Source organism: Actinoplanes sp. NPDC051859 (genome assembly GCF_044452725.1).
GTDB lineage: Bacteria > Actinomycetota > Actinomycetes > Mycobacteriales > Micromonosporaceae > Actinoplanes.
This window is the reverse complement of sequence record NZ_JBITBX010000009.1, coordinates 262311-318669: the sequence shown is the minus strand read 5'-3', so window position 1 is coordinate 318669 and position 56359 is coordinate 262311. Positions and strand designations below refer to the sequence as shown.

The 56359-nt window shown below is 69.5% G+C and carries 57 protein-coding genes (2 of these 57 only partly in view); 39 read left to right on the top strand and 18 right to left on the bottom strand.

Features of this window, described 5'->3' with window-relative positions; all coding sequences use genetic code 11:
* A protein-coding gene (locus ACIA1L_RS23875) for a transketolase family protein (RefSeq protein ID WP_396075080.1) crosses the window boundary here: on the top strand, positions 1 to 286 show its end. It extends 590 nt beyond the left edge of the window; the window shows 286 of its 876 coding nt (coding positions 591–876); its start codon lies off the left edge, out of view; it ends in the stop codon at positions 284 to 286.
* A gap of 170 nt (positions 287 to 456) precedes the next feature.
* Here the strand turns inward: ACIA1L_RS23875 and ACIA1L_RS23870 are convergent, their stop codons facing one another.
* Together ACIA1L_RS23870 and ACIA1L_RS23865 are read right to left on the bottom strand one after the other, a co-directional pair.
* Complete coding sequence (locus ACIA1L_RS23870; RefSeq protein WP_396075079.1) at positions 457 to 903, bottom strand: hypothetical protein; 447 nt, start codon at positions 901 to 903, stop codon at positions 457 to 459.
* Between the two features lie 59 nt (positions 904 to 962).
* The gene (locus ACIA1L_RS23865; protein WP_396075078.1) at positions 963 to 2093 is read right to left on the bottom strand and encodes a thiolase family protein; all 1131 of its coding nucleotides are present in this window, start codon (positions 2091 to 2093) and stop codon (positions 963 to 965) included.
* A gap of 28 nt (positions 2094 to 2121) precedes the next feature.
* Here ACIA1L_RS23865 and ACIA1L_RS23860 point away from each other — a divergent pair, with 28 nt between their 5' ends.
* Positions 2122 to 2544, top strand: coding sequence for a PH domain-containing protein (locus ACIA1L_RS23860; RefSeq protein ID WP_396075077.1), 423 nt, complete (start codon positions 2122 to 2124; stop codon positions 2542 to 2544).
* Here ACIA1L_RS23860 and ACIA1L_RS23855 read toward each other — a convergent pair.
* Both ACIA1L_RS23855 and ACIA1L_RS23850 read right to left on the bottom strand, forming a co-directional pair.
* Positions 2533 to 3447, bottom strand: a complete 915-nt coding sequence (locus tag ACIA1L_RS23855) for a rhomboid family intramembrane serine protease (protein ID WP_396075076.1) — start codon at positions 3445 to 3447, stop codon at positions 2533 to 2535. The genes ACIA1L_RS23860 and ACIA1L_RS23855 overlap by 12 nt on opposite strands.
* Positions 3448 to 3474: 27 nt before the next feature.
* Positions 3475 to 4005: a peptidylprolyl isomerase gene (locus ACIA1L_RS23850; protein WP_396075075.1), complete on the bottom strand. Its 531-nt coding sequence runs from the start codon at positions 4003 to 4005 to the stop codon at positions 3475 to 3477.
* Positions 4006 to 4167: 162 nt separating this feature from the next.
* On the opposite strand from ACIA1L_RS23850, the gene ACIA1L_RS23845 reads away from it, so the two are divergent.
* Positions 4168 to 4872, top strand: coding sequence for a hypothetical protein (locus ACIA1L_RS23845; protein ID WP_396075074.1), 705 nt, complete (start codon positions 4168 to 4170; stop codon positions 4870 to 4872).
* A gap of 96 nt (positions 4873 to 4968) precedes the next feature.
* Here the strand turns inward: ACIA1L_RS23845 and eccB are convergent, their stop codons facing one another.
* From eccB to ACIA1L_RS23830, 3 genes are all read right to left on the bottom strand, one after another.
* Entirely contained in the window at positions 4969 to 6402 is a 1434-nt protein-coding gene (gene eccB / locus ACIA1L_RS23840; RefSeq protein WP_396075073.1) for a type VII secretion protein EccB, read from the bottom strand.
* A 65-nt stretch (positions 6403 to 6467) separates the two neighbouring features.
* Positions 6468 to 7610, bottom strand: a complete 1143-nt coding sequence (locus tag ACIA1L_RS23835) for a magnesium and cobalt transport protein CorA (RefSeq protein WP_396075072.1) — start codon at positions 7608 to 7610, stop codon at positions 6468 to 6470.
* Positions 7611 to 7966: 356 nt separating this feature from the next.
* Positions 7967 to 9061 carry a PLP-dependent aminotransferase family protein gene (locus tag ACIA1L_RS23830; RefSeq protein ID WP_396075071.1) on the bottom strand — a complete coding sequence of 365 codons (1095 nt, stop codon included), beginning with the start codon at positions 9059 to 9061 and terminating at the stop codon, positions 7967 to 7969.
* 233 nt (positions 9062 to 9294) lie between these two features.
* Here ACIA1L_RS23830 and ACIA1L_RS23825 point away from each other — a divergent pair, with 233 nt between their 5' ends.
* From ACIA1L_RS23825 to ACIA1L_RS23815, 3 genes are all read left to right on the top strand, one after another.
* Positions 9295 to 10026, top strand: coding sequence for a sugar phosphate nucleotidyltransferase (locus tag ACIA1L_RS23825; protein WP_396075070.1), 732 nt, complete (start codon positions 9295 to 9297; stop codon positions 10024 to 10026).
* Positions 10014 to 11075 (top strand): iron-containing alcohol dehydrogenase family protein, encoded by a 1062-nt coding sequence (locus ACIA1L_RS23820; protein WP_396075069.1) that lies wholly within the window; start codon positions 10014 to 10016, stop codon positions 11073 to 11075. The genes ACIA1L_RS23825 and ACIA1L_RS23820 overlap by 13 nt, the downstream gene beginning before the upstream one ends.
* Positions 11076 to 11289: 214 nt before the next feature.
* Positions 11290 to 12033 carry a CDP-alcohol phosphatidyltransferase family protein gene (locus ACIA1L_RS23815; RefSeq protein WP_396075133.1) on the top strand — a complete coding sequence of 248 codons (744 nt, stop codon included), beginning with the start codon at positions 11290 to 11292 and terminating at the stop codon, positions 12031 to 12033.
* Between the two features lie 216 nt (positions 12034 to 12249).
* Here the strand turns inward: ACIA1L_RS23815 and ACIA1L_RS23810 are convergent, their stop codons facing one another.
* Entirely contained in the window at positions 12250 to 13425 is a 1176-nt protein-coding gene (locus ACIA1L_RS23810; RefSeq protein ID WP_396075068.1) for a glycosyltransferase family 4 protein, read from the bottom strand.
* 24 nt (positions 13426 to 13449) lie between these two features.
* On the opposite strand from ACIA1L_RS23810, the gene ACIA1L_RS23805 reads away from it, so the two are divergent.
* The 12 genes from ACIA1L_RS23805 to ACIA1L_RS23750 all read left to right on the top strand — a co-directional run bounded on the left by ACIA1L_RS23805 (position 13450) and on the right by ACIA1L_RS23750 (position 28098).
* Positions 13450 to 14310, top strand: coding sequence for an Fpg/Nei family DNA glycosylase (locus ACIA1L_RS23805; RefSeq protein WP_396075067.1), 861 nt, complete (start codon positions 13450 to 13452; stop codon positions 14308 to 14310).
* 183 nt (positions 14311 to 14493) lie between these two features.
* On the top strand, positions 14494 to 16065 hold the full coding sequence (locus ACIA1L_RS23800; protein ID WP_396075066.1) for a sugar transferase: 1572 nt from the start codon (positions 14494 to 14496) through the stop codon (positions 16063 to 16065).
* Between the two features lie 128 nt (positions 16066 to 16193).
* Positions 16194 to 17354, top strand: a complete 1161-nt coding sequence (locus tag ACIA1L_RS23795) for a sensor histidine kinase (RefSeq protein WP_396075132.1) — start codon at positions 16194 to 16196, stop codon at positions 17352 to 17354.
* Between the two features lie 40 nt (positions 17355 to 17394).
* Entirely contained in the window at positions 17395 to 18135 is a 741-nt protein-coding gene (locus tag ACIA1L_RS23790; RefSeq protein ID WP_396075065.1) for a LytR/AlgR family response regulator transcription factor, read from the top strand.
* Between the two features lie 486 nt (positions 18136 to 18621).
* Positions 18622 to 19323, top strand: a complete 702-nt coding sequence (locus tag ACIA1L_RS23785; RefSeq protein ID WP_396075064.1) for a response regulator — start codon at positions 18622 to 18624, stop codon at positions 19321 to 19323.
* On the top strand, positions 19323 to 20372 hold the full coding sequence (locus ACIA1L_RS23780) for a sensor histidine kinase (RefSeq protein WP_396075131.1): 1050 nt from the start codon (positions 19323 to 19325) through the stop codon (positions 20370 to 20372). Before ACIA1L_RS23785 ends, ACIA1L_RS23780 begins: the two co-directional genes overlap by 1 nt.
* A 367-nt stretch (positions 20373 to 20739) precedes the next feature.
* On the top strand, positions 20740 to 22362 hold the full coding sequence (locus tag ACIA1L_RS23775; RefSeq protein ID WP_396075063.1) for a DUF4153 domain-containing protein: 1623 nt from the start codon (positions 20740 to 20742) through the stop codon (positions 22360 to 22362).
* A 49-nt stretch (positions 22363 to 22411) separates the two neighbouring features.
* Complete coding sequence (locus ACIA1L_RS23770; RefSeq protein WP_396075062.1) at positions 22412 to 22852, top strand: hypothetical protein; 441 nt, start codon at positions 22412 to 22414, stop codon at positions 22850 to 22852.
* Complete coding sequence (locus ACIA1L_RS23765) at positions 22849 to 24474, top strand: cation acetate symporter (RefSeq protein ID WP_396075061.1); 1626 nt, start codon at positions 22849 to 22851, stop codon at positions 24472 to 24474. The genes ACIA1L_RS23770 and ACIA1L_RS23765 overlap by 4 nt, the downstream gene beginning before the upstream one ends.
* A gap of 112 nt (positions 24475 to 24586) precedes the next feature.
* Positions 24587 to 25654 carry a hypothetical protein gene (locus ACIA1L_RS23760; protein ID WP_396075060.1) on the top strand — a complete coding sequence of 356 codons (1068 nt, stop codon included), beginning with the start codon at positions 24587 to 24589 and terminating at the stop codon, positions 25652 to 25654.
* 81 nt (positions 25655 to 25735) lie between these two features.
* Positions 25736 to 26512, top strand: coding sequence for an ABC transporter ATP-binding protein (locus ACIA1L_RS23755; RefSeq protein WP_396075059.1), 777 nt, complete (start codon positions 25736 to 25738; stop codon positions 26510 to 26512).
* Positions 26509 to 28098, top strand: a complete 1590-nt coding sequence (locus ACIA1L_RS23750) for an ABC transporter permease (RefSeq protein ID WP_396075130.1) — start codon at positions 26509 to 26511, stop codon at positions 28096 to 28098. Before ACIA1L_RS23755 ends, ACIA1L_RS23750 begins: the two co-directional genes overlap by 4 nt.
* 93 nt (positions 28099 to 28191) lie before the next feature.
* Here ACIA1L_RS23750 and trpS read toward each other — a convergent pair whose 3' ends face one another.
* The gene (gene trpS, locus ACIA1L_RS23745) at positions 28192 to 29178 is read right to left on the bottom strand and encodes a tryptophan--tRNA ligase (protein ID WP_396075058.1); all 987 of its coding nucleotides are present in this window, start codon (positions 29176 to 29178) and stop codon (positions 28192 to 28194) included.
* A gap of 110 nt (positions 29179 to 29288) precedes the next feature.
* Here trpS and ACIA1L_RS23740 point away from each other — a divergent pair, with 110 nt between their 5' ends.
* The 10 genes from ACIA1L_RS23740 to ACIA1L_RS23695 all read left to right on the top strand — a co-directional run bounded on the left by ACIA1L_RS23740 (position 29289) and on the right by ACIA1L_RS23695 (position 39304).
* Entirely contained in the window at positions 29289 to 29879 is a 591-nt protein-coding gene (locus tag ACIA1L_RS23740) for a flavin reductase family protein (RefSeq protein ID WP_396075129.1), read from the top strand.
* A 110-nt stretch (positions 29880 to 29989) separates the two neighbouring features.
* Positions 29990 to 30370 (top strand): DUF485 domain-containing protein, encoded by a 381-nt coding sequence (locus ACIA1L_RS23735; RefSeq protein WP_396075057.1) that lies wholly within the window; start codon positions 29990 to 29992, stop codon positions 30368 to 30370.
* Positions 30367 to 31998 carry a cation acetate symporter gene (locus ACIA1L_RS23730; protein ID WP_396075056.1) on the top strand — a complete coding sequence of 544 codons (1632 nt, stop codon included), beginning with the start codon at positions 30367 to 30369 and terminating at the stop codon, positions 31996 to 31998. Before ACIA1L_RS23735 ends, ACIA1L_RS23730 begins: the two co-directional genes overlap by 4 nt.
* Before the next feature lie 68 nt (positions 31999 to 32066).
* On the top strand, positions 32067 to 33035 hold the full coding sequence (locus ACIA1L_RS23725) for an NAD-dependent epimerase/dehydratase family protein (RefSeq protein ID WP_396075055.1): 969 nt from the start codon (positions 32067 to 32069) through the stop codon (positions 33033 to 33035).
* Between the two features lie 107 nt (positions 33036 to 33142).
* Entirely contained in the window at positions 33143 to 34453 is a 1311-nt protein-coding gene (locus ACIA1L_RS23720) for an LCP family protein (RefSeq protein WP_396075054.1), read from the top strand.
* A 123-nt stretch (positions 34454 to 34576) separates the two neighbouring features.
* A complete protein-coding gene (locus tag ACIA1L_RS23715) occupies positions 34577 to 35671 on the top strand; it encodes an LCP family protein (RefSeq protein WP_396075053.1) in 1095 nt (364 codons plus the stop codon).
* Positions 35672 to 35687: 16 nt separating this feature from the next.
* Positions 35688 to 36023, top strand: coding sequence for a rhodanese-like domain-containing protein (locus ACIA1L_RS23710; protein ID WP_396075052.1), 336 nt, complete (start codon positions 35688 to 35690; stop codon positions 36021 to 36023).
* Positions 36020 to 36820: a glycerophosphodiester phosphodiesterase gene (locus ACIA1L_RS23705; RefSeq protein WP_396075051.1), complete on the top strand. Its 801-nt coding sequence runs from the start codon at positions 36020 to 36022 to the stop codon at positions 36818 to 36820. Before ACIA1L_RS23710 ends, ACIA1L_RS23705 begins: the two co-directional genes overlap by 4 nt.
* Positions 36821 to 36905: 85 nt before the next feature.
* Complete coding sequence (locus ACIA1L_RS23700; protein ID WP_396075050.1) at positions 36906 to 38336, top strand: ATP-binding protein; 1431 nt, start codon at positions 36906 to 36908, stop codon at positions 38334 to 38336.
* Between the two features lie 80 nt (positions 38337 to 38416).
* Positions 38417 to 39304: a DUF5926 family protein gene (locus ACIA1L_RS23695; protein ID WP_396075049.1), complete on the top strand. Its 888-nt coding sequence runs from the start codon at positions 38417 to 38419 to the stop codon at positions 39302 to 39304.
* A 312-nt stretch (positions 39305 to 39616) separates the two neighbouring features.
* Here ACIA1L_RS23695 and ACIA1L_RS23690 read toward each other — a convergent pair whose 3' ends face one another.
* The gene (locus tag ACIA1L_RS23690) at positions 39617 to 40819 is read right to left on the bottom strand and encodes an arginine deiminase (protein WP_396075048.1); all 1203 of its coding nucleotides are present in this window, start codon (positions 40817 to 40819) and stop codon (positions 39617 to 39619) included.
* Between the two features lie 327 nt (positions 40820 to 41146).
* On the opposite strand from ACIA1L_RS23690, the gene ACIA1L_RS23685 reads away from it, so the two are divergent.
* The 5 genes from ACIA1L_RS23685 to pheA all read left to right on the top strand — a co-directional run bounded on the left by ACIA1L_RS23685 (position 41147) and on the right by pheA (position 44935).
* Entirely contained in the window at positions 41147 to 41884 is a 738-nt protein-coding gene (locus tag ACIA1L_RS23685; RefSeq protein WP_396075128.1) for a hypothetical protein, read from the top strand.
* A gap of 76 nt (positions 41885 to 41960) precedes the next feature.
* Entirely contained in the window at positions 41961 to 42431 is a 471-nt protein-coding gene (locus ACIA1L_RS23680) for a hypothetical protein (protein ID WP_396075047.1), read from the top strand.
* Between the two features lie 138 nt (positions 42432 to 42569).
* On the top strand, positions 42570 to 42959 hold the full coding sequence (locus tag ACIA1L_RS23675) for an ACT domain-containing protein (RefSeq protein WP_396075046.1): 390 nt from the start codon (positions 42570 to 42572) through the stop codon (positions 42957 to 42959).
* A 350-nt stretch (positions 42960 to 43309) separates the two neighbouring features.
* Positions 43310 to 43954 carry a hypothetical protein gene (locus ACIA1L_RS23670; RefSeq protein WP_396075045.1) on the top strand — a complete coding sequence of 215 codons (645 nt, stop codon included), beginning with the start codon at positions 43310 to 43312 and terminating at the stop codon, positions 43952 to 43954.
* A 24-nt stretch (positions 43955 to 43978) separates the two neighbouring features.
* Positions 43979 to 44935, top strand: a complete 957-nt coding sequence (gene pheA / locus ACIA1L_RS23665) for a prephenate dehydratase (protein ID WP_396075044.1) — start codon at positions 43979 to 43981, stop codon at positions 44933 to 44935.
* A gap of 212 nt (positions 44936 to 45147) precedes the next feature.
* On the opposite strand, the gene ACIA1L_RS23660 is transcribed toward pheA, so the two are convergent.
* The 3 genes from ACIA1L_RS23660 to ACIA1L_RS23650 are packed head-to-tail and all read right to left on the bottom strand — an operon-like array spanning position 45148 to position 46776.
* Positions 45148 to 45882: an AIM24 family protein gene (locus ACIA1L_RS23660; protein WP_396075043.1), complete on the bottom strand. Its 735-nt coding sequence runs from the start codon at positions 45880 to 45882 to the stop codon at positions 45148 to 45150.
* Positions 45883 to 45935: 53 nt separating this feature from the next.
* Positions 45936 to 46298, bottom strand: coding sequence for a metallopeptidase family protein (locus ACIA1L_RS23655; RefSeq protein ID WP_396075042.1), 363 nt, complete (start codon positions 46296 to 46298; stop codon positions 45936 to 45938).
* Between the two features lie 49 nt (positions 46299 to 46347).
* Entirely contained in the window at positions 46348 to 46776 is a 429-nt protein-coding gene (locus tag ACIA1L_RS23650) for an OsmC family protein (protein WP_396075041.1), read from the bottom strand.
* Positions 46777 to 46909: 133 nt separating this feature from the next.
* On the opposite strand from ACIA1L_RS23650, the gene serS reads away from it, so the two are divergent.
* The 3 genes from serS (at position 46910) to ACIA1L_RS23635 (ending at position 49901) form a co-directional block, all read left to right on the top strand.
* Positions 46910 to 48172, top strand: coding sequence for a serine--tRNA ligase (gene serS, locus ACIA1L_RS23645; RefSeq protein ID WP_396075040.1), 1263 nt, complete (start codon positions 46910 to 46912; stop codon positions 48170 to 48172).
* A 107-nt stretch (positions 48173 to 48279) separates the two neighbouring features.
* Entirely contained in the window at positions 48280 to 49092 is an 813-nt protein-coding gene (locus ACIA1L_RS23640; protein WP_396075039.1) for a Cof-type HAD-IIB family hydrolase, read from the top strand.
* Positions 49092 to 49901, top strand: a complete 810-nt coding sequence (locus ACIA1L_RS23635; RefSeq protein WP_396075038.1) for an HAD family hydrolase — start codon at positions 49092 to 49094, stop codon at positions 49899 to 49901. The genes ACIA1L_RS23640 and ACIA1L_RS23635 overlap by 1 nt, the downstream gene beginning before the upstream one ends.
* Here the strand turns inward: ACIA1L_RS23635 and ACIA1L_RS23630 are convergent.
* Together ACIA1L_RS23630 and ddaH are read right to left on the bottom strand one after the other, a co-directional pair.
* Positions 49896 to 50462 (bottom strand): bacterial proteasome activator family protein, encoded by a 567-nt coding sequence (locus tag ACIA1L_RS23630; protein WP_396075037.1) that lies wholly within the window; start codon positions 50460 to 50462, stop codon positions 49896 to 49898. The two genes, ACIA1L_RS23635 and ACIA1L_RS23630, sit on opposite strands and share 6 nt — an antisense overlap.
* A 61-nt stretch (positions 50463 to 50523) precedes the next feature.
* Positions 50524 to 51351 (bottom strand): dimethylargininase, encoded by an 828-nt coding sequence (ddaH, locus tag ACIA1L_RS23625; RefSeq protein WP_396075036.1) that lies wholly within the window; start codon positions 51349 to 51351, stop codon positions 50524 to 50526.
* Positions 51352 to 51418: 67 nt separating this feature from the next.
* On the opposite strand from ddaH, the gene ACIA1L_RS23620 reads away from it, so the two are divergent.
* A complete protein-coding gene (locus tag ACIA1L_RS23620) occupies positions 51419 to 51877 on the top strand; it encodes an Lrp/AsnC family transcriptional regulator (protein WP_396075035.1) in 459 nt (152 codons plus the stop codon).
* A 168-nt stretch (positions 51878 to 52045) separates the two neighbouring features.
* On the top strand, positions 52046 to 53752 hold the full coding sequence (locus ACIA1L_RS23615) for a beta-propeller domain-containing protein (RefSeq protein ID WP_396075034.1): 1707 nt from the start codon (positions 52046 to 52048) through the stop codon (positions 53750 to 53752).
* A gap of 61 nt (positions 53753 to 53813) precedes the next feature.
* On the opposite strand, the gene ACIA1L_RS23610 is transcribed toward ACIA1L_RS23615, so the two are convergent.
* The 3 genes from ACIA1L_RS23610 to ACIA1L_RS23600 form a co-directional block, all read right to left on the bottom strand.
* Positions 53814 to 54908 (bottom strand): T3SS (YopN, CesT) and YbjN peptide-binding chaperone 1, encoded by a 1095-nt coding sequence (locus tag ACIA1L_RS23610; protein ID WP_396075033.1) that lies wholly within the window; start codon positions 54906 to 54908, stop codon positions 53814 to 53816.
* A gap of 134 nt (positions 54909 to 55042) precedes the next feature.
* Positions 55043 to 55387, bottom strand: coding sequence for a DUF6457 domain-containing protein (locus ACIA1L_RS23605; RefSeq protein WP_396075032.1), 345 nt, complete (start codon positions 55385 to 55387; stop codon positions 55043 to 55045).
* Positions 55375 to 55974 carry a molybdenum cofactor guanylyltransferase gene (locus tag ACIA1L_RS23600; RefSeq protein WP_396075031.1) on the bottom strand — a complete coding sequence of 200 codons (600 nt, stop codon included), beginning with the start codon at positions 55972 to 55974 and terminating at the stop codon, positions 55375 to 55377. The genes ACIA1L_RS23605 and ACIA1L_RS23600 overlap by 13 nt, the downstream gene beginning before the upstream one ends.
* A 334-nt stretch (positions 55975 to 56308) precedes the next feature.
* Between ACIA1L_RS23600 and fdhD the strand changes: the two genes are divergently transcribed.
* Positions 56309 to 56359, top strand: partial view of a formate dehydrogenase accessory sulfurtransferase FdhD gene (gene fdhD, locus ACIA1L_RS23595; protein ID WP_396075030.1) — the 5' end (the start) only. 777 nt of this gene lie beyond the right edge of the window; only the first 51 of its 828 coding nucleotides appear in the window; the start codon lies at positions 56309 to 56311; its stop codon lies beyond the right edge, outside the window.

Genomic DNA, 56359 nt, shown 5'->3' with positions numbered 1-56359 from the left:
ACTCGACATCACGGTGGCGTACACGAACACGCCCCGGCCGCTCGACACCGGCCGGCTCCGGGAGCTGGTGACCTCGGACATCGTCGTGGTGGAGCCCTACCTCGCGGGCACGTCCAGCCGGATCGTGTCGGCGGCGCTGTCGGCCGTGCCGCACCGGGAACTGCACCTCGGCGTCAGCCGCTCGGAGGAGCGCCGCTACGGCACCCCCGCCGATCACGCACGCTGGCACGGCCTGGACCCGGCCGGGCTGCGCGCCTCGATCAGCGCCTTCCTCGACCTGCGCTAGCGGCGGTACGTCCGTGCCGGCCTGGTCAGCGGCATCGACGGCCCGGACGTAACGGCCGTCACGCACTGAATTCCTGTTCAGCCGGCCGGTCCACGGGGCCTGGAAGGTCTGCCAGGACGGCCCGGTGGGCGCGGAATCATTCGATGTCCGTTTCCCGTGCGCGGGGCCGGTCAGGCGGCGATTTGCAGACCGGATCGGCGCTCGCGGAAGACGTGCTGGAGGCAGGCGTCGAAGTGCCACACCCGGTCCGGTTCACCGACCCGGGCCCGGAAACGTTCGCGGACGCCGTCGACTGCGGTCGCCGCAACCTCCACCGCGGACCGGCGCAGGTCGGGGCTCCAGGTCACGTCGCTCAGATGGCGCAGGTTGGCGTTGAGATGCAGGCGCAGCCGGTGCAGGACCCGGGTTTCCTGGGTGATGACCAGACGGCGGTAGGTCAGCAGGAGCAGGAAGTCGCCGGCCAGGGGTCTGTCCGGATTGGCGCACCGGGTGACCAGCACCGCCGTGTCATCGGGTTCCACACAGCGGCGGAAGATCGGCATGTGCCGGCTCACCGTGGCGATGGCGATCTCGGCCTCGGCGGCCGCGGGCAGGAACGTACGGGAGAACACGTCCATGTGGCGTTTAACGGCGCCGCGCCAGGGAAAGGCGCGGCGCCCACGAGATGAATATCGAATTACAGAAGCTCGACCACCGTGGCGTTCGCCATTCCGCCGCCCTCACACATGGTCTGCAAGCCGTAGCGGACACCGTTCTCCCGCATGTGGTGCAGCATCGTCGTCATGATCCGGGCACCGGAGGCGCCGAGCGGGTGACCGAGGGCGATCGCGCCGCCCCGAGGGTTGAGGCGGGCCGGGTCGGCGCCGGTCTCCGCCAGCCAGGCCAACGGCACGGGCGCGAACGCTTCGTTCACCTCGTACACGCCGATGTCGTCAAGGCTGAGGCCCGACTTGGCGAGCGCTTTCGCGGTGGCCGGGATGGGCGCGGTCAGCATGATGACCGGGTCGGCGGCGGCGACGACGGCGGTGTGGATCCGGGCCAGCGGCCGCAGGCCGTGCGCGGCCGCCCAGCGGGACGTGGTCACGGCGAGCGCGGCCGCGCCGTCGGAGATCTGCGAAGCGGACCCAGCCGTGACCACGCCGTCCGCCTTGAACGGGGTCTTCAGGCCGCCCAGCTTCTCCAGTGTGGTGTCACGGCGGATGCCCTCGTCGCGGGTCACGTCACCCACGGCGACAACCTCGGCATCGAAGTCGCCCGCGTCCTGCGCCGTGCCCGCGGCGTCGTGGCTGCCCAGTGCGTACTCGTCGAGCTGCTGGCGGGAGAAGCCCCAGCGCTCGGCGATCATCTCGGCGCCGACGCCCTGGTTGAAGACGGCGTTGCCGTAGCGCTCCTTGAGCGCGACGCCGTGCGGGTCGGCACCGGCCGCGCTGGAACCCATCGGCACCCGGCTCATCGACTCGACACCGCCGGCAACGACCAGGTCGGCCTGGCCGGACAGCACGGTCGCGGCGGCGAAGTGCAACGCCTGCTGGCTCGATCCGCACTGGCGGTCCATGGTGGTGGCGGGCACCGACTCGGGCCAGCCGGCCGCGAGCACAGCATGCCGCCCGATGTTCCACGACTGCTCACCGACCTGCGAGACGCAGCCCCAGAAAACGTCCTCGACGTCGACCGGGTCGAGACCCGACCGTTCGCTCAAGGCACGAAGCACCCCCGCCGAAAGATCCACCGGATGTACGGCGGACAGCCCGCCGTTCCGCCGTCCCACCGGGGTCCGCACCGCTCCGACGATCACCGCATCACGCATACCGCCGACGGTACGCGAGACTGTGACCATGGCAGCCCTGCAATGGCGTGTGAAACCGGTCCTACCCGTCGCGAAACTGCTCGGTGCGACGGCGGTCATCGCACTGGTGCTGGTGTTCGGCAGGCGCGATCCGATCCAGTGGGCGTTCGCCGCAGCAGCCGCACTCGGCCTTTCCGGCTGGGCGCTGCGGGACCTGATCCGTCCGGTCCGGCTGTCGGCGGATCCGACCGGTGTCACTGTGGTCACCGGCTTTGCCGCCCAACGACACCTGCCCTGGCCGCAGATCGAACGAATCCGGGTGGACCGCCGCGAGCGCCGGGGGATCCGCAGCAACCTGCTGGAGATCGACGCGGGGGAGAACCTGTACCTGTTCAACCTGCAGGAGCTGAACGCCGATCCTGCAGACGTGGCCCAGAGCCTCGAAGACCTGCGGGCGTCGTTACAGCAGTGACAGCGTGCGCAGGACCGCAGCCGCGAGCAGGGCTGCGAACACGACGGCGATGCCCCCGCCCTGCACCAGATTGCGCTTCTCGCGGGGCGCATAAGCGAGGATGGCCCCGACCAGGCCGCCCACCAGCAGGCCACCGAGGTGACCCGCCTTCGAGATGTTGCTGATCACGAACGTGAAGATCACGTTGATGACGATCACCGGCAGGATCGGCGCCACGCTCAGGTTGAGCCGCTTGAGCAGGACGAAGAGCGCCGCCATCAGGCCGAAAACCGCGGTCGACGCACCCGCTGTGGGCACATTCGGCTCGGTGAAGACGTACGCGGCGACGTTGCCGCCGAGCCCCGCGAGGAAGTAGAGACCGAGGTAGCGCAACGGGCCCAGCGCGCGTTCGAGCTCCCGGCCGAGGATCCACAGGGCGTACATGTTCATCAGCAGATGCAGCACGCCGTAGTGCAGGAACATCGCGGTGATCAGGCGATACCACTCGTGGTTGCCGGCGATGCCATGCACCTCGACCTGGCCGGCCGGTCCGTACGCCGCGGCGCCGAGCACGCTGCCCCAGTCGGTCAGCGGGGTGCTGTCGCCGAGCAGCCCACCCATGCCGCCGCCCGCGATGGCGGTGGCGCCACCGGAGAGCACGGAGACGAGCATGACGAAGACATTGATGCCGATCAGAATCTTGGTGACCAGGCCGGAGCGGCCGGCCGCACTGCCGCCGAAGGCAGTGCGGGCCGACCGTTGAGTGCGCCGCCCGTCGGCGACGCACTCCGGGCACTGGTGGCCGACCGAGGCCTCGTTCATGCAGTCCGGGCAGATCGGCCGCTCACAGCGGGTGCACCGGACATAGGTCTCCTTCGACGGGTGTCGGTAGCAGACCGGAACCGTCACCGGAGACTCACTCATGGGTGTAAAGGTACCCGGGAGGGGAAACTAGCCCGCGACGCGCTCGATCTCGACGCGCTCGATGACGACGTCTTCGCGGGGGCGGTCGCCGGGGCCGGTCGGGGTGGTGGCGATCGAGTCCACGACCTTGGCGGACTGCTCGTCGGCGACCTGGCCGAAGATGCTGTGCCGGCGGTTCAGGTGCGGGGTCGGGCTGACCGTGATGAAGAACTGCGACCCGTTCGTGCCCGGACCGGCGTTCGCCATGGCCAGCAGGTAGGGGCGGTCGAACTGCAGCTCCGGGTGGAACTCGTCGGCGAACTGGAAGCCCGGGCCGCCGCGGCCGGTGCCGGTCGGGTCGCCCATCTGGACCATGAAGTTCGCGATGACCCGGTGCGAGATGGTCCCGTCGTAGTACGGGCCGCTGCCCTTCTGGCCGGTCCGCGGGTCCGTGTACTCCTTGGTGCCCTCCGCGAGCTCCACGAAGTTGCGCACGGTCGCCGGCGCGTGGTCCGGGAACAGCGCGAGCCGGATCGGGCCGTGGTTGGTGTGCAGGGTGGCAAAAAGCTTCTCAGCCACGGGTACTCCTAACGGGTGTCACGGTCGCCGATCCGCTCCATCAGCGGACGGCGCTGGACGGTTCTTTGCAGTTCGGATCCTGCCGCATGTGTCAGAACGGGGTGCGCGGGGGTACCCAAGGGGGCAGCATGGACCCGGGAGAGAACCACAGGAGGTGCACTGGTGTTCGCAACGATGCGACGGAAGAACCGCAACGCGAAGATGAAGCGCGAGCTGGGCCAGAGCGTTGATCACTTCAAGCGTGCGGCCTCGATCGCCGCGCAGGAGACCAGCGCAACCGTAGGGCCGAAGATCGCCGCAGCCCGCGACCGCGTGCAGCCGGCGGCCGACAAGGCCAAGGACGCGGCGAGCAGTGGCTGGGACAGCGCCGTCGCGACGATCGGGCCGCTGGTGGCCGCGGCGAGCGAGAACGCCAAGCAGGCCGGGAAGAAGTCGGCCAAGGCGAACAAGCGCGCGGTCAAGGCGGGCAAGAAGAACGCCAAGAAGCTGGAGAAGCGGGCGAGCAAGGCCGTCAGCGGCAAGAGCAGCAAGCGCAGCAAGCTGTTCAAGCTCGCGCTGGCCGGCGCCGCGGTCGGCGCGGCCGGTGCCTACGTCATGCGCAAGCGCCGCGAGGCCCAGTGGGATGAGTACGACCCCAAGTCGCTGAGCAGCACCGGCTCGGACGACGCGGCCTTTGAGCCCGCGGACCTGTCCGGCCCGTCCGGCTTCGTCACGCCGGCTGGCAGCAAGGGCCCGGCCGTGGGCGGGGTCAGCGCCAAGCCGTCACCGGCTGCCGGCGCCGACCCGTCCGAGGGCAGCCAGCCTGCTGCGAAGAAGAACAGCCCCGTCGAGGTAGCTCGACTGGCGAACGGGAAGAACAAGAGCTGACCCCAGCGGTCGCCGCAGGTAACGGCGGGCGAGTTCCCCGGCACGGGAGTTCGCCCGCCGTTCGCGTCTGCCGGGCGCACTCGGGCCCTGGCCGAGCTATCTGGCGGCGGCTTCCCGGGCGCGGGCAGGATCAAGCGCAGGACCCTGCGGCAGCAGCGAAACTAGCTGACTGGGCACCGACTGGGGCTCGACGTTGCCATAGCCGAGCTTGCTCAACAAGGCACGGCTGTCCAGCGCGTACCGGCGGCCGGTGTCGGTGATGATGCTGACTGTGCCTCCGCCGGGCGGCGCAGTCGGCGAGCCTGCGGCAACCACCACTGCTCCCTTGCCACGCGGCACGTGCACCCGGTCAGCCTGCTGACTGTTGGACGCTCCCGGTGCGCCGGTGACCGCGACGCCGGGCGGCAGAACCGGACCGATCTGAACCCGGATCTCACCGCCTGCGGACGTCAGGCAAACGCTGTCGGGGCCGTTCAGCAGCACCGGCAACCCGGCGGGCAGACCAGCCGTGTTCGCGTCGGCGACGAGCTGCGTCTGGGACCGGGTCATGTTGCCGTAGGTGCTGAGGGCCAGCGGGGTGGCCGGGGCAGCGCCGGGCTCGGCCTGCATCAGGCTGGCCTGCACCTCGGTGAGATCGGCGACGCCGTCGTTGAGCACCACACCCCACTGGGCGCTCGGGTTGCCCGCGTTCTCAATCCGCAGAATCAGTCCCACGGTGAGATCCGGGAACGCGGCGGACCGCTGGCCGTAGCCCTGGATTGCCGGCGCCCGCAGGTCCGCCCCGATCGGCACCGCGTTGATCCACGCCGGGGCGACCGGAAGGGCCGCTGTCTGGTTCCACCGGAACCACACCCGGGTCTGCTGCACCCGGTCGGCGGGGACCAGGAAGCGCTTGTTGTTGTAGATCAGGAACGTACGGTTTGCCGGATCGGTCACCAACAGGCCGCGGAGCTCATCGGCCGGCGTGTCCGCGCGCGGCTGTGGCAGCTCGGTGCCACCACTGACCCCGGCACCGATCGACAGGATGCTCTGCGGGGTGGTCGCGCCCGGCTGCCCGGACTGGGAGCACACGGTCCACACGTTCGCGAGCAAGCCACCCTTAGCCGCGGGCAACGAATCGGGGGCGTCCGGGATGCCCAGTGGCTCGCCCAACGGCACCTGGGCCAGGCTCTCCCGGGAAGCGCTCTTCAGCTCAGGCGTGGCGGAATCAGCAATCAACAACCCCGACGCGTAGTTGAGCACCGGGTGCAGCTTCTGGTCGGACTTGAGATAGACGTACCGCGCGCCGGTGCCCTTCTCGAGGAACACCACCGCTTCGTTCTTCGGATTGACCGAACTGCGGCCCGTGATCAGCCCGTAGATGGCGGCGCCGCCGACGGCGAGCGCAGCCACGACGATGCCGATCAGCACGGTAGTGCCAGCCCGGCGCAACGGGGAACGATGCGGGTCAGGGTCGTGCGACACCAGCGCGGCCACTACCCGCTGCTGCGCGTACTGGTACGAGTGCAGCTGATCCTGCCGAGACGGCACGCGACTTCCCTCCCCCGCGGTGACCTCGCCACTCTAGAGGCCCCGGGCAGCAGGTGGGGTCCCGCCTACAGCCAACCGTTACGGCGGAAGGCCCGGTAGAGCAGGACCGAGATGCCGAGCATGACGGTGACGACACCCGGATAGCCGTACTGCCACTGGGTCTCGGGCATGTGCAGGAAGTTCATGCCGTAGACGCCGGCGATGGCGGTCCAGACCGCGGAGATACCGGCCCAGGCGGCGATCTTGCGCATGTCGTTGTTCTGGTCGACGGTCACCTGAGCCAGCCGGGCTTGCAGGATCGAGTTCAGCAGGTCGTCGTAGGACGAGACCTGTTCGACCGTACGCGTCAAATGGTCTTGAACGTCCCGGAAGTAACGCCGGATCTCCTTGGGCACCATCCGGTTCTGCGGCGCGGTGAGGGTCGCGAGCGGGCGCTGCAGCGGGACGACCGCGCGCCGGAACTCCACGATCTCCCGCTTCATCTGGTAGATCGCTTGCACCGGGCTGCCGGAGTCGCGCGAGAACGCACCCTCCTCGATGGTGTCGAGGTCGAACTCCACCTGGTCCGCCACCTCGACGTAGGCGTCCACCACCCGGTCGGTGACCGCGTACGCGACTGCCCACGGCCCTTGGGCGAGCAGGTCGCCCCGGGCCTCCATGTCGGCCCGCACGGGCGCGAGTCGGGTCGCGTCGCCGTGCCGCACCGTGATGACGAAGCGTTCGCCGACAAAGATCATCATCTGCCCGGTCTCGACCACCTGGGACGTCTCGGTCAGCTCGCCGTGCGGCACGTAGCGGGCGGTCCGCAGCACCAGGAAGTGCACGTTGCCGAACTGCTCCAGCTTGGGCCGCTGCTCAGCCTTGACCGCGTCCTCCACGGCCAGCTCGTGCAGGTTGTACGTCCGCGCGACAGCTGACATCTCGGCCTGGGACGGCTCGTGCAGGCCCAGCCACACGAACGCATTGTCGCGGCTGCAGGCGGCCTGCAGAGCCTCGTCCGGGCTGAACTCGCCAGGCTCGCGGCGGCCGTCCACGTAGACGCCACAGTCAACGACGGCGGTGCCGGTGAATTGCTCGCCGGGGACGGAAACTCGCTCGTCGGCGGTGCCGAGGAACCGGTTCATGGCCCGTACGGGTGCGGTCCAGGCGCGCGACAGCGATCTGTTCACGCCGCTGGACCGGATGCGGCGCAGGCTGCTCTCGCTCACGTCTGCCTCCCCTGCGAATGCTGATGCGGTGGCGGGCTCGCCCGAGGGTACGCCGCTCGGTTGCCCGCTCCGCCGGCCGCTCAAGCCCCATTCGCCCCAGACGTCAGGTCAGGCTGCGCCCGTGAGGCACCGGGGTCGCCGGCGCCGCGGTGGCGCCGGGCGGACCGGCCGCATTTCGGGGGGTGAAGGGTGCGAGCGGCCCGCCCGGCGCCGGGGGGGCGGGGTTGAGGTCATCGCGTCGCACCGCATGCTCGCGCGCTTGACGCCGCATGCATTGTGAGCCGAACGCCGGTCCCGGCGAAACCCGGAACCGGCGCATAAGCCCAAGTGTCAGAAACCCGACAGTCGGGCAGGTATCAGGCACGCACCTGATCGATGGCTGCCGCCAGCCGGCGTACACCCTCATCGATCTGGTCCACCGTCACCGCGGAGAAGGCCAGACGTACCGAGTGCTGACCGCCCTCGAGCAGGAAGTCGCTGCCCTTCACGATGGCGACGCCCTTCTTCATCGCGGCCGAGAACAGCTTGTCCACATCCACGTCCTCCGGCAGGTCCACCCAGAGGAAGTAGCCGCCGTCCGGCTCGGTGAAGGTCGCGCCCGGGATGTGCGTCCGGATCGCGTCGGCCAAGACCTTCGCCCGCTCGCCCAGCGCCGCGCTGACGGTCTGCACGGAGCGGTCGATGTCCCCGGAGAGGCAAAATTGGTGCACGATCGCCTCGGACACCATGCCGGGCGAGATGTAGAGGTTCGTCGCCTTCTTGGCGATCGCGTCGATCAGCGCGGCCGGACCGACCAGGTAGCCGACTCGGACACCCGGACACACCGTCTTCGTGAAGCTCGACGCGTGCACCACGGAGGCGTTCTCATCCATCGACAGCATCGACGGCAACGCCTCGCCCCGGAACCGGATGTCGACGTACGGGTCGTCCTCGAAGATCACGAAGCCGTACTCGGCGGCCAGGGCGAGCAGCGTGCGCCGCTTCTCCAGCGACAGCGTGACACCGGCCGGGTTCTGGTAGTTCGGGATGATGTGCGCGAGCTTCGGGCGTACGCCGCTTTCCAGCAGTCCGCGCAGCTCGTCCACGTCGATACCGTCCGGCTCGATCGTCACCGGGTGCACCTTGGCGCCCAGGTTCTGCAGGTTGAGCAGCGTGCGGTCGTACGTCGGCTTCTCCACGATCACGTCGTCGCCGGCCTGGACCAGGTGGTGGAAGAGGAACGCGTCCGCCTGCAACGACCCGTTAGTGACGATGACCTGGTCAGCGGTGACCCGGTGCTTGTCCGCGATCCACTTCCGCAGCGGAACGTAACCGACCGACGTACCGTATGCGGTCACTCCGGCGGGGTCTGCGTCAAAGGCGCGCGCGGCCGCGGCCTTGAGGCCGGCCACGTCGACGATGTCCAGGGACGGGGCACCCCGGGCGAATGAGATCAGCTGCTCAGCGGTCATGCGCACCAGCTTACGAGCCGGCTGCTCTCACTTTCTTGCCGCGTACCATGACCCACTGCCGCCTCGCCGGTGCTCCCGTACCGCCCGGCCGCCGCCGTATTTTCTCCCGCGCTGCGGCGCTGACCGGCGCAAGGTTTTCCACAGCTGGCCCGCTGTGGTCCTGCACACTCTTCGTATACGGCCGCTTCGCTATTCTCGGCAGGCACCCCCCTCGACCCGGAAGGAACCACCCCATGATCGGCTTGGTACTCGCCGCCGGCGCCGGACGCAGGCTGCGTCCGTACACGGACACGCTGCCGAAGGCGCTCGTCCCCGTGGACGGGGACACCACGATCATGGACATCTCGCTGCGCAACCTGGCCGCCGCGGGCCTCACCGACGTCACCATCGTCGTCGGTTACTGCGCCAGTGCCGTCGAGGAGCGCAAAGACGCCTTCGAGCAGAAGTACGGCGTCAAGATCAGCCTCGTGCACAACGACAAGGCCGAAGAGTGGAACAACGCGTACTCGCTGTGGCTCGCGCGTGACCACTTCGCCCAGGGCGCGCTCCTGGTCAACGGCGACACCGTGCACCCGGTCAGCGTCGAGCAGAACCTGCTCGCCAACCGTGGTCCCGGCATCCTCCTCGCCGTCGACAACGTGAAGAAGCTGGCCGACGAGGAGATGAAGACGATCTTCTCCGCGGACGGCAAGCTCACCCGGATCACCAAGCTGATGGACCCGGCCGAGGCCTTCGGCGAATACATCGGCGCCACGATCATCGAGGCCGAGGTCGCCGCCGAGCTCGCCGACTCGCTCAAGGCCACCTTCGAGCGCAACCCCGACCTCTACTACGAGGACGGCTACCAGGAATTCGTCAACCGCGGCGGCGAGGTCCGCGCGGCGACCATCGGCGACATTCCCTGGGTCGAGGTCGACAACCACGAGGACCTGTCCAAGGCCCGGGACATCGCATGCCGTTACTAGCCCGCAGCGTCCAGACCCCGCTGCACATCGACGTCCGTCGCGGAGCGGTGACCGACCTCGGCGCGATTCTCGCCGACGGCCGGATCTCCTCCGGCGGCGACGTCGCGGTGGTGGTCGGACCGGGCCAGGGCGAGAAGATCGCGGAGCTGATCCGCCCCTCGCTGACCTCAGCCGACGTCTTCATGACGACGGGCGGCACCCTCGACGCGGCGATCGAGCTGGGCGCCAAGCTGCGGTCCCGGCACTACGACGCGGTGGTCGCCATCGGCGGCGGCAAGACGGTGGACACGGCGAAATACGCCGCGACCCGCTTTGCGCTGCCGATGGTCTCGGTCGCGACGTCGCTGGCTAACGACGGCGTTGCCTCGCCAGTCGCCAGCCTGGTCAACGACGGCATCAAAGGCTCCTACGGCGTGCATATCCCGATCGCCGTGATCGTCGACCTCGATTTTGTGGAGAACGGGCCGGAGCGGATCAACCGGGCTGGCATCGGCGACGTGATCAGCAACATCAGCGCACTCGCCGACTGGGAACTCGCCCGCGAGGTTCGTGGCGAGCCGGTGGACGGTCTCGCCGCCTCATTGGCCCGCATGGGTGCCGAAGCTGTGCTGACCATGCCGGGCGACATGCACGACGACGCCTTCGTCACCGTGCTCGCCGAAGCACTGATCTCCAGCGGCCTCGCGATGGCGGTGTGCGGCAGCAGCCGACCCTCCAGCGGGGGCTGCCACGAGATCATGCACGCGACCGACTCGCTGTTCCCCGGCACCGCCTCCCACGGCGAGTTGGCCGGGCTGGGCGCCCTGTTCTGCACGTTCCTGCGCGGCGACGAGCGGCGCTTCGCGCAGATGTCGGAGTGCCTCGAACGGCACCAGCTGCCGCGGACCCCGGCGGACGTCGGGCTGCGACCGGAGCAGTTCATCGAGATCGTGCAGTTCGCGCCGAGGACCCGGCCGGACCGCTACACGATCATCGAACACCTGGCTATGTCCGACGACGAAATCGGCAGGAAGCTGAACGAATATGTCGACGCCGTCGCCGACCGCTGACTCCCGCGGCTCCGCCCCGGTCCCCGGCCCCGGCCAGGCACCGGGCGGCTCCGGACCGATCCGGCAGGGCGGCAACCCGCCCGGATCCGGAAATCTCGGCAGCGCCGGGGGGTCGAGCAGCGCCGGGCGACCAGGCGGCGCGCGGGGACCGGGCGGCGCGGGGGGACCGGGCGGCGCGGGGGGTTCGCCAGCCGGCGGGCCAGACCAGACCCGGATCGCCCATGACCCGCGGGCGGGCGCGGCAGGGACTGCGGAGACAGCGGCACCCACTGCGGCCGACTACTACGCCGTGAACCGCGGCGGCGGTCTGTTCAGTGAGGCGATCAGTCAGCGGCTCGGCGCCAAGATCGCGGTGTTCGCCCATAAGCGGCGCCTCGCACCGACCGTGCTCACGGTCGCGAACCTCGGGCTGAGCTGCCTGGTCTCCTTCGTCGTCGTCGCGGCCGCCGGCCCCGTCGCCGACAACAGCGTGTGGGCCTGGCCGGTCGGCGTGCTCGCACTGATCGGCTGGCAGTTCGCCTACGCCCTGGACTGCGCGGACGGTCAGCTCGCCCGGGTCACCGGCCAAACCAGCCCGGCCGGCGGCCGCGTCGACGTCCTTTGTGACGTGGCGGCCCAAATCGCGTTGGTGGCGGCCATCTCCGCAACCGCCGAGGCACAGATCCCGGCCACGCCGGCCTGGCTCATCGCCGCGTTCGCGGGCACCTGGATGGTCAACCTCGTCACCTCGGTCATGCAGTCCGGCGCGCAGGCCTCCAGCATGATCACCAGCCGGTCCCTCCCCGTCCGCGTCGTGAAACTGGTCCGCGACTACGGCGCCGTCATCGCCCTCGCCGGCGTGGTCCTCACCGTCGCGCCCCAGGCCAGCATCTGGTTCATCGGGGCCTTCACCCTGATCAACGGCGCCTTCCTGGCGGCCAGCATCGCCTTCTCCGGCCGCGAATCCCTCCGCGGCTGACCTCACCAACGCCTACAACCCGCACGCAGCAGCCGCCAGCCCAGAACTGGCAGCGCTTCGGGCGCACAGACTCGCGACGCGACCCGGCAGACTCGCGGCGTGGCGCACGGACTCGCGACGTGGCGGGCGAACTCGCGACGTGGCGCACGGACTCGCGACGTGGCGCACGGACTCGCGACGTGGCGGGCAGACTCGCGACGTGGCGGGCAGGCGGCGCTAGCGGGAGCCTGCCAAATCGGCGTAGACGGCGAGCAGCTGCTTGGTGACCACGTCGGGGTGGAAGGCGCGGAGGTAGCGCTGCCGGGCGGCCGAGGCGAAGCGCTGCGCCTCCGCCTGCGCGATCGGCAGCGCCGCGGCCAGAGTCGCGGGGTCCGGGTGGACGGCCCAGCCCGCCGGGGCGGCCGCGTCGGCGAGACCCAGCAGGTACGGGATGCCGCCGACGTCGGTGCCAAGCACCGGGCGGCCGGCCGCCATCGCTTCCAAAATGACCGTAGGCAGGACGTCGTTCCAGGTCGGCACGGCCACGATCACGGCGGCGGCGTGCCGGGCGGCTGCCATACCCGCCCGGTCCAGGGCGCCGAGGTACGTCACGTCGGCGCGGGAAGCCGCGGCTTCCTCGGCCAGTTCGCGCAGGTCGCCGTCGCCGGCGATGCGTAGGGGACCGAGGGCGCCGTCCGGGTGGCGCTGCCAGGCGTCGAGGAGGAGAGCGAGGCCCTTCTCCGGTGACAGGCGGGCGGCGTACAGGAATCCCTCGCCGAGCGGGTCCGGATCGCCCGGGTCCGGCAGGCTGTTGGGCTTCACGACGATGCGGTCGTCCGGGATGCCGTAGTCGTGCAGGTGTTCGGCGATCCGCTCGGTCAGCGCGATGAAGCGGTCCACGGATTTCCAGGTGGGGCGGTGCACGGCCAGCGTGGTCGCCATCAGTGCGCTCTGCGCGGCCGAGCCGCGGTAGCACTTGTGCCGAATTGCGGGCCAGCCCAGCGTCTTGCCGCGGCAGTCCGTGCAGTTGTGGCCGTCGCGAAAATACAGGCCGGACGAGCAAACTTGCCGGTAGTTGTGGACGGTCTGCACGACCGGAACGCCGTGAGCGTGCGCGGTGCGGACCACCCACGGCGACAGCAACGGGTACGGGTTGTGCAGGTGAATCAGATCCGGCTTCTCCCGCCGCAACAGCTCGGTCAAGTCCTGTTGGGCGGCCCGGCCGTAGATGGGCGACACCGGCAGCAGCGCCTTCTGCACGGCCGGCAGGTCACCGATCGAGTCGGACGCGCGCTGGAACGGCAACACGTCGACGCCGGCCGCGGTGAGCTGGGCTATCTCGGTGTCGACGATGACGTTCTCCCCCGAGGGGATCGCTTCGCGGTAGCGATTGTGCGCAACGACGACCTTCACGGCGACAAACGCTACCGTGGAGGCGTGCCTGAGTTGCCCGAGGTCGAAGCGCTCGCCGCGTACCTGCGGGAGCGCGCCGTCGGCCACACCGTGGAGCGCTTCGAGGTGTCCTCGTTCAGCGCGCTGAAGACGTACGATCCGGCGCCGAGTGCGGTCGCGGGGCTGCCGGTCACCGACGCGGGGCGACACGGCAAGTTCCTCGACGTGTCGTTGGGCGACGAGCTGCATTTCGTCGTGCACCTCGCCCGGGCGGGGTGGCTGCACTATCGGGACTCCTTCAAGTCGCCCAACCCGCTCAAGCCGGGCAGTGGGCCGATTGCGCTACGCGTACGCCTGGATGACGGTTCCGGCTTTGACCTGACCGAGGCGGGCACCCAGAAGTCGCTGGCCGCCTACCTGGTCCGCGACCCGGCCGAGGTGCCGGGCGTGGCCCGGTTGGGGCCGGATGCGTTGGCGGTGAGCCGCGACGAGTTCGCCGAGCGGATCCGCAGCCGCAAGGGGCAGATCAAGGGTGTGCTGACCGATCAGGAAGTGCTGGCGGGCATCGGCAACGCGTACTCGGACGAGATCCTGCACGTGGCGAAGCTGTCTCCGTTCGCGCTGACCAGCAAGTTGACGGACGACCAGATCACCACCCTGTACGAGGCAATGCGTGAGGTGGAGACGGACGCCGTGACGCGCTCGGTGGGGCAGAAGGCGGCCGAGTTGAAGGGCGAGAAGCGCGCCGGGATGCGGGTGCATGCCCGGACCGGCTTGCCGTGCCCGGTCTGCGGCGACACCGTCCGGGAGGTTTCGTTCGCCGACAAGAGCCTTCAGTACTGCGCGACCTGTCAGACGGGTGGGAAGCCCCTGGCCGATCGACGCCTGTCCAAGTTGATTCGTTAGTAACTCAGCGTGAGTGGTTGATTTCCCGGGGGAAAGCGACCACAACGTCCCCTTCTACTCCCTCGTTCCATCGGTATAGTGGCCCGGTCCCACCGCTTCGTCCACGACGCAGCGCGGGACGGCCCCGCCGGAACCCCCCGGGGCCGTGGCGGTGCGTAATGTTCTCGGCTTGGGCGGTACGTGATGCGGGAGGACGTCAGCGAGGTGACCACGAGCCTCCAACGCCCGGCGACCAGCCCCAGCAAGAGCCGGAGCGGCATGCCGTACGACAGCTTTGAATGGCAGCAGGACCCACCGCCGACCAACGGCGTGGCCCGGTCCGCGTGGACCCGGTCGCACCGTCGACTGTCGCGCTGGCATCGGCCGTACACGGCAATCCTGATCGTTCTTGATTTTCTCTCCGCGATGCTGGCGAGTTTTCTCGCGGTCACCTTCATCGAGCAGGCCGGCTCCGGTTTCCAGGGCCGGGAGCAGATCTTCTACGCGGTAGCGTTCGCCGGAGTGCCGCTGGGCTGGGTGGCGATCCTCTGGGGGCACGGCAGCTATGACCGGCGCTATCTCGGACTGGGCAGCGAGGAGTTCAAGCGGGTCGTCCGCGCCTTCGTCACCGTGGTCGCCAGCGTGTCGCTGCTGGCCTTCGGCACCAAGACCCAGCTGTCCCGCATCACGATCGCCTACGTCACCATCGCGGCGCTGGTCTTCATCCTGTTCTGCCGCTACTCGGCCCGGCAGATCCTGCACGTGGCCCGACGCAAGACCGGCCACGGCGCGCACCGGATGATCCTGATGGGCACGCTGCCGGAGGCCCTCGAGGTCTACACCGCGGTCACCCGCAGCCCCGCCGCCGGCCTCATCCCGGTCGCCATCCACATCACCGACGGCTTCGCGGCCACCAGAGGAATCGAAACACCGGTCCCCGTGTACGCGGCCAGAGACGTCCTCACCCTCGTGCGGGAGGTCGGCGCGGACACCATCGCGGTCTGCGGCTCGGCCAGCGCGGAGCCGGGGGAGTTGCGCCGGCTGGCCTGGCAGCTCGAGGGCACCGGCGTCGACCTGGTGGTCGCGCCGCAGCTCACCGACATCGCCGGCCCGCGCGTGCACATCCGGCCGATCGAGGGCCTGCCGCTGCTGCACGTCGAGGAGCCCACGCTTTCCGGGCCGGGCTGGCTCGCGAAGAACCTGCTCGACCGGGTGGCCGCCGGCCTCGGCCTGCTGTTCCTCACCCCGGTGCTGGCCGTGATCGCGCTCGGGATCCGGCTGTCCGACCCCGGCCCGGTGTTCTTCCGCCAGCCCCGCGTCGGCCACGAGGGGCGTACCTTCCGGGTCTGGAAGTTCCGCACGATGTATGTCGACGCCGAGGAGCGCAAGGCCAGCCTGGAGGAGCTCAACGACTCCGACGGCATGCTCTTCAAGATGAAGGACGACCCGCGCATCTTCCGCTTCGGCAACAAGCTGCGCGCGACGTCGATGGACGAACTGCCCCAGTTGATCAACGTGCTCAAGGGCGAGATGTCGCTGGTCGGCCCACGCCCGCTGCCCGCCGACGACGGCGACTATCTGGGCGATGTCCGGCGGCGGCTCCTGGTCCGGCCCGGCATGACAGGTTTGTGGCAGGTGTCCGGCCGCTCCGACCTGTCCTGGGACGAATCGGTGCGCCTCGACCTCTACTACGTCGACAACTGGTCGCTCACCTACGACCTCAGCATCCTGTGGCGCACGATCGGCGTCGTCCTCAAGCGCAAGGGCGCCTACTAGCTCACCTGATCTCCGCGGCGGTTGCTTCGCGCTAGCCCGTCCTGGCCTTCCGCGTCGTTTGCCCGCAAAATGCGTGCGTGAGCGGTCAGGCCGGAAGTGTCCTCGCGGTCCTCGTCGTGCTCGCCGCCATGGCCGGGGCAGTCGTCGCCGTACTGCGGTTGCGGGCCCGGCGGGTGATCGCCACGGCCGGGCAACGCGCCACGTACGAGGTGCTGCACGCCGCCTCGCTCGCCGCCGAGCCGCTGCGCAGCGGCCTGACCACCGCGTCGGCCAGCAAGGCGGTCCGGCATCTGCGCCGCCTCGTCGGCGCGCCCGGGTTGATGGTCAGCGACGGTACGAACACGTTGGCCTTCGACGGCCGCGGCATCCACCACACCAGCCAGTTCGAGGCGGTGGCCCAGCGCGCGGTGAGCGGCAACCGGTCGATCGTGCTCGGCGCCGCCGACCTGCCCTGCGACCGGATCGACTGCGTCGTACGCGGGGCCGTGGTCACCCCGCTGACCGGCACTGACGGGCAGGCACTCGGTGCGCTGGTGGCGGTGGCTGACGACCAACCGGCGCCGGGGCTGGTGCAGGCGACCGTGGAGACTGCCCGCTGGGCTGGATCCCAGGTGGCGCTGGCCGAGCTGGACTCGTCCCGGGAACGGTTGGCCCGTGCCGAGGTGCGGGCATTGCGCGCCCAGATCAGCCCGCATTTCATCTACAACGCGTTGACGGCGATCGCGTCGTTCGTGCGTACGGATCCGGAACGGGCTCGGGAACTGATTCTGGAATTTGCCGAGTTCACCCGCTACTCGTTTCGGGCGCACGGCGAGTTCACGACGCTCGCGGAGGAGCTGCGGTCGATCGACCGATATCTCACCATCGAACGCGCCCGGTTCGGTGACCGGCTGCAGGTTCGACTGCAGATCGCCCCCGAAGTGCTGCCCGTGGTGTTGCCGTTCCTGTGCCTTCAACCGCTGGTCGAAAACGCCGTCCGGCACGGTCTGTCCCGTAAGCCCGGCGTCGGTATGGTGAGCATCGAGGCCCGGGACGCCGGGGCCGAATGCCACATCACAGTCGAGGACGACGGGGTCGGGATGGATCCGGCAGCGCTGGCCGAGGGGGTCGCCGAGGCCGCCACTAGCAACGGCGACGACGCCGGCCGGCACGTCGGTCTCTCCAACGTGGACGAACGGTTGCGCTCGGTCTTCGGTGACCGCTTCGGCCTGGTCGTCGAAACCGCGCCCGGCGCGGGAACGAAGGTGAGCATGCGAGTGCCGAAATTCCACCCGGGGGTACGCGCATGAACCCCGTCGAGCAGGACAGCCTTCCGCAGGAACTCCGCGTATGAGCCTCGTCGTGCTGGCGGTGGATGACGAACCGCCGGCGCTGGACGAGCTGGCGTATCTGCTCGGTGCTGACGGGCGGGTGGCGGCCGTGCACCGGGCCGGGGATGCCACCGAGGCGTTGCGGGTGTTGCGGGACACCGACGTTGACGCCGTTTTCCTGGACATTCGGATGCCCGGCCTCGACGGCATGGAGCTCGCCCGGATTCTGCACCGCTTCGCTCGCCCGCCGGCCATCGTGTTCGTCACCGCGTACGACGATGGTGCGGTGGACGCCTTCGACCTCGGCGTCACCGACTATGTCCGCAAGCCGGTGCGCGCTGAACGGCTGGGTGAATCGCTGCGCCGAGTTGCTGACCTGCGCGCCAACCGGCCCCCGCCGGCCCGACGCGAGGACGAGCCGAGCATCCCGATCGAGTTGGCCGGCACCACCCGCATGCTGCCCCGATCGGCGGTGCGCTGGGTGGAGGCGCAAGGGGACTACGCCCGGCTGCACACGGTCGACGCATCCCACCTGGTCCGGGTGTCTCTGGCGACGCTCGCCGAGCGCTGGGCGGACGCCGGGTTCATCCGCATCCACCGGTCGTACCTCGTGCAGCTGCGGCTGGTCGCCGAGCTCCGACTCACCCCCTCGGGGTATGTGGTCCTGGTCGGTGGCGTGGAGTTGCCGGTCAGCCGGCGACACACCCGAGAGCTCAAAGACCGCCTCATCCGTACGGCGAAGCACGGCTGGACGCGCTGAATCCACAGAGTTATCCACAGGTCCACAGCGTTGTCCCCAAAGTTATCCACAGGCAGCGGATCTTCACAAGGTATCCACACAACTCCACCCCCGGCCCTGCACGGCTGCTCAATAGGCTGCTCAGCGCAACGGCAGTCCGGTGCGTCACGGGGGTGCACCGGGTTATTACCCTCCGCCTTTCGCTCCTTGCCAACGTTTTCCCTGCTTGGCAGGCTTCGGCCCGGTCACGACATGGCTTCGGTCGGGCGGGTGGGGCGGCGGCGAGACGTTCGGCCCGGTAGCCGGCAGGCCTGAATCTGGGCGGTCCGGCACGGGCCGGACGGTCGGCCCGGTAGCCGGCAGGCCTGAATCTGGGCGGTCCGGCACGGGCCGGACGGTCGGCCCGGTAGCCGGCAGGCCTGAATCTGGACGGTCCGGCACGGGCCGGACGTCGGACCGGTGGGTAGGCACGGCGTGGTTCGTAGGTGGGGATGTGGAGGAGTCGGGATGGACGGCACGGTGGGAAGCAGTGCGCGGCGGGTGCTCGTCGTCGAGGACGAGCGGACCATTGCCGAGACTGTCGCCGCGCGGCTGCGGGCCGAGGGATTCGAGGTGCGGCTCGCAGGGGACGGCCCCAGCGCGGTGGAGGCGGCCCGACGGATCCAGCCTGATGTGGTCGTCCTCGACGTCATGCTCCCGGGCTTCGACGGGCTCGAAGTGTGCCGGCGCATCCAGGCTGAGCGGCCCGTGCCCGTGCTCATGTTGACCGCCCGTGACGACGAGACCGATCTGCTGGTCGGGCTGGCCGTCGGTGCGGACGACTACTTGACCAAGCCGTTCTCCATGCGGGAGCTGACCGCCCGGGTGCACGCGCTGCTGCGCCGGGCGTCCCGCTCGGCGGCGCCCGCAGCCGAGCCGGAGATGCTGCGCCTCGGCGACCTGGAGATCAACATCGCTGAGCGTCGGGTGCACCGGGCCGGGGCCGAGGCCCACCTCACCCCGACCGAGTTCGACCTGCTGGTTCACCTGGCCCGCCGCCCGCGGACGGTGCTGCCGCGGGAACGCCTGCTCGCCGATGTGTGGGGCTGGGCGGACGCCTCCGGCACCCGGACGGTGGACAGCCACATCAAGGGCCTCCGCCGCAAGATCGGCGCCGACCTCATCCGCACCGTGCACGGCGTCGGATACGCGCTGGAGACCGGCCGATGATGACACTCATCCGGCGGATAGCCGTGCCGTTGTTCGGTTGGCTGCCTCGGCCGCTCGACCCCGTACGCTCGATCAAAGCGAAGTTGTCCCTGGCCCTGGGCTTCGCCGGCGGAGTCGGCCTGCTGATCTTCTGGTGGAGCATCGACTGGATGCCGGTGCGGCTGTCCTGGTTTGCCATCGCGGTCGCACTCGGGCTGGTGACATTGCAGGTCATGGCACACGGGGCCACCGTGCCGCTGCGCGAGATGACCGATGCCGCCAAGGCGATGGCCCGCGGCGACTACACCCGCCGGGTCCGCGCTACCTCCCGCGACGAGGTCGGCGAGTTGGCCGCGGCGTTCAATCAGATGGCCGCTGATCTGGCCGCCGCCGATCGGCAGCGGCGCGAGCTGATCGCCAACGTCTCGCACGAGTTGCGGACGCCGATCACCGCCCTGCGTGGCCTGCTGGAGAACATCGTCGACGGTGTTTCCCGCGCGGAGCCCGAAACGATGCGCACGGCGCTCTCCCAGACGGAACGCCTCGGCCGGCTGATCGCCGAACTGCTGGACCTGTCCCGCCTCGACGCGGGCGTGGTGCCCCTGTCCACCGAAACCATCGACCTGGCGGACTTCCTCGACGGCGTCGTCCGCGAGGCTCGGATCAACGCCGTCGGCGCCGGTCATGACGTCCGGTTCGAGGTCACCGTCCCGCAGATCCACCTCACGGCCGACCGCGAACGCCTCCACCAGGTATTCGCCAACCTCCTCGACAACGCGACCCGGCACAGCCCGGCCGGCGGCACCGTTCGCGTCCACGCCACCCGCCACGACGATCATGTGCGGATCGCCGTGTCCGATGAGGGTGCCGGCATTCCACCCGCCGACCGACAACGCGTCTTCGAACGCTTCACCCGCGGCGAACGCGCCCAGGACGGCGGCACCGGTCTGGGCCTGGCTATCGCCCACTGGGTCGTCCACCTGCATCACGGCACGATCGCGGTCGCCGACCCGCCTACCGCCCGGCCCGGCTGCCACATCCACGTTTCCCTTCCGCTGCACCCCGCTTGACCGGGCTCGGTCTCGCCACTCGCCTCGACACCATCGCTGCAGCCGGGCTCCGCACCGGCACCCAGCCCGACACCTTCAGCTCCGGTTTGCCGGCCTGATCCGCAGGGGAATGACCATGCCCGACAACCTTCCGCCCGCGAAGCGACCTGCGGCTCAGTCCGGGCCGTCCGCCTCAGGCCAGCCGACACCCGCCGGGCCATCCGCCTCAGACCAGCCGACACCCGCCGGGCCGTCCGCGCCTACGGCCGCCGGGCCCCACGACGTCCCACCCGCTGAATCGTCCGCGACAGGAAAGCCGGAACCGGTGCCAACCGGGCTGTCTGCGCCGGGAAAGCCGTCACCGGCCGGAAGCCTGGACGTCTCACCGGTGGGCCTGCCTGCACAGGCGCGGCCGCACGCCTCCGCGCCCCACTGGACGTATCCGGCCGGGGCGGCGCAGATTCGCGGGGTAGCGCCGTTGTTCGGGCCGTGGGCCGATCGGTCGCTCTTTGGGCAGCGGTGGCCGGGCCCCGGACGGCATGCCTCGCCGGCGGCGCTCGTTGCTGTCCTCGGCACTGCCGTTGTCGCCGCGCTCGCCATTCCGCTCGACCGGGGCGGTCTTGGCTGGCTCGTCACCGTCACCATCGGGGTCGTTGCCCTGACCGCTGCCCGGATCTGGCCGGGGAGCCCCGGTCCTACCGCACCGAAGCCGGGCGTATCTTGGCAACCCAAGCCACTGAGTAAGGCCCGGTTCTTCTGGTCCGCCACCACCGTGGCCCTCCTGGCTGTCGGCACCTTCCGCGCAGCGGGGTGGCTGTTCTTCCTGTGCCTGCTCACGGCGATGCTGACCGGTGCTCTAGCCGTCGCGGGCGGCCGCTCGTCCCGCGGCATGGCGCTAGCGGCGTTCTTCGCGCCCTTTGCGGGGCTGCGGGCCCTGCCATGGCTCGCCCGAGGACTCGCGGCGGGCCGGCGCTCCGGCGGGAAAACGCGACTGTTCGCCACCATCGCGGTATCGGTGGCGTTGCTGCTCGTCTTCGGCGCGTTGTTCGCCTCGGCGGATGCGGCATTCGCCCGCATCGTCACTGCCGTGATTCCGGACATCGACGTCGCCACCGTCGTGCGGTGGATCTTCGTCTTCGGGGCGACCACCCTCGTGGTCGGAGGCGCCGCATTCCTCCGAGCTGCCCCGCCCAACCTGCCGGATTCCGCGGGTACGGCACCGCGCCGGATGGCCCGCCTCGAATGGGCAATCCCGCTGTCGCTGCTGGTCCTCCTCTTTGCCTTCTTCGTCGGCGTACAGCTCACCGTCCTTTTCGGAGGCTCGCGCCACATCTTCGGCCCCGACGGACCCACCTTCGCGGAGTACGCCCGCAGCGGGTTCTGGCAACTGCTCATCGTCACCGGCCTCACCCTGCTCGTCCTGGCCGGCGCCGCCCGGTGGGCACCCCGCGAAACGCGTACCGACCGGGTGCTGATGCGCACGATCCTTGGCGCGCTGTCCCTGCTCACTCTCGTCATCGTGGCGTCGGCGCTGCACCGCATGAACCTCTACTCCGACACGTACGGCCTGACCCGGCTGCGTGTTCTGGTGGCGCTCTGCGAACTGTGGCTAGGCGTGGTCTTCCTGTTGATCCTCGGCGCGGGCATCCGACTGCGGGCGGCGTGGCTGCCCCGGACGGTGCTGGCCGCCGGCGTCCTGGCCCTGATCGGGCTCGGTGCGGCCAACCCGGACCGGCTGATCGCCGACCACAATGTCGCCCGGTTCTCCAAGACGGGCAACATCGACACGGCGTACCTGTCCCAGCTGTCGGCGGATGCGGTGCCGGAGCTTGACCGCCTGCCGGAACTGGAGCGGATCTGTGCACTGGGACCGATCGCGCTGGATCTCGACGTCGACCGCGACGACTGGCGCGGTTGGAATCTGGGCCGGCACCAGGCCCGCGACCTGCTGCGGGACAAGCCGGTCGACGTGAACCGTACGTGCGCCGATCTCCCCGAAACCTCGCGGTAGCGGCCGACGCATTCTTGACATCGGCGGGGGAGCGGCAAGACTGCCGCACATGGGCGACGATCAGGAAGGTGCAAGCAAACCGCTGCGTACCCGGGTCGTGCTCGGTGAGGCGGCTGCGACCCGCGTCGGGTCGGTCGCACCGCAGGTCCCGGCGCGCCGGAGCTCGCCCGACTCGCCCGAGCGGGGCCGGACGGATCTCGCGGAACAGACGCCGGTCGGGGATGCGCTGGTCAAGGGGCTGGTGCGGGCACAGCTGGCGCTGGCCGTACGGCTGAGCCTGGTGGTTGTGGCCGGGTTGGGGGCGTTGCCGCTGCTGTTCGCGGTGGCGCCCACGGTCGGGCGCGTCACCGTGCTGGGCGTCAACCTGCCGTGGCTGCTGCTCGGGTTGCTCGCGTTTCCGTTCCTGGTCACGGTGGGTTGGGCGTACGTGCACTGGGCCGAACGCAACGAGCAGGACTTCACCGCCGTCGTCCGCAGGCCCGAGGGGTGAATCCGTACGTCGCACCCGGGCTGGTCGTGGTCGTGCTGATCACGGTCGGCATCGGCGCGTACGGGCTGCGGTTCGCACGGACCACTTCGGACTTTCTGGTGGCATCACGGTCGGTGAGCCCGGCGTGGAACGCTGCCGCGATCGGTGGCGAGTACCTGTCGGCGGCATCGTTCCTCGGGGTGGCGGGGCTGGTGCTGCGGTACGGCGTCGACGTCCTCTGGTATCCGGTCGGGTTCGCCGCCGGCTACCTGGCTCTGTTGTTGTTCGTGGCCGCACCGCTGCGCAGGTCCGGGGCGTTCACCCTGCCGGACTTCTGCGAGGTGCGATTGCGGTCCCCGCTGCTGCGCCGGTTGGCAACGGTGTTCGTGGTCTTCATCGGCTGCCTCTACCTGGTGCCGCAGTTGCAGGGCGCGGGCCTCACGTTCACCACGGTCACCGGCGGCCGGTACGAGTGGGGTGCGCTGCTGGTCGGGCTGGTCGTCACCGCGAACGTCGCACTGGGCGGGATGCGGGCGATCACCTTCGTGCAGGCGTTCCAGTACTGGCTGAAGCTGACTGCTCTTGCCGTACCCGTCATATTTCTGGCCCTGCAGTGGCAGGCGGATGGGCGGCCAGCTGTCACACCGCCGGCCGGACCGGTTTTTTCGGCCGCGACGACCGTCGTGGTCGAGCAGGACGCCCTGCTGGACGGCACGGTCCGGGTGCAGAAAGGCGAGGAGCTGACCTTCGCGGCCGGTGATCCGGTGCCGCAGGTCAGCTCGGTCGACGACAACCGGGGCACGGCCTGGCTGCTGCCGGGCGGTGAGGCGGGCCTGTTCGCAACGTATTCGCTGATCCTGGCGACGTTTCTCGGCACGATGGGCCTTCCGCACGTCCTGGTCAGGTTCTATACCAATCCGGACGGCGCCTCAGCCCGGCGGACGACCTTGGTAGTGCTGGCGTTGGTGGGCCTCTTCTACCTGTTGCCCACCCTGTATGGCGTCCTCGGTCGCATCTACACGCCGCAGTTGTTGATGACTGGACGGACGGACGCTGTGGTGTTGTTGCTCCCGGAGGCCGCGCTGGGCGGGGGACATCTCGGTCAGGCGCTCGGAGCGTTGGTCACCGCCGGCGCCCTGGCCGCATTTCTCTCCACCTCATCGGGGCTGTTGACCAGCGTCGCCGGGGTGGTCTTCACCGATGTGCTGCACGCCGACCGGGGCGGGTCGATCCGGGATTTCCGGGTGGCGACAGTGCTGGCAGCGCTCGTACCGATGGCGTTGTCCTTCCATGTCGCCGACCTGGACGTGTCGCGGGTGGTCGGGTTGGCGTTTGCGGTGGCGGCGTCGAGCTTCTGCCCGCTGCTGGTGTTGGGCATCTGGTGGCGGGGGCTGACGGATGTCGGCGCGGCGGCCGGAATTGTGGTCGGCGGCGGCGCAGCGATGGCCGCGGTGTTACTGACGGTGATGGGACCGCCGCTGGGCGGCTGGGCGGGCCAGTTGATCGGCCAACCGGCGGCGTGGTCTGTGCCACTGGCATTTGTCGTCATGATCGCCGGATCTTTGCTGACAAAGCAGCGAATACCCGCCAACGTTGGGTCCACCATGGTGCGGTTGCATGCGCCGGAATCGGTGCGGCTCTGATTTTTTAAGAGAGTTATCTGAACTGTTCAACCCCCACCCTCCGTAGATAACGATGCTGCAACGGGGCAGCTCGTCGAACGAGAGGGAGCGGTGTATGTACCGGAGAAGCAGGTTGACCGGCCGGACCCGCAAGGTGCTGATCGGTGTCGCTGCTGCGGCCCTCGCCGGCGGCGCATTCGCAGTCAGCACGGGCATCAGTAGCGCGGCCGAAAGTTGTGCCGGGTTCGACAACGCCCTGCAGCAGAACCTGAACTTCATCGCCGATCAGCAGGCCAACCCGGACGCGCAGTCCGCGGCCCGGATCGCGAACCGCCAGGCCGTGGTCGATCTCATCAACCTGCAACGCCGGGAAGCCGGTTGCGCCGGCAACGGCCAAGCCCAGAACAACGGCCAAGCCCAGAACAACGGTCAGGGCCAGAACAACGGGCAAGGCCAGGGGAATGGTCAGGGCCAGGGCAACGGGCAAGGCGCTGCGGGCGAGGTCGTCTGCAAGGGCTCGACCGTTACCCTCTCCGGCGATGGCGGCGCCCCGGCGGCTACCAGCGGCGACTTCCCGGTCGGTACCACCCTCAAGGTGACCAACCTGGACAACAACAAGAGCACCACCGTCAAGGTGGCGGGACCGTCCGGCAGCTGCGTGCTGCTGAACAACGCGGCGTTCGAGCAGGTTCGCGAGCCGGGCAAAAACGTCATTCGCCGCGCGGTCATCGAGCGCGTGGGCCAGCCCCAGGGCAATGGCAACGCCGGTCAGGGCAATGGCAACGCCGGTCAGGGCAACGGCAACGCCGGTCAGGGCAACGGCAACGCCGGCCAGGGCAACGGCAACGCCGGCCAGGGCAACAACGGCAATGGGCAGGGCCAAGGCAATAACGGCAACGGCCAGGGCAACAACGGCCAGAACCAGGGCCAGGGTCAGGGTCAGGGCGCCGCGGGCGAGGTCGTCTGCAAGGGCTCGACCGTCACTCTCTCCGGCGAGGCGGGCGCGCCGGCCGCGTCCAGCGGTGACTTCCCGATTGGTACCACCCTCAAGGTGACCAACCTGGACAACGACAAGAGCACGACCGTGAAGGTGACAAGTACGTCCGGCAGCTGCGCTCTGCTGAACAGTGCCGCCTTCGAGCAGGTTCGCGAACCGGGCAAATTTCTCATTCGCCGCGCTGTTATCGAGCGGGTCGGCTAAATCGCGGTAACGACCGGGTGAGGGGTTCGGGCCATGCACGGGGTGGCCCGAACCCCTTAACACCCACTAAGTTCTCGGGTTATGACCGTCCCCCACCAGCGCACCCATTCCGATTCCGCGCTGGCACTGCACGGTCTGGTCAAGCAATTTGAAACTAAAGTCGCGGTTGCCGGAATTGACCTCGAAGTCCCGGCAGGTTCCTTCTTCGGCCTGCTCGGCCCCAACGGCGCCGGCAAAACCACGACACTGTCCATGGCGGTCGGTTTGCTGCGGCCCGACGCCGGGCAGGCCCGGATCCTCGGGTACGACGTCTGGGCCGACCCGGTAGCCGCGAAAGCCCGCATCGGCGTCCTGCCCGACGGCGTCCGCCTCTTCGATCGGCTCACCGGCACCGAACTGCTCGCGTACCACGGGCTGCTGCGCGGGATGGACTCCGGCGAGGTGGAACGGCGCGCCACCGAGTTGATGGACGTCCTGGAGCTGGGCGCGGGCAACCGGACCATGGTGGTCGACTACTCGGCCGGAATGAAGAAAAAGATCGGGCTGGCCTGCGCGCTGCTGCACGCGCCGCGGCTGCTGGTGCTGGACGAGCCGTTCGAAGCCGTCGACCCGGTGTCGGCAGCCCTGATCCGCGACATCCTCCAGCGTTATGTGGCCGGCGGCGGCACCGTGGTCTTCTCGAGCCACGTGATGGCGGTCGTCGAGCGACTGTGCAGCCACGTCGCGATCATGGCCGACGGCGTCATCCGGGTCCGCGGCACGCTCGCCGAGGTCCAGGGCGACCGCTCCCTCGAAGACGTCTTCGTGGAAGTCGTCGGCGGCCGCACGGCGAGCGGCACGGAGCTTGCGTGGCTGTGAAAGCTCGGCATTTCGTCCGCCTCAAGCTGCGCATCACCGCCAACGGACTACGCGCCCAAGGCTGGCGCGTGGCGCTGTTCGTGCTGGGCGTGCTGTTCGCCGTTTTCGGGGCACTCGCCGGATATGCCGTCTTCAGCCTGCCCGGACTGATCGAGAAGCAGCGCGCGGCCGAAGCAGTCCTGCCCCTGGGCGGCGCCGTCCTCATTCTGGGCTGGCTGTTCCTGCCCCTGGTGTTCTTCGGGGTGGATGAGTCGCTCGACCCGGCCCGGTTCGCGCTGCTCCCGCTGCGCCGCCGTACGTTGATCAAAGGTTTGCTTGCGGCGGCACTGGTTGGCCTGCCGGCCCTGGCGACCTTTGTCGGGACGCTGGGCATGGTGCACACCGCGGCGCGGCTCGGCGGTCCGACCGCTGCCGTCGCCCAGCTGACCGGCGTGAGTCTCGGGCTGTTGCTGTGCGCGACGCTCAGTCGAGCAGTCACCAGCGCGTTCGCGACCGCGCTCCGCAGTCGACGGTCCCGAGACCTCGCCACCGTGCTGCTCGCCGTGACCGCCGCACTGCTCGGGCCGTTGCAGATCGCCGCGATCGCCGGGGCGGAGAACGCCGACTGGGACCGGGTCGCCGCGTTCGCGGACGTGGTGGCCTGGACGCCGCTCGGCGCGCCGTACAGCGTCGGCACCGACCTCGCAGCGGACCGGGCCTGGGCCGTACCCATCAAGCTCGGCATGGCCGTCGCCTCGATCGCACTCCTGCTCTGGTGGTGGTCGGCGACGGTCGAGCGGTCCATGGTTGGCACGGCGGGCAGCGCGCGGCCACGCGAGCGAGCAGGCTCGGCCCGCGGACCGGTCGCCCAACTCGTGCCGCGCTGGTTGCCGCAGACCCGGTTCGGCGCGTTGACCGCCCGCGAGATCCGCTATTGGTGGCGCGAGACGCGGCGGCGAGCCAGCCTGATCACCTTCGGCGTGGTCGGCGTCTTCCTGCCCGTGTTCGTCACCCTGGGCACCGAGTCGTTGGCCGGCCCGGCCACCATGCTCGCCTTCATCGGCGCGCTCGCGGCCATCACCCTCGCCAACCAGTTCGGCTTCGAGGGCAGCGCCTACGCGGCCAACATCGTCGCCGGCGTTCCGGGGCGCGTCGAGCTGGCATCGCGGGTCGCCGGTTTTTCCGCGTACGCCGGCCCGGCGCTCCTCGCCATCACCGTGCTGATCGGCGCCACGACCGGCCAACCCGCCGCCATTCCGGCCCTGCTCGGCACGGTCGTGGCCGCGTACGCGGTCGGTATCGCCGTCGTCCTGCCGATCTCGGTCCGGGCCGCCTACCCGCTGCCGGACTCCGCCAACCCGTTCGCCATGTCGTCCGGCGGCGGCATGGCGAAGGGCATGCTCAGCCTCGCGGCGCTGTTCGGCGCTGCGCTCGCGACCGCCCCGCTGCAACTGGGCGCGTGGCTCCTGGGCGACGCCTGGCTGTGGGTCGGCCTCCCCGTCGGCGCCCTCTACGGCGCTGCGGCGCTCGCCCTCGGCTTGCGGCTGTCCGGCCCCCTGCTCGACCGCCGAATGCCCGAACTGCTAGCCACGGTCAGCGCCCGCTGACGCGACCCGAGCCACGGTAAGCGCACGCTCACCCGGACCGGTCGCCACCGTCAGCGCACGCTGAGCGCTGACCGATCGCCACGTCAACGCAGCTCAAAAGGCCGCACCCATCGCGGCACGCACCTCGCGCAGGGTCTGATCGGCGAGCTCGTTGGCGCGCGCATTTCCGGCCCGCAGCAGCGACCGGACGAAGCCCGGATCCTGTGCGTACGCCGCCCGGCGCTCCCGGATCGGCGCGAGGAACTCGTTCACCGCCTCGGTAACCACCCGCTTCAGCGTCGCCGCACCGGCGCTGCCGAGCTCCTCGGCCACCGCGTGCGGTGACCGACCCTGGCAGAGGGCGGCGAGGTGGAGCAGGCCCGAGACGCCGGGACGATGTTCCGGGTCGTACGTGATGTGCCGGTCGGCGTCGGTGGTCGCCGCCTTGATCAGCCGTGCAGTCTCGTCCGGCGTCGCGGCCAGAGCGATCGCGTTGCCGCGGCTCTTGCTCATCTTGCGGCCGTCTGTCCCGGCCAGCACGGGCGCTTCGCTGAGCAGCCCCTCCGGCACGGGAAAGACCGGGCCGTAGCGTTCGTTGAAGCGCCGGGCGACCGTACGCGTGACCTCGATGTGCGGCAGTTGATCTTGACCCACCGGCACGAGGTTGCCCTTGCAGAACAGGATGTCCGCGGCCTGATGCACCGGGTAGGTGAACATCAGGCCGCTGACGGAGCTCTGCCTCGAGTGACCGATCTCGTCCTTGACGGTTGGATTCCGCTGCAGCTCCGGCACGGTGACCAGGCTCAGAAACGGCAACAGCAACTGGTTGAGCGCGGGCACGGCACTGTGCGCGAAGACCGTGGTCCGATCCGGATCCAGCCCAGCGGCCAGATAGTCGAGCACCAGCCCCTCGACAGTCTCGGCGAGTCGATCGGCGACGTCCCGATCGGTCAGCACCTGGTAGTCCGCCACGACGACAATCAGGTCGGCGCCGCGCTGTTGCAGCTCGACCCGGTTGCGCAAGGTGCCGAAGTAGTGGCCCAGGTGCAGCGGGCCGGTCGGCCGGTCGCCGGTCAGCACACGGGAGTCGGTCATGGTCATCGGTGTCTCCTCAGGGTTGTCGGACAGCCCCGGGACACAAAAAAACGGGCCGTCCGAACGGACGGCCCGAGCACGCAGAAGGGAAGCCGTCGCTAGGACGACCACCAGTTCTGTACGCGCACGGTATTCACGTCGCCCAGCATACGCCGGGCACCGGCAGAATGTTTCACGTGAATCATGAGACGGGTGGGCGCATCCACTCCACCGATCCGTTCGCTACGCCGGAGCAGGAGAAGTCGCCGATCCGGCGGCTGCGCGGCCGGCTTGCCGCACCCGTCACGTTGTGGACCGCGCCGGGACCGGCCGGACTGACGGTGTCGTCGATGCTCGTCGCTGACGGTGCACCCGGCCGGGTGCTCGGCCTGGTCGACGAGGAGAGCGACTTCTACGACGCGGCTCTGACCGCCGGACGGTTCGCCGTTTCCGCGCTCGGCCCAGCCGACCAGCAGCTCGCCGACAAGTTCGCGGGACTGATGCCCGCACCGGGTGGCCTCTTCGCGGGCGGCGACTGGACGGAGACGGCGTACGGACCGGTGCCACGGTCGGCGCCGACGTGGGCGGGTTGCCTGATCGACACGAAACGGGCGTACGGCTGGGCAATGTTGATCGAGGCGACCATCGAGACCGCTGAGTTCGCCGGTGCCGGCGAGCCCGATCCACTCCTGCATTTCCGGGGCCGTTACCGCAGGTTGGACCGGTAGGCGCAGCCCGGGCGCCGCTCGGCGCACCACGCGAACCGATGACCGGTCGCGCTCGGGTCCACTCCGTACGGTGCTCGCAGACCTGTCCCCCCACGAAGGTGGTGAGCCCGTTGACGACCGATGCGACCCCGGCCGAGAAGTACCTGGAGGTCCAGCGCTCCGCCGAGTTCTCCGCGTTGCGCAGGAAGCTACGCAGGTTCGTCTTCCCGATGACGATCGCGTTCTTCGTCTGGTACGCGCTCTACGTTCTCCTGTCCGCGTACGCCCGCGGTTTCATGTCCTTGAAGCTCGTCGGCAACATCAACGTCGCGCTGCTGTTCGGCCTGTTGCAGTTCGTTTCGACCTTCCTGATCGCCTGGTTCTACGCGCGGTACGCCGCACGGGAGCTCGACCCGATCGCCGACAAGATCGGTAACGAGCTGGCCGGGACGACCGTGCCCTCCGCTCGCAAGCCCGAGGACACCACGACGGACTCGGAGGCCGCCAAATGAGTCGTACCCTGACGATCACGCTCTTCCTGGTCTTCGTGGCGTTCACGCTGGGGATCACCATCTGGGCCAGCCGGCAGACCAAGACGGCGACCGACTTCTACGCCGGCGGCCGCCAGTTCTCCGGGTTCCAGAACGGCATGGCGATCGGCGGCGACTACATGTCGGCGGCGTCCTTCCTGGGCATCGCCGGCCTCATCGCGCTCTACGGCTACGACGGCTTCCTCTACTCGATCGGCTTCCTGGTCGCCTGGCTCGTGGCGCTGCTGCTGGTCGCGGAGTTCCTGCGCAACTCGGGCCGGTACACGATGGCCGACGTGCTGGCGTTCCGGATGCGCCAGCGCCCGGTCCGCACGGCCGCGTCGGTCTCCACCATCGTCGTGTCGATCTTCTACCTGATCGCGCAGATGGTCGGCGCGGGTGCGCTGGTGAGCCTGCTGCTCGGCATCAAGGCGGACACCACCTTCCTCGGCATGGACGCGGCCACGGCCAAGGTCGCCACCATCATCCTGGTGGGCGCGCTGATGATCGTGTACGTGGTGGTCGGCGGCATGAAGGGCACCACGTACGTCCAGATCGTCAAGGCCTTCCTGCTGATGACTGGCGCTCTGGTGATGACGGTGCTGGTGCTCGCGCACTACAAGTTCAACCTGTCGGCACTGCTCGGCGACGCCGCCGCCCGTTCCGGCAAGGGTGCGGCGTTCCTGGAACCCGGCCTGCGCTACGGCGTGGAGACGGCCAGCGCCTCGGCCACCTTCTACAGCAAGATGGACCTGCTCTCGCTGGGCATCGCGCTGGTGCTGGGCACGGCCGGCCTCCCGCACATCCTTACCCGCTTCTACACGGTGCCGACCAGCCGGGTGGCCCGCAAGAGCGTGCTATGGGCGATCGGCATCATCGGCACGTTCTATCTGTTCACCCTGGCCCTGGGCTTCGGTGCGGCGGCCTTGGTCGGCGGCACGGCGATCACCGCGCAGGACAAGGCGGGCAACACGGCCGCACCGCAGCTCGCCCAGACGCTCGGCCTCGACCTCTTCGGCGAGACCGGCGGCGCGGTACTGCTGGCGATCATCGCGGCGGTCGCGTTCGCCACGATCCTCGCGGTGGTGGCGGGCCTGACCCTGGCGTCGTCGTCGAGCGTGGCGCACGACTTCTACGCCAGCGTGATCAAGCGCGGGCAGGCGGGGGAGCGGGACGAGGTCCGGGTGGCCCGGATCTCCGCGTTCGTGATCGGCGCGGTCGCGATCATCCTGTCGATCTTCGCGCAGAGCCTGAACGTGGCGTTCCTCGTGGCGCTCGCGTTCGCGGTGGCGGCCTCGGCCAACCTGCCAGCGATCCTCTACAGCCTGTTCTGGAAGCGGTTCAACACGTCCGGCGCGCTGTGGTCGATCTACGGCGGCCTCGCCTCCGCGGTGCTGCTGGTGTTCTTCTCACCGGTGGTCTCGGGCGCGCCGACGGCCATGTTCCCCGACTCGGACTGGCACTGGTTCCCGCTGTCGAACCCGGGCATCCTCTCCATCCCGTTCGGTTTCCTCTGCGGCTGGATCGGCACCGTCATCTCCAAGGAAAGCGACGCCGACAAGTACGCCGAGCTGGAAGTCAGGTCCCTGACCGGTCACGGGGCGCACTGATCGCAGCATGCAGGGAAGGGGACCGGTGCCGGGTCAGGCGCCGGTCCCCTTCGCCTAGAGTTGGGCGCATGTCTGTGCAGCAGCGGTTCGGCGAGGGTCACCGGGTTCTGGTCAGCGGCGGGGCCGGTTTCGTGCCCTCCCACGTGGTGGACGCCCTCCTGGGCCGGGGCTGCACCGTCGTCGCCGTCGACAACTTCATCACCGGCTCGGCGGACAACGTCGCGCACCTCGCTGACGAGCCGCGGTTCACCCTCGTCGAGGCCGACGTTTCCGAAGGCCTGCCGGACCACCCGGCGCTGGCAGAGCGGTTCGACGCGGTCATGCACATGGCTTCCCCGGCCAGCCCCACCGACTTCGCGAAGCTGCCGCTGGAGATCCTCAAGGTCGGCTCGGCGGGCACGCTGGCGATGCTCGACCGCGCCCACGCGGACTCCGCCCGCTTCCTGATGGCGTCGACCTCCGAGGCGTACGGCGACCCGGCGGTGCACCCGCAGCCGGAGAGCTACTGGGGCAACGTCAACCCGGTCGGCGTGCGCGCGGTCTACGACGAGGCGAAGCGGTTCTCCGAGGCCGCCACGATGGCGTACCACCGGTTCCACGGGGTGGACACGGCCATCGTGCGGATCTTCAACACGTACGGTCCCCGGATGCGGCCGGACGACGGCCGGGCCATCCCGACGTTCATCTCGCAAGCGCAGCGGGGTGAGCCGATCACCGTGCATGGCACCGGCACGCAGACCCGGTCCATCACCTACGTCGACGACCTGGTGCGCGGCATCCTGCTGCTGCTCGACTCGACCGAGACCGGCCCCATCAACTGCGGCACCGAGCACGAGACGACCATGCTCGACCTGGCCGAGCTGATCGTGAAGCTGTCCGGCAGCTCGTCACGCGTCGAGCTGGTCGCCCGAACGGCCGACGACCCGGAGAAGCGCCGCCCCGACCTGACCTTGGCCCGCACCCTGCTCGGCTACGAGCCGGAGGTCGCGCCCGAAGAAGGCCTCCGCCGAACCATCGAATTCTTCGCAAACCACTAAATAAGTCAGGGTAGTGAACTTCTCACGAACGGTAATTGCCTCCTACGTTCGTGCCGACCCGGTGTTGATGCGAGCTTTGCCTGGTTGCGAGTACGTAACCTGAATGTATGTCTGCGCTCTCGTCTCCTTGGGATGACCCGGTCCGGCGGCCGGGTGCCATGAACCGTGCCTCGGTTCCCGGCTCCGGCGGTCGCATCAGCACCGACCGTCCCGGAGCGGGCCGCACCTACGGGGCAAGCCGTCCCGGGACCGGTCGTGCGTACGGCAGCAGCACGCGTCCCGCGGGCCGGACCTCCTACAACGACGGCGTCGACGACTACCCGTACGGCGGCGGCAGCGGACCGGGCGGGCCCTCGGGCCCGCCGCGGGGTCCGGGCAGCGGCCGGGGCGGAAGCCCGTACAAGGGCCGCCGCAAGCCGCGCTGGGGTCGCATCGCCATGGTGGCCGGCATCGCGGTCATCGTGATCGGTCTGGTCGCCGGCATCTCGCTGTACGGCTACGCGAACGGGCTCAACTCCGACCTCAAGCGGACCGACGCGTTCTCCGACCTCACCAACGGCCGGCCAGCCAAGACGGTCGACGGCGCGCTCAACATCCTGCTGGTCGGCAGCGACTCCCGCGACCCGGACGCCGTCCAGAACGCGTCCAACGAGTGGCGCGCGGACACGATGATCGTCATGCACATCCCGAAGAGCCAGGACTCGGCGCAGCTCGTGTCGATCCCCCGGGACCTGTGGGTGACCATCCCGCCCGAGAACAACGCCGACTGCGGCACCGGCAGCCGCGCCAAGATCAATGCGGCGTTCGCCTTCGGTGGCCTGCCCCGCGCGGTACGCACCGTCGAGTGCATGACCGACGTCCGCCTGGACCACGTGCTCGCCATCGACTTCGGCGGCTTCAAGGAGGTCACCGACGCGCTCGGCGGCGTGGACCTCAAGGTGGAGCAGAGCATCACGTCGATCCACAAGCCGTACCGCAAGTTCACCAAGGGCAAGATGCACATGAACGGCGCCGAGGCTCTGGACTGGATCCGACAGCGCAAGCAGTTCGCGCGCGGCGACTTCGCCCGGATGCAGCACCAGCAGGAGTTCCTCAAGGCGCTGATGGACAAGGCGGCCAGCACCGGCACGCTGACCAGCCCGTCGAAACTGAACGACTTCCTCAAGGCCGTCACCAACGCCATCACCGCCGACGAGAAGTTCTCGCTCACGGATATGGCACTGCAATTCCGTAACTTGCGTGGCGACAAGCTCAAATTCATCACCAGCCCCAACATCGGCAGCGAAACCATTGAGGGCCAGAGCGTCGTGGTCGCTGACCGTGAGAAAGCACTCGCTTTATACGAGGCGATGGCTGCCGACAAGATGGATGAGTGGTTGAAGACGAACACCAAGTCGGACCAGCAGTCAGGCGGCTGATCTTTTCGAAGAATCGGTCACACGGCGCGGGTCAGGCGGTTTCGCCTCCCGCGCCGTTTTCGTGTGAACGGCGCGACTACCGCTCGGCAACAAAGCCGGACAAGCGGAGCGCTGGGAGAATGCGTGGCGAAACGCAAGGGACCATTCTGGGCCAGAACCGCCGTGGTCCTCGGCGCAGTGCTGATGATGGGTGCCGGCGCCAGCATCGCCGGTACGCACTGGCTCGTCAGCAGCGCAACCGGCTCGATCAGTCAGGACACGCTGATCACGGGTGGCACGCGCAAGGCTCCCTCGGCGGGCGGCGGCAACATCGACGGCCCGGTCGACATCCTGCTGATGGGCGTCGACGCCCGCAAGCGCCTCGCCGAGGACGCCCTGCACGCCGACACGATCATCGCCCTGCATATTCCGGCCAGCCATGACCAGGCATACCTGGTGTCGATCCCGCGGGACACCAAGATGAAGGTGCCCGCATTCGCAAAGTCGAAATACCCGGGCGGGACCGCCAAAGCCACGGAAGCGTTCTTCTTCGGCGCCCAGAACGGCGGCGGGTACACCGGCGGCGCCCAGCTGCTCACCCAAACTCTCAAGATCAATACTGGGCTGACCTTCGACGGCGCGGCGATCATCGACTTCAGCGGCTTCAAAAGCGTCATCGAGGAGCTCGGCGGCGTCAAAATGTGCGTCGACCAGCGGGTCAAGTCACACCACATGAAGCTCGTCGACGGCAAGCCCCTCTACCTGGCCGAGGCGCGGCAGGCAGGCGGCACGAAGCAGGACATCTGGTACGAGAAGGGCTGCCGCCAGATGGCTGGCTGGGAAGCCCTCGACTACGCCCGCCAGCGGTACGGCCTCAAGAACGGCGACTACGACCGCCAGCGGCACCAACAGCAGCTCATCAAGGCGATCGCCAAGAAGGCGGCCAGCGGCGGAGTGCTGACCAACCCGTTCAAGGTCAAAAACCTGATCCAGGCGGCCGGCAAGGCGTTCGTCCTGGACACCGGCGGAGTGCGCATCGAAGACTTCATCTTCGGGCTCAAGGGCGTCGCCGCCAAGGACATGGTGCTGCTGCGCACCAACAACGGCACCTTCGCCGGCGCCGGCGACGGCAGCGAGACGATCACGCCCAAGAGCATGGAAATGTACGACGCCGTCCGGCGCGACCGGCTCAGCCAGTTCATCCTGGCCAACCCGGACGTCGTGGCGAAAGAGAAGTAGTTCTACGCTGGGCATCGTGTTCGGACCACAGGTACCCAGCGTGACGCCGTCGCAGGTCGAACCCGCGACCTACCTGCTCGACGTGCGCGAGCCCGACGAATGGCAGGCCGGTCACGCGCCAGACGCGCACCACCTGCCCATGATGGAAGTGCCGGCGCGGGTCGGCGAAATCCCCACCGACACCCCAGTCGTGGTGGTCTGCCGCTCCGGCGGCCGCTCCGGCCAGGTCGTCTCCTACCTCATGGGCAACGGCTGGGACAACGTCCGCAACCTCGACGGCGGCATGCAGGCCTGGGCTGCCGCCGGGCGCGACGTGGTCAGCGAGAACGGGCAGCCGGCCCGCGTCCTGTGACTCCCGGGCGGCCGCTGGTCTTCGCGCATCGGGGCGGCGCCGACGCGCTGCCCGAGCACACGCTGGCCGCGTACCTGCGGGCGCTCGACGAGGGTGCTGACGGTGTGGAGTGTGACGTCCGGCTGACCCGCGACGGGCACCTGGTCTGCGTACACGACCGCAAGCTCAACCGGACCAGCAACGGCACCGGCCGGGTCAGCGCGAAGACGCTCGCCGAACTGGACGCGCTCGACTTCGGCTCCTGGCACGCCTCCGCGGCGGAGCTGGACGAGCCGCTGGCCGACCACACCCGGCTGCTGACCCTGGACCGGCTGTTGGAAGCCCTCCGCGGCTGCGGCCGGCCGGTCCGGTTACTCATCGAGACCAAACATCCCTCCCGGTACGGCGCCGAGGTCGAGCGGCGGCTCGTGGACACCCTGCGCAGGCACAACCTGGTGGAGCCGACGGCGGCTGCGGGCGTACACGTGACGGTCATGTCTTTCGCGGCGCTTGCGCTGCGTCGGATCCGCACGCTCGCACCCGCCGTGCCCACCGTCTACCTGCTGGAGATCCTGCCGCCCGGGGTGGGCCGCGGTCGGCTGCCGTTCGGCGCGCGCATCGCAGGGCCCGGCATCAACCTCGTTCGGTCCCGACCGGCTCTCCTGGCGAACCTACGGGCGGCCGGTCACCAGACCTACGTGTGGACCGTCAACGACGAACCCGATCTCGCGGCCGTCCTGGCGCACGGGGCGGACGGGATCATCACCGACCGCCCCCGGTTCGTGATCGACCGGCTCGATGACGCACCCCGAGTGTGACGCCAGCCACTGTCGGCCGGAATAACCGCAAGATCGACGCGCAGCGGCCTGCCGAAAAGGGGAGAAGCGAGGCACACTCGCAGACATGCCGGTAAGACCCGACTATGCCGCGCTGACCCGGGGGCAGATCGCGCTCCTCGAGCGCATCGGCGCGGGCGACACCGGCCTCACCATGCTCGGCCGGCTCGTCCGGCTCACTCAGGACGTCCTCGGCGGGCTCGGCGCCGGCTTCGCCGAATACAGCACGGGCCACGGCCGGATCATCGCCGCCAGCGGCGGCTGCGCGGGCGCCCTCGGCCGCCGCGTCGGCGCCGTCGACATCAGCGGCACCCACCTGCTGCCCCTCGACGCGGTCGACGACGCGGTCGCGGGCCGCGGCGACAGCACCGACGTCGAGCACATCCTCGGCACACCATGTGAGATGGGCGGCGTGACGATCGGTGCGCTCTACGTCTCCTACGGCCCCGCCCCCGACGGCACCGCACCAGGCCCCGAGCACCACGCTGTCCTCGAACTGCTCGCCGTCACCGCCGCCCACATGTACGGCCGACAAGCCGGCCTCCCCGTGCACGGCGCCGGCCCGGTAGTCGCCGCCCTCGCCGACGGCCTGGCCGTCGTCGACCGCGACCGCATCGTCCAACTCTGGAACCCGGCCGCCGAACGCCTCACCGGCCACCCCGCCGCCGAAGCCCTGCACCACGAACTGCCCTTCCCCGCGCCGCCGCCCGGCCAGGTCCTCGTGCACCGGCTCCCCTCCGGCCGCCGCCTCACCATCACCGCCGGTGATCTCCCCCGCACCCCAGCCCTGCGCGTCGTCACGTTCCGCGACTCCACCGACCAGGACCGCCGGAACGAAGACCGCGACCTGTTCGTCGCAGTCACCAGCCACGAGCTGCGCACCCCCGTCACCGTGATCAAGGGGTACGCCGACACGCTCACCAACCACTGGGACACCCTCGGCGAACCCGGCCGCCGAGACGCCGTACGAGCCATCGGCGCCCGTGCCGGCGAACTGGCCCGCCTGGTCGACCGGCTGCTCTCCGCCACCAGCGACGACGGCGCCGGCAACGGCTCCCCACCCGCCCCCTTCGACCTGGTGGAAGGGCTGCGCACCGCCGCCGCCGAGCTGAGCGCCGGCCTACGCCGCCGCCTCGTCCTCGAAAACCTGCCCAGCGACCTACCCAAAGCCTTCGGCGACCGTGACTCCCTCGCCACGATCCTCACCGAGCTAGCCACGAACGCCGACAAGTACTCCCCGGCCGGCACCGAGGTCACCGTGACCACAGCGGCCGACGAGACCACAGTGACCTTCCGCGTCGCCGACCGTGGCATCGGAGTGCCCGCAGAACACGTCGAGCGTGCCTTCGAGCGCTACTGGCAGGGCACCGCGGGCGAAGGCGCGGGGCTGGGCCTCTACCTCGTTCGCCGGATCGTCGAACGCCAACACGGCTGGGTGTCACTCCGGCCGCGCGACGGCGGCGGCACCGTCGCGGAGGTCCGTTTCCCGCGCGCCTGACCGTCGATAATCCATGATCGATGTGGACACGGCGGGGCGCGTACCGCGGAATCGACCGGCACCGCCTAGGCTGATTCGCCGTGAGCAAGCGTCGAAAGAACCCCCGAGCCGCCGCCGACGCGGCACCCAAGCGCCAGAAGGTGCGCGACATCTTCGTCGCCCGGCCGTTCGAGGGCCTGGCCGACGAGACCGAATGGATCGCCCTGCGCGAGCTGGTCCCGGCCGCATCCGCGCCGCTGACCCTCAAACCGGAGATCATCGAGGAGTACGGCGACCGCCCGGTCACCCTCTCCACGGTCCTGCCGATGGCCTGGCCCGCGATGACCCGCCAGGACGGCCGGGTGTTCGTCGGCCTCCAGCGGCACATCCAGTCCGGTGACGTCTCCCGGGACATCGCCGAGGCGATCCTGTGCGCGCTGCGTACGGCGCCGGGTGCCACCGTGGCCGTCCCCGCACTGCCCGGCGAAGGCCCCCGCCTCCAGGACATCCTGGTCGACGGCCCGCTCGACGTGTCGATGCACGAAGGCTTCGAATACTGGCTCGACGCCGAACAGGCCGAGGACGCCAACGTGAAGGCCTCCCTCGAGCGCGCCAATGCCTCGATCTACCCGACCGTACGGTTGGCGGCGGCACACGCGGCGTACTGGTGCCGGGTGCCGGACAAGGCCCACGTCCGCTGGGTCCTGCCCGAGCCTGAGGACACCGCGCTGGACGCCCTCGCCCGCCTCTCCGCCGCCGGCGACCTGCTGCTCGGCGACGGCACCAAGTTCGCCGGCATGTTCCGCGCCCACGGCCTGCTGGTCCCGGTCTGGGACGTGCCCGGCGAGCCCGAAGGCGCCGACTGGGAACAGCCCCTCGCCGACTTCGCCAAGCGCTACGCCGACACCCTCGCCGAAACCGGCCCCCTCGACAGCGCCGCCCGCCGCGCCAAGCAAGGCCTGGTCGGCCGCCAGTTGACCTTGCGCTGATACATGGCCTCGCCTGCGGCTCGGCAGGCACTGCGCCCCTAGGGGTCGTTGTGGAGGACACCGAAACGAACTACGGCAAAGGGCGCCTAGTTCGTTTCGGCGCCCTCCACAACGACGGGCGCAGTGCGACTTTGGTCGCCGTTTCAACACCACGGCCGTTTCGACAACCCACGGCCGCCTCGGCACCACCGCCACCTCAACCACAACGGCCGTTTCAGCACACGGCCGCCTCGGCACCACCGCCACCTCAACCACAACGGCCGTTTCAGCACACGGCCGGGGCTTCGGCGCCGGGGTGGGGCCGCCTGGCGGTTATAGCGGGGAACGTTCGACCGGGCAGGACATGCATCTTGGGCCGCCGCGGCCGGAGCCGAGTTCGGAGCCGCTGATGGCGATGACCTCGATGCCGGCGCGTTCGAGTTGGGCGTTGGTTTCGACGTTGCGTTCGTAGGCGACGCAGAGGCGGGGGGCCAGGGCGAGGGTGTTGTTGCCGTCGTCCCACTGTTCGCGTTCGGCCGTTACCGGGTCGAGGCCGGTGTCGATGATGCGCAGCCGGTCGATGCCCATGGCCTCGGCCGCGGCGATCAGGAAGGGCCGGGCCTTGCCGACCGCAGGCTCGCCGTCTTCGCCCTGGGTCACCGGGTACGCCTGCAGCGTGTCCGCGATGTTCGGGTACATCACGACGGCGTCCACGTCGACCATCGTGCAGACGGTGTCGAGGTGCATCGTGGCGCGCTCTTGGGCGATCGGCACCGCGAGGATGGTGTGGGCGAGGCCGGCCGCGAAGACCCGGCGGGCCAGCCGCTCGGCGCCGGCCGGGGTGGTGCGCTCGCCGACCCCGATCGCCAGCACGTTCGGGGCGAGCAGCAGCACGTCTCCGCCTTCGACGTGTTCGAGGCCGGGTGTGTAGAGCAGCTCGGTGCCCACGAACCGTGGGTGGTACGTGTAGATGGCCTGGGTGAGTGTGGTTTCCCGGCCGCGGGCGGGCATGGCGAGGCTGGTGACGGCGACCCGGTCGCGGATCCACACCGACGAGTCGCGGGTGAACAGCAGGTTGGGCAGCGGGTCGATGACGAAGTCGTGCCGGTCCATCAGCTCGTAGACCAGGCCTCCGGCGCGGCCTGGTCCGGGCTTCACTTCCTCGTGGGCCAGTCCGGCCATCAGGACGTGGGCGAGCTCTACCGGTCCGAGATCGGCGAGATGCGCGGCCACACGTTCCCGGAGTGCGTCGCCGAGGCGGTGGCTTGCCAGGACGCCTTGGCTCAGTTTCTCGCGCGCTTCGGCGACGGCGAGGGTTTCCTCGAGGAGCTTGCCGAGGTAGAGCACTTCGACGCCGCGGTCGCGCAGTGCCTGCGCGAACTTGTCGTGCTCTTCCTGGGCACGACCCACCCAGGGGATGCCGTCGAAGAGCAGCGAGTCGTTGTTGCGCGGGGTCAGCCGGGCGAGTTCCGCTCCGGGCCGATGCAGCATGACGGTGGCGAGCCTGGCGACTTCACTGTCGACGTAAGGAGACACGGGGTCGAGCCTATGACCTTGCCGCCGATCCTGGGCGACGAGGCCATTTTGTCCTTACTGTCCGCATCCGTGCTGTGACCTTGCGCCGAGATCCGAGACATGGATGCGCGACAGTTAAGGCCACGCTAACTTGTTTGAGGACGTTTCGGATCCCAGGGGAGTCCTAGGTCGCGTGATGCACCATACGGAAAAAGAGCTTGTGCGTGAATGCGGCATTCATCCCCACTCATTCCGCTTTCTTTCCGGCGTGATGGCTTGCTTGAGTACCCACTCAGCCACTTACGGTAGTGACAAGAGAGCCCGATGGACCTTTTGCCGGAGGTCGCAGTGACTGTCTTCCCCGCACGCCCCGCCCTGCCCGTTCCCCATCGACCGCACACCCCCGCCATCGACCCCCGCCGCACCGCCCCACCCGCCGCGCTCGAGCCGGTCCGTCCGAGTCCCGTCGAATGGGCCCGCCGCCGCCGCGCTGAACGCGAGGCCCGCCGCCTCGAAGCCGCCGGCGCCCGCGCGCTGACCCGCCTCGACCGGCTCGGCCCCGCCTGGCACATCGTCGACTGGCCCCGGACCGACTCCCCGGGCTACGAGCACGATCCCAGCGACGACCGTGCGGGCTTCCTCGCCATCGGCCCCGGCGGCGTCTACGCCGTCACCGTCGCCGACCACGGTCGCGCCCGCGTGCTCATCGCCGGCGACGTCGTGCAGATCAACGGCAAACGTCCCGCGTACGTCGCCGAGGCGCGCCGCGATGCCCGCCGAGCCGGCCGCGCCATGAGCTCCGCCGTCGGTCTGACCGTCCCCGTGACGCCGGTGCTGGCCTTCGTCGGCAACGGTGTGATCAGCGTGCACGGTCTGCCGAAGGACTGCCTCGTCGCCACCCACAAAGAGCTTGACCGCCTCCTGATCGCCGGCGGCGCCCGCATCTCGCCGGCCACCGCTGGCAAGCTGTCCGCCGTGGCACAACACCCGGCCACCTGGTCCGACGCTCCGTACCGCCCCGCGGGGGACTATCGCTGGTACAGCGGCGACCAAACGGCCACTGACAAGCGCTCGGCCCGCCGGTAACGTTTCCTTCAGTGCACCGCTCTCATTTGCGGTGCACTGCCGGCCGTCCGCCGGTCCGGACATCAGGGAGGTGCGGGTGGCGCACGTCGAACTCTCACTCTCGGGAGCGTTCGTCCCCCAGGCGCGTACGCCGGACGAATCGGAGTTCGTGTCGAACATCGACCGCTGGGCAGCAACGGTGTGGCAGGCCGTGGAGCCTTGCCTCGTGATCGACGTGAGTGCCACCGTCGTCGCCGTGTCCCCCTCCGCCAGCGACCTCCTCGGCCTCGGCAAGGGTGCGGACGTGGTCGGTCGGCCGCTCCTGGGCGGCGAGGGCGCCCTGCGCCTGGTCGACTTCACCGCCGGCGGCGGCGATTTGAGCGAGCAGGAAATCGAGAAGATCCCGCCGCTGCTCGCGCTGTCCTCCGAGCAGCTGGCCCGCGGGCTGATGCGCATCCAGCAGTCCGCCGACGACCGCCACGTCACGGTCGACGCCGTCGCCACGCCGATCTTGGAAAACGCCCGCGTCGTGGCCTCCCTGACGTTCTTCTCCGCGATCCGTTACTGAGCGGCTCCGCGTTACCCGGACCTGCCTGTTCGGCTGCCGGGGCGGGCCAGGCAGCATCGATCAAGCTGGCCGGTCGTGTGGTAATGAACGCACCGGTAACCCCTGGGATGAACGGGGCCGCGCCCGTAGTGTGCCCTTATGCTCGATCTAGACCTGCTGCCAGAGGAGTACGCGGTGTGCCGGCTGCCAGCCGGAACCGCGCTGCCGCCCTCCCTGACCGCCGGTCCGGACGACAAGGGCGTCATCTCGGTGACCTGGTCACCGGACGAGATTTCCATCATCTGCCCGACGATCCGCGTCCCCGAGGACGCCACGGTCGAAGCCGCCTGGCGGTGCCTGCGCGTGGTGGGTCCACTGGACCTCGCCCTCACCGGCGTGCTGTCGTCCCTGGTGGTGCCGCTCGCCGAGGCCCGGGTGAACATCATCGCCTTCTCGACCTTCGACACGGACTACGTCCTCGTCCCGCAGGTACGCCTGACCGAAGCGGTCGACACCCTCACCGCAGCCGGCCACCGCGTCGCTGACTGACCCGACGTCGTCACCACCAGCGGCCTGTCCAAGCGGCCCGACGTCGTCACCACCACCAGCCTGTCCAAACGGCCCGACGTCGTCACCACCAGCAGCCTGTCCAAACGGCCCGACGTCGTCGGCGCACGCCGGGCTGCGATCCGCTGGCAGGCTGCCGCCGGGCTGCGCCGTCTCACCGCCGATGGGGGATCGCAGCACCCGCCCGCCCCGGGTCGACAAAGCGAACGGCGCTGCGCGGTGCGGGAAAAAGTGAACGGCGCTGCGCGGTACGGGAACCAGGTTCCTCGACCTGCGCTGATTGGGATAAATCACGCCAGATCTTTGCCTGCGCGACCCCTACCATGACCCCCGTGCAGGACAGGGGCGGCTGCTGGGGAGAGTTGCAAAGCGCGTTCCGCGCGGCGCTGCTAGGCATCTCGGCGCTGAGCGCGGCAGTGCTGCTCAGCGGATGCGGTAAGCCGCCCGCCCCGCCGGTAACCGCGCCGCCGGTCGGCACAGGCGACCCGTCCCCGAGCAACTCCGCAGGTTCCCCGGTCGGTGTGCCCGAAGCGCCGCCCGGCTTGTCCACGCTGCCGCCTGCCGGGATCCCCACGACCCTGCCAGCCGCGCCGCCCGTGGTTGTCCCGGCCTTGCCACAACCGCCACCAGGCGCCGGAACGACGCCCACGTTCGCCACACCCGTGCCGGCTACCGCACCGCTGTGCGGCAGCGCCGGGCCGGACGGAGCACAGGTCGTCGCCGTGGTGCAGGGAACGACCGGAATACCCGACCGTACGCTCAAGGCGGTTGCGGGGCCGTTTTGCGCGAACGGCTGGCAATTCACCACGATCGACGTCGTCCCGCGGGCTGGAGAGAAGAGGTTCGAGCCCATGTTCGTGGTGACCACCGGCAAGCCCGCCGCGCTGACACTGGTGGAAGCCGGAACCAACGTGTGCAGCCAGCAGGTACGCCAGGACGCTCCCACGGACATCCGCATCCTTGCCTGCGGCGCCTGATCCGCGGGGCCTTAGGGTGGGAACATGCCCGGAATGCCGCCGACCCGATTCGTGTACCTGGGGCCCGAGGGAACCTTCACCGAGCAGGCCCTGCGGATGATCTCCGCCGCCGAGCGCGGTATTCGGACCCCGGCGCGCAGCGTTCCCGAGGCGTTGGAGGCCGTCCGCTCCGGCGATGCCGATGCCGCCCTGGTGCCGCTGGAGAACTCGGTCGGGGGCGCCGTCCCGGTAACTCTGGACGAGCTGAACACTGGCAGCCCCCTGGTCATCACGCGGGAGGTGGTGCTGCCGGTCGAGTTCGTGCTCGCGTCCGCCTCGCTGACGCCGCTGGCCTCGGTCCGTACGGTCGCCGCGCACCCACAAGCCTCCGCCCAGTGCCGCAACTGGTTGCGCACGCACGTCCCTGACGCGGTCGTCGTCGACGTGTTGTCCAACGCCGCGGCCGCCATCGCTGCCGAGGCGGCCGAGGTGGACGCGGCGATCTGTGCGCCGGTCGGGGTTCCACGGCACAACCTCAGCGTGTTAGCCACCAAGATCGCCGACCACCCGGATGCGGTGACCCGGTTCGCCCTGCTCTCCCGGCCCGCACCACCCGCGCCGCCCAGCGGGGACGACATCACCTCGTTGGCCGTGATGATCTCGCATGACCGGGTCGGCGCGCTGCTCTCCGTGCTCACCGAGCTGGCCGTCCGGGGCATCAACCTGTCCCGGATCGAGTCCCGGCCGACCGGCGAGCAGCTGGGCGTCTACGTCTTCTTCCTCGACTGCACCGGCCACGTCGCCGAGCCCCGGATGGGCGAAGCGTTGCAGGGCCTGCGCCGGATCTGCGCGGAGGTCCGCTTTCTCGGCTCCTATCCGCGCCACCGCTGGTCCCCGCACTCGCAGGCAGAGCCGGCAGTGTCCCGCCCCGGCCTCACCAACGCGGACTTCGCCGACAGCGCCGCCTGGCTCGCCCGGCTCCGCACCGGCGAATACGCCTGACCGTCAGGCGACTGTGAAGGGCCTCCCCACCACCGGCAGTGCCACCGCCGGTGTTGATCTTCAAAGGCTGGACATTCACGCAGAGTGAAGGGGCCGGAGATCCGCCCATGAGCCGCTAGGCGATTGGATTTCCGGCCCCGGCTCGGCGGGAGCGGCGGCTTGCACCACCCACCGAGCTACGACATATAGATTTTGATCTTGAAGCCGCGGAGTCAGTGACCCAACAGGTTGCCGATGATGCCGCCCTGCTGCTGCTGGCCCTGGGCGGCGCCGGCGAGGCCGCCCGGCGGTTCCTCCGAGGGCTGAACGACGACGAAGCCTTGGCCGGAGAAGGTCATCGTGAAGCGCTCGCCGGTGCTGCGGCCGAGCAGCGTGCCGAGGCCGAACTGCTCGGCCTGGTGGTAACCGGTCTGCAGGTTGGCCGACCAGCAGATGGCGGCCTGCGGGTCCACGTAGGTGGGCTGGTCGACGGTCAGCACGACCGGGGTGCCCTTGGTCGTTACCGCGATCCGGCCGTGGCCGGAGAAGACGCAGTTGAACAAGCCGGCATTGGACAGCGCGCCCGCACCCTGCACCATCTTGATGTCGTAGTTGAGGGTCGAGTCGAAGGCGAGGACGTTGGCGCCGTTGATGGAGAGGCCGTCGCCCGGTTCGAGGTCGATGAGGTGGATGTCGGCGGCGTTCTCGGCGAGGAAGACGTCGCCGTGGCCCTTGATCTTCATCAGGGGTACGCCCTCGCCGGTGAGCTTCTGCTTGAGGAACTTGCCGAGGCCCCCGGAGCCGAGCGCCTCGAACTGGACCTGACCCTGGTAGGCGACCATGGAGCCGACGCGAGCCATGAACTCGCCGTTCAGTTCCGCCTTGAGCAGCTTGGAATTCTGGAGTCGCAGGCCCGGCTGAGACGATTCCTTTTCGAGGTTGTCGGCCGAGAACAGTTCGCTGCGCATGAAGGTCCTCCTGTAGGCGTTGACTCTCAGAGAGTAAGGCCGACCGGCAACTTTCAGCCCCAACCCAGCTCATGAAGCCGCTGGTCATCGATGCCGAAGTGGTGGGCGATCTCGTGCACGACGGTGATGGCGACCTCTTCGATGACATCGTCCTCGGTGTCGCAGACGGCCAGGGTCGGCAGCCGGTAGATGGTGATCCGGTCGGGCAGCACGCCGGCGTAGTCCCAGCCGCGGCTCGTCAGGTCGGTGCCTTCGTAGAGGCCGAGCAGGTCCAGGGTGCCGTCGGGCGGCAGGTCCTCGACCAGGACGACCACGTTCTTCATCTCACGCATCAGCTCGGCGGGCACCTCGTCGAGGGCGTCGCCGACCAGTTCCTCGAAGCGTTCACGGCTCATCTCGACCGACACGCGGCCCATTGTGCTCCACCCGGCTGCAAGCCCGAGTGGAGCACAAGGAACAGGAAACTCAGGAGAGCGTCGCGCGCAGGGTGATCTCGGCGCCGGGGGAGAGCAGGCGGGAGATCGGGCAGCCCTCCTTGGCCGCCTCGGCGACCTTCTGGAACGTGCCAGCGTCCACGTTGGGGACGTCGCCGACGGTGTCCAGCTCGATGCGGGTGACGCTGAAGCCGGCGTCGGTCTTGTCCATGTGGACCTTGGCGGTGGTCTCGACGGAGTTCGGGGTGAAGCCCTCGTCGGAGAGAGCCTTCGAGAACGCCATCGAGAAGCAACCCGCGTGCGCGGCGCCGATCAGCTCCTCGGGGTTCGTTCCCTCGCCCTCCTCGAAGCGGCTCTTGAAGGAGTAGTTCCCCTCGTAGCCGCCTTTGCCGGTCTTGATGGTCCCCGAGCCGTCGGTCAGGTTGCCCGACCAGCGGGCGGAAGCAGTGCGAATAGGCATGCCCAGAACGCTAGTCCATGTCGGCCGGGGGTGGCCGGTTGTCCACAGGCACGCCGCCGGCGGACGAAGATCCCTTCGGGCTCACCGTGACCCCGTCATAAAGCGGTCGCCACCGCCGGTAGGCTCAACAATCGTGATTGACCTGCGATTGCTGCGCGAAGATCCCGAGCTGTTCCGTGCCAGCCAGCGGCTGCGCGGCGAGTCTCCCGACAAGGTGGACGAGCTACTGCGCGCCGACGAGGAGCGGCGGGCGGTCACCCAGCGCTTCGAGTCCGCACGCGCGGAGCAGAAGACCCTCGGCAAGCAGGTCGCGAAAGCCTCCGGTGACGAGCGCACGGCCCTGCTCGCCCGCACCAAGGAGCTGGCCGCTGAGGTGAAGTCGGCCGAGGCCACCACGAGCGAGGCGGACGAGGCGCTGCGGCGCGCGCACCTGGCAATCCCCAACCTGGTGCAGGACGGTGTGCCGGCGGGCGGCGAGGACGATTTCGTCGTGCTGCGCGAGGTCGGCGAGACCCCCAAGATCTCCAATCCGCTCGACCACCTGGAGATCGGCGAGGCGCTGCGCGCGATCGACACCGAGCGCGGCGCGAAGGTGTCGGGCTCGCGGTTCTACTTCCTCACCGGCGTGGGCGCGCTGCTCCAGCTCGGCATGCTGCAGATGGCGATCGCGCAGGCGGTGGAGCACGGCTTCACCCCGTCGATCACGCCGTCGCTGGTGCGGCCGGAGTCGATGGAGGGCACCGGCTTCCTGGGCAGCCACGCCAGCGAGATCTACCGCCTGGAGGCCGACGACCTCTACCTCGTGGGTACGTCGGAGGTGCCGCTGGCCGCGTACCACTCGAACGAGATCATCGACCTGAACGGCGGCCCGGTGCGGTTTGCGGGCTGGTCGTCGTGTTACCGGCGCGAGGCCGGCTCGTACGGCAAGGACGTCCGGGGCATCCTGCGGGTCCACCAGTTCGACAAGGTGGAGATGTTCTCCTTCTGCAAGCCGGAGGAGGCCGAGGCCGAGCACCGCAAGCTGCTCGCCATGGAGGAGGAGATGCTGGCGAAGGTCGAGATCCCGTACCGGGTGATCGACGTGGCCGCCGGTGATCTCGGGTCGAGCGCGTCGCGCAAGTACGACTGCGAGGCCTGGGTGCCGTCGCAGAGCCGCTACCGCGAGGTGACGTCGACGTCGAACTGCACCACATTCCAGGCTCGGCGGCTGAACATCCGCTACCGGGACGCTGACGGCAGGCCGCAGACAGCCGCGACGCTGAACGGCACACTGGCGACGACCCGCTGGCTGATTCCGATCCTGGAGAACCACCAGCAGCCGGATGGTTCGGTGCGCGTGCCCAAGGCGCTGCAGCCGTACCTGGGTGGCCGCGAAGTGCTCGAACCTGCCCGCTAACCGGGAATACACCGTCCGGCTACCAATTGTCATTGCTGCTGGTAGCCGGGCCGGTGTAGCGTTTTCCTTCCGCCCTCCGCGGGGGTTACCCACCCTCGGAGGTTCTGATGGCCGAGCCCGGACTGCCGAAGCTCATCGCGACCGACCTCGACGGGACCCTCGTCCGCAGTGACGACACGGTGTCCGCGTACACCCACGAGGTGTTGGACCGGGTCCGCGCCGCCGGCATCCGCATCGTCGGTGCCACCGGCCGCGGGCCGCGGCTCACCGAGCTGACCCGTCATGACATCCGCGCCGCCGATTTCCTCGTGCTGGCGCAGGGTGGCTGGGTCGTCGACCAGAACGAGAACCAGCTGCTGCGCAGTGCCCGGCTGCCCGGCCGGGACCTGGCTACCGCGTTGCAGGACATCGAGGCCGAGGTCGGTCCGCTGTCGGTGATGGTGGAGGCGCTGGAGCACGACGACGCCCCGCTCTGGGGCGACTACGACCCGACCTGGCGCTATCCGGTAACGGTCGAGCCGCGCACCCGGACCGAATGCGTCACCAGTGACGTGATCAAGGCGTTCGCCCGCTCCTTCGACCGGGACGTGGACGACCTGCTCGCCGCGGCCCAGCGCATCGTCCCGCCGCACGTCGCGACGGTCACCCAGGCCGGCCTGAACTACATCGAGATCTGCCCGCCCGAGGTCGACAAGGGCACCGGCCTGGCGGTGGTCGCGCAGGCCGTGGGCGTGGACCCCGCCGACGTGCTGGTGTTCGGCGACATGCCCAACGACCTGCCGATGTTCGCCTGGGCCGGGTGGAGCCGCGTCGCGGTGCGCAACGCTCACCCGGCGCTGCTGGCCGTGGCCGACGAGGTGACGCTCACCAACGACGAGGATGGGGTGGCGGTCTATCTCGACCGGCTACTGTCGAGGTGATGCATGCGCCATTTCGCCTCGTCGCTTCGGACATCGACGGCACCCTGATCCGCGCTGACGGCACCCTCAGCCCCCGTACCATCGACGTCCTCGACCGGCTGCAGGACGGTGGCGTGCCGGTCGTGCTCGTCACTGGCCGCCCGGTGCGCTGGCTGCGCCAGCTCTATGACCAGATGGCCGAGCCGCTGCCCGCCGTCTGCGCCAACGGCGCCGTGGTCTACGACCCCGACACCGACGAGATCCTGCGGGCCGCTCCGCTCTCCGTCGAACTCCTGCTCGACGTCACCCAGCGGCTGCGCGAGGCCGTGCCCGACGTCGCCCTCGCGGTGGAGGTCGAAGACGGCAGAAGCTTCATGTACGAGGAAAAGTGGCCGTTGCGTTGGGACGGCGAGCACCAGGCCGTACGCATGCTGTCGTCGCCGGAGGAACTGACCACGGTCCCGGCGGTGAAGCTGCTGGCCCGCTCCGCGCAGCACGGCCCGGACGAATTCGCCGAGCTGGTGAGTCGCACCCTGGGCGAGTCGGCCGTGGCGACCCACTCCTCGGAGTCCGCGCTGGTGGAGATTTCCGCGGCGGGCGTGACGAAGGCGGCCGGCCTGGCCTGGGTGTGCGAGCGCGAGGGCATCGATCCGGCCGAGGTGGTGGCCTTCGGTGATATGCCGAACGACCTGCCCCTCCTTGCGTGGGCAGGCCGTTCCGTGGCGATGGGCAACGCCCACCCCGCCGTCAAGGAGGTCGCCGACGAGGTGGCGCTCACCAATGACGAGGACGGCGTCGCCGCCTATTTGGAAAAGCTGTTCGAGCTATAGGTACTGGCCGCCGCCCGGCCCGTCGCCGCCCGGCCCGGGCATGCCGGGAATGATCCCGTGCGGGCCGGCGGGCAGCGCGGGACGGCCCTGACCGCCGCGCATCTGCTCGAGCTGCAGCCGGGCCGCCATCTGCTGCGCCACCAGCGCCGCCTGGATGCCGTGGAACAACCCCTCGAGCCAGCCGACGAGTTGGGCCTGAGCGATCCGCAGCTCGGCCTCGCTCGGCGTGGCCTCCGCGTCGAACGGCAGCGAAAGTCGCTCCAGCTCCTCCTGGAGCTCCGGCGCGAGGCCGTCCTCCAGCTCCTTGATCGAGCGCTCGTGGATCTCGCGCAGCCGGCCTCGGCTGGCCTCGTCGAGCGGCGCCGCGCGGACTTCTTCGAGCAGCTGTTTGATCATGCTGCCGATCCGCATGACCTTGGCGGGTTGCTCGATCAGGTTGCCCGGCTCCTCGGCCGTCATGGTGCCGTCGGATTCCACGGTGCCCATCGGGCGGCCGTCCGGGCCCACGACGATGACGGAGCCGTCTTCCTTCTTGTCCTCGGTACGGGTGTCGTCGCTCATGCGATCCATCTTGCCTCGCGGGAACCACCGGCTCCCACGAGGCCCGACTCCGCTATGGCTGTTACGGACGCAGCTCGGCCACCGCGCACTTGATGCTGCCACCGCCGCGCTTGAGCTCGGCGAGCTCGACGTAGACCGGGTTGTAGCCGGCCGCGCGGACCTTCTCGCCCAGCGCTGTCGAGTCGGTGTTCAGGATGACGTTCTTGCCATCGCTGACCAGGTTGAGCGCGAAAGCCTCGGCGTCGGCGCGGTCGGCGATGATCGCGTCCGGGAAGAGCTGTGCGAGGACCCGCTGGGAGGACTCCGAGAAGGCCTCCGGGAAGTAGACGATGTTGTCGTCGTCGAGCGCGGCGAGGGCCACGTCGAGGTGGTAGTAGGCCGGGTCGACCAGCTTGAGGGAGATCACCGGGCGGCCGAGCACCTCCTGCGCCTCGGCGTGCGCAGCCGGGTCGGTCCGGAAGCCGTGACCGGCCAGGATCAGGCCGCCGTGTGCGTTCGGGACGTAGGCGAAGTCGCCCTCACCCTCGTTGACGTGCACCGGGTCGGCGAAGGTCCACGGGCCGCTGACGTAGAAGTCGCGGTGGGCGGCAGCCTCGTCGGCCCGCTGCGGGTACTTGAACCGGGCGCCGTAGACCTTGCCGTCGACCGAGAAGGCACCGTTGGCGGCGAAGACCATGTCGGGCAGGCCGGCGACCGGCTCCAGGACGTGCACGGTGTGGCCCAGGTCGGCCAGCGTGTCGCGGAGCAGGGTCCACTGCTTGAGCGCCAGAGCGGTGTCGACCGGGACAGTCGTATCCATCCACGGGTTGATCGCATACTCGACCGTGAAATGCTCGGGGGGACACATGAGGAATGTCCTGATTCGCGGCAAGCGCTCCGTGTAGCTCATGTTGTAAAGGGTAGGTACGCTGGGACAACCGAAACAGCTCTATCCCTTGCTCGTCGGAGGCGAATCGTTGCAGATGGACGCCGTAGACAAGCGAATCATTGCGTTGCTCATCGCGGACGCCCGCACCTCGTACGCCGACATCGGCTCCAAGGTCTCCCTCTCCGCCCCGGCCGTCAAGCGACGCGTCGATCGCCTCCGTTCCAGCGGCGTCATCAAGGGATTCACGACCGTCATCGAACCGGCCGCGGTCGGCTGGACCACAGAGGCATTCGTCGAGCTCTTCTGCACCGGGCGCACCACGCCGGCCCAGATCACGGTGGCGACGCGGCGACATCCCGAGGTCGTCGGGGCGTACACGGTTTCCGGCCAGGCGGACGCGCTCGTGCACCTCCGGGCGTCCGACATCGGGCATCTCGAGCAAGCCCTCGAGCGGTTGCGCGCGGAGCCGTTCGTCACCTCAACCCGCAGCATGGTCGTGCTCTCTCGGCTGGTCGAGACGCCGACGCCGGTGCCCACCACGAACTAGACCGGAACCGGGGACGGTCACGCTACGTCCCACCCTCATGTCACGCCGCCCACTGCTCTGCGCCGCGCTCGTCCTCGCGCTTCCGCTGGTCGCCTGCACGGCAGAGTCCGCGCCGCCCACCCCGCCGCCGCCCGTACCGGGACCGATGCGGCTGGTCGCCTTCGACTCGTGCCAGCAACTCGAGACGGACCTGAAGCGTGCGGCCAAGGCGTCGGTCGGCCCGTACGGTTTCCACGGCGCCGATCTCATGCCGCAGGCACTGGCAGCGGGCGGCGCACGCACGATGGCCGACAGCGCCACCGCCAAGGCCGCCCCGAGTTCTCCGGCACGAACAGCCACGAAAAGGACGCCGACGAGCCCGACATCGTCAAGACCGACGGGCGCCGAATCGTCACGGTCGACCGGGGCACGCTGCGGGTCGTCGACGCGGCGAGCCGTCAGCAGACCGGCAAGCTCGACCTGGGGCTGCGCGACGCCGGACCGGTCGAGCTGCTGCTGGCCGGCAACGTGGCGCTGGTGCTCGCACCCGGCGGCTGGGGCGGCGGCGACGCGGTAACCAAGCGACTCATGCCGACCAGCACGAACCCGCAGTTGATCTCCGTCGACCTGTCCGGCGCACCGCGGGTCGTCAGTCGCTACCGCGGTCAGGGCAGTCTGATCGACGCCCGCCTCACGGGCAGCACCGCTCGGGTCGTCCTGCGCACCACCCCGCGCGTCGATTTCCCCGCCTTCTCGGGAGACGAAGACGACCAGCTGTCCGCGAACCGGAGGGCGATCGGCAAGGCTCCCCTAGCAGCCTGGCTGCCCTCCTGGGAGGTCACCACCGGCGCCACCACCGAACAGGGTCAAGCGGACTGCGGGCGGGTCAGCCGCCCCGCCGACTACTCCGGCGGCGCGCTGGTCAGCGTGCTCACCTTCGACCTCACCCAGCCCGCGCTGGGCAACGGCGACGCGGTCACGATCGCCGCCGACAGCGACACCGTCTATGCCACCGGCAGCAGCCTCTACCTCGCCAGCGACCAACGCTGGCGGCTCGACCGGGGCCGGGCTGCGTTGCCGGTCCGGCAGGAGACCGACCTCTACCACTTCACCCTGACCGGCAACCAACCCCCCGTGTACGCGGCGGCCGGCAACGTCCCCGGCTTCCTCATCAATCAGTACGCCCTAAGCGAGTGGAACGGGCACCTGCGCGTGGCCGCCACGAACGAGCAAGCCAACGAGTCCGCCGTCTACGTCCTCCGGCCGGATGGCGACAAGCTGGTCCGCACCGGCTTCGTCGCCGGCCTCGGCAAGAACGAAAGGATCTATTCCGTACGGTTCCTCGGACCGAGGGGCTATGTCGTGACGTTCCGGCAGACCGACCCGCTCTACAGCCTGGACCTCGCCGACCCGACCCAGCCGAAGGTCACCGGCGAACTGAAGATCACCGGCTACTCGGCGCATCTCCAACCGGCCGGCGACGGCAGGCTCATCGGCGTAGGCCAGGAAGCGGACCCGAACGGCCGAGTGCGGGGCACCCAGGTCTCCCTCTTCGACGTCACCGACCCGACCGAACCCCGCCGCCTCGCCCAACACCACACCGCCGGCGCTCAGTCCGAAGCCGAATGGGACCCGCACGCACTGCTCTGGTGGCCGGCGACCAGCCTCCTGGTCGTACCCATTTCCGCGGCTGCCTTCGACGCCACCACAACGACAGACGGCGTGCTGGCACTGCAGGTCACCGACGCTGGCATGCGCCAGATCGGCTTCATCGGCCAGCCCGCGATCCGGCGGTCTCTCGTCATCGACGACACACTGTGGACAGTGTCGGATGCCGGCCTGCAAGCCTCGCTACTCTCCACGATGGAGAAGGTCGCCTGGCTGCCCCACGAGTGATCGCCACCCGCACGACCTGATGCGGCCGGGCGACCCGTTTGCTGGGCTGCCCGGCCCGGCGCTACAGGTACATCCCGGGGCGGTGGTCTCCGCTTTCGGCGGCCGGTGGGGTCTTGGTGGGGGTGGGCTTGTCACCCTCGCCGAAGAAGCGCTTGCCGCCGAACTCGCCGTGCAGCCGGTCGTCGAGCTCGTCGGCAAGGCCGGTCATCACCTGGACGGCGAGCATCAGGTGGGTGGCCTGGAAGTTGCGGCCAAAGACCGGAATCGACGCCCACACGGTGTCCTGCGCGCAGTAGAGCCGGCCAATCGGCATGCGGTTGGTCAGCTCGGACAGCTTCACGTAAAGCTGCTCGGTGGGCTCGACCTCGGTCAGGATCGGCGAGAAGACGTCGACCAGCGGCGGATTGTCGCGGACGCGCACGAACACCATCGCCGAACCGGCCCGGATGCCGATGTCGCCGTCGGTGTCGACCTGCAGCTGGTCGACGGTGGTCTTGGACATGGTCGCCACCACCGTCCGCACCCGCTCGTCAAGCGGCACCAAGTCATCGGCGGCGTTCGCCAGCGCCTCGGACAGCACGCCGTCCTCATCCAGGTCGTCGAGGCTCAACTCCTCGTCGATCGACGGCTCGTGCCGGGCCGTCGCCAGCGGCAACGCCTCGATCGGCTCATCATCCTCGTCATGCACCAGGTAGACCAGGAACGCCGGATGCGGGGCTCCGTACACGTCGCGCAGCGTCCGCGAAACCACGTTCGCGAGCTGCTTGGCCGAGGCCGTGTCGGTCCGCAGTCCAAACGAGTCACCCGACCCGGCCAACACCCCCGGCGGCGACCAACCCAGCGCGACCAGGTCAGCCACCGAGGCCCGATCCATCCGGAACCCCTCGGGCAGCGCCGCGTTTCCGACCGCCAGCGCCTCGACCACCCCGTCCGGCAGCACCCGCAGGCTCACGGAATACACGGCAGTCCCGGTTCCGGACGCGGTCGGATCAAGCGTCAGGTCAACATGCGCCCCCGCGCTCAAGGTCGGCAACAGCGCAGCCAGCGCCGCTGCGAACTCACGCCACGCTTCCGTCACCTTGGCCCGCAGATCGGCCGTGGTCGGCTCGTCGAGCAGGACGCCCTCAGGCTGATCCGGAGTGTTCTCCGCCGTCATGATCGTCACCTCCGCCCCGCCACCCTATCGAGCCGCCGATCCTCCGCACGGCCCTGTCTCTTCCCTAGTCTCTTCCCCGGGCCGACCCGCCGCTCTCACGACGATCAACACCTTCTCGTTCCCAGCCCGGCCGCTCATTGGTTGTCGTTGCCCGGCCAGTTCTTCGCAAGCGCGCTCAATCGGGCCGCAACGTCGGCGGGGTCGGCGCCGCGGCCGACGGCGATACCCATCAGATATGCGGAGATCGGCGCGCCTGGGCGCACCACGTTGTGCGCAACGTCCCGGGCGACGTCTAGGACCAAGGCCGTGGCGGACGGTTCGCTTGCCGGTTCCGGTTCCGGTTCCGGTTGAGCGGTGGCGGCGCGGCTTTGGGGGAGGCGGATGCCCGCCGGCGTCGCCGAGGGTGCGTCGGCGGTCGTCAGACCCAGCTCGCCGGCTGCGGCAGCGATCCATTCATCGAGGACATTCACCTGGCCCATTCCTCGGCGGTCCGCAGATCGTCGTCGGTGTCGCAGTCAAACCAGGGCGGCGGACCGGGCCGCCGCCAGGAGACCTCGATGAAGCGCAAGTGATCCAGCAAAGCATGCATCGACGCCCCGTGCAGGCCGCCACGCTCCTCCGCGAGCTTGTCGACCGCTTCCCGCAACGCGGCCGTACGCCACACCCCGCACAGCGGTTGCCGGCGGCCTTCCGCATCCCGATAGACCGCGCCCTCGAGCGGAGCGGACTCCACGGTGAGACGCAGCACGTCGATCGCCTCGCCGGTCAGCAACGGCAGGTCAGCTGCGAGCAGCGCGGTAAAGCTAACCTCCCGCGGCACCAACGCGAGCCCCGCCGCGGTGGCTGCCACCGGGCCGCCGCCCCGCGGTTCCTCACTGGTCGAGGCGACCTCGACGGGCAGGTCAGGCGGTACCCGGCCGACGACAACCTGAGGATCGGCATCATGCACCGCTGCAAGCACACGCGTCAGCATCGACTGCCCGGCCACCGGGATGGCAGCCTTGTCCGCACCACCCATCCGACGCGCCGCACCGCCGGCCAGCACCACCGCCGCGAATCCCCCCACGTACGTACCGTATCCCGCCGAGCCCCCGAGCGTGACCGCGCGGAGCCCGACAACCCGGAGAACGCTCCCAGATCGGTGTTCAGCCGGGGGTCAGGCAGTGCCCGCCCACGCAATTCCACTTCCGAAACCGTCGACTCGTCCGCGATTCAGACCAGCCGCCGGTCCAGAGCGGGCCCAGGCTAGGAGCCGGACGAGCCACCGGATACGGGCACCGGGCACCAGACACCGGGCACCAGACACCGGGCACCGGGCACCGGGCACCGGGCTAAGGGTCGCCGCTCGCTGATGCTGGGCTGAGCGCTGGGGGGCCGGAGGGGAACCTAGGCTGAGCGGCATGGCACGGACGACGAACCGGCGACCCGTGACGAAGATCGACTTGGCGGCT

What these genes read in the sequence shown, in the direction of transcription:
- ACIA1L_RS23870 (WP_396075079.1), bottom strand. Translation starts at nt 903, where the DNA reads ATGGACGTGTTCTCCCGTACGTTCCTGCCCGCGGCCGCCGAGGCCGAG.
- ACIA1L_RS23865 (WP_396075078.1), bottom strand. Translation starts at nt 2,093, where the DNA reads ATGCGTGATGCGGTGATCGTCGGAGCGGTGCGGACCCCGGTGGGACGG.
- ACIA1L_RS23860 (WP_396075077.1), top strand. Translation starts at nt 2,122, where the DNA reads ATGGCAGCCCTGCAATGGCGTGTGAAACCGGTCCTACCCGTCGCGAAA.
- ACIA1L_RS23855 (WP_396075076.1), bottom strand. Translation starts at nt 3,447, where the DNA reads ATGAGTGAGTCTCCGGTGACGGTTCCGGTCTGCTACCGACACCCGTCG.
- ACIA1L_RS23830 (WP_396075071.1), bottom strand. Translation starts at nt 9,061, where the DNA reads ATGACCGCTGAGCAGCTGATCTCATTCGCCCGGGGTGCCCCGTCCCTG.
- ACIA1L_RS23825 (WP_396075070.1), top strand. Translation starts at nt 9,295, where the DNA reads ATGATCGGCTTGGTACTCGCCGCCGGCGCCGGACGCAGGCTGCGTCCG.
- ACIA1L_RS23820 (WP_396075069.1), top strand. Translation starts at nt 10,014, where the DNA reads ATGCCGTTACTAGCCCGCAGCGTCCAGACCCCGCTGCACATCGACGTC.
- ACIA1L_RS23800 (WP_396075066.1), top strand. Translation starts at nt 14,494, where the DNA reads ATGCGGGAGGACGTCAGCGAGGTGACCACGAGCCTCCAACGCCCGGCG.
- ACIA1L_RS23795 (WP_396075132.1), top strand. Translation starts at nt 16,194, where the DNA reads ATGGCCGGGGCAGTCGTCGCCGTACTGCGGTTGCGGGCCCGGCGGGTG.
- ACIA1L_RS23790 (WP_396075065.1), top strand. Translation starts at nt 17,395, where the DNA reads ATGAGCCTCGTCGTGCTGGCGGTGGATGACGAACCGCCGGCGCTGGAC.
- ACIA1L_RS23785 (WP_396075064.1), top strand. Translation starts at nt 18,622, where the DNA reads ATGGACGGCACGGTGGGAAGCAGTGCGCGGCGGGTGCTCGTCGTCGAG.
- ACIA1L_RS23780 (WP_396075131.1), top strand. Translation starts at nt 19,323, where the DNA reads ATGACACTCATCCGGCGGATAGCCGTGCCGTTGTTCGGTTGGCTGCCT.
- ACIA1L_RS23770 (WP_396075062.1), top strand. Translation starts at nt 22,412, where the DNA reads ATGGGCGACGATCAGGAAGGTGCAAGCAAACCGCTGCGTACCCGGGTC.
- ACIA1L_RS23755 (WP_396075059.1), top strand. Translation starts at nt 25,736, where the DNA reads ATGACCGTCCCCCACCAGCGCACCCATTCCGATTCCGCGCTGGCACTG.
- trpS (WP_396075058.1), bottom strand. Translation starts at nt 29,178, where the DNA reads ATGACCATGACCGACTCCCGTGTGCTGACCGGCGACCGGCCGACCGGC.
- ACIA1L_RS23730 (WP_396075056.1), top strand. Translation starts at nt 30,367, where the DNA reads ATGAGTCGTACCCTGACGATCACGCTCTTCCTGGTCTTCGTGGCGTTC.
- ACIA1L_RS23725 (WP_396075055.1), top strand. Translation starts at nt 32,067, where the DNA reads ATGTCTGTGCAGCAGCGGTTCGGCGAGGGTCACCGGGTTCTGGTCAGC.
- ACIA1L_RS23720 (WP_396075054.1), top strand. Translation starts at nt 33,143, where the DNA reads ATGTCTGCGCTCTCGTCTCCTTGGGATGACCCGGTCCGGCGGCCGGGT.
- ACIA1L_RS23700 (WP_396075050.1), top strand. Translation starts at nt 36,906, where the DNA reads ATGCCGGTAAGACCCGACTATGCCGCGCTGACCCGGGGGCAGATCGCG.
- ACIA1L_RS23675 (WP_396075046.1), top strand. Translation starts at nt 42,570, where the DNA reads ATGCTCGATCTAGACCTGCTGCCAGAGGAGTACGCGGTGTGCCGGCTG.
- pheA (WP_396075044.1), top strand. Translation starts at nt 43,979, where the DNA reads ATGCCCGGAATGCCGCCGACCCGATTCGTGTACCTGGGGCCCGAGGGA.
- ACIA1L_RS23660 (WP_396075043.1), bottom strand. Translation starts at nt 45,882, where the DNA reads ATGCGCAGCGAACTGTTCTCGGCCGACAACCTCGAAAAGGAATCGTCT.
- ACIA1L_RS23655 (WP_396075042.1), bottom strand. Translation starts at nt 46,298, where the DNA reads ATGGGCCGCGTGTCGGTCGAGATGAGCCGTGAACGCTTCGAGGAACTG.
- ACIA1L_RS23650 (WP_396075041.1), bottom strand. Translation starts at nt 46,776, where the DNA reads ATGCCTATTCGCACTGCTTCCGCCCGCTGGTCGGGCAACCTGACCGAC.
- ACIA1L_RS23640 (WP_396075039.1), top strand. Translation starts at nt 48,280, where the DNA reads ATGGCCGAGCCCGGACTGCCGAAGCTCATCGCGACCGACCTCGACGGG.
- ACIA1L_RS23635 (WP_396075038.1), top strand. Translation starts at nt 49,092, where the DNA reads ATGCATGCGCCATTTCGCCTCGTCGCTTCGGACATCGACGGCACCCTG.
- ACIA1L_RS23630 (WP_396075037.1), bottom strand. Translation starts at nt 50,462, where the DNA reads ATGAGCGACGACACCCGTACCGAGGACAAGAAGGAAGACGGCTCCGTC.
- ddaH (WP_396075036.1), bottom strand. Translation starts at nt 51,351, where the DNA reads ATGAGCTACACGGAGCGCTTGCCGCGAATCAGGACATTCCTCATGTGT.
- ACIA1L_RS23610 (WP_396075033.1), bottom strand. Translation starts at nt 54,908, where the DNA reads ATGACGGCGGAGAACACTCCGGATCAGCCTGAGGGCGTCCTGCTCGAC.
- ACIA1L_RS23605 (WP_396075032.1), bottom strand. Translation starts at nt 55,387, where the DNA reads ATGGGCCAGGTGAATGTCCTCGATGAATGGATCGCTGCCGCAGCCGGC.